This window comes from Microbacterium sp. MYb66 (assembly GCF_002979435.1).
Classification (GTDB): domain Bacteria; phylum Actinomycetota; class Actinomycetes; order Actinomycetales; family Microbacteriaceae; genus Microbacterium.
Genome location: NZ_PCOV01000006.1, coordinates 55,685 through 112,488 on the forward strand (window position 1 = coordinate 55,685; position 56,804 = coordinate 112,488).

52 protein-coding genes and 1 tRNA gene (2 of these 53 running past the window's edge) are annotated in these 56,804 nt (G+C 68.4%); 18 read left to right on the forward strand and 35 right to left on the reverse strand.

Features of this window, described 5'->3' with window-relative positions; genetic code table 11:
* The 3 genes from hemW to lepA form a co-directional block, all read right to left on the reverse strand.
* Positions 1 to 7, reverse strand: partial view of a radical SAM family heme chaperone HemW gene (hemW, locus tag CQ045_RS12955; RefSeq protein ID WP_105724353.1) — the 5' end (the start) only. The gene continues 1,211 nt to the left of window position 1, outside the view; the window shows 7 of its 1,218 coding nt (coding positions 1-7); it begins with the start codon at positions 5 to 7; the stop codon falls past the left edge of the window.
* Positions 7 to 660 carry a DUF1990 family protein gene (locus CQ045_RS12960; RefSeq protein ID WP_105724355.1) on the reverse strand — a complete coding sequence of 218 codons (654 nt, stop codon included), beginning with the start codon at positions 658 to 660 and terminating at the stop codon, positions 7 to 9. Before CQ045_RS12960 ends, hemW begins: the two co-directional genes overlap by 1 nt.
* A 245-nt stretch (positions 661 to 905) precedes the next feature.
* Positions 906 to 2,759, reverse strand: a complete 1,854-nt coding sequence (gene lepA / locus CQ045_RS12965; RefSeq protein ID WP_105724357.1) for a translation elongation factor 4 — start codon at positions 2,757 to 2,759, stop codon at positions 906 to 908.
* 241 nt (positions 2,760 to 3,000) lie between these two features.
* On the opposite strand from lepA, the gene CQ045_RS12970 reads away from it, so the two are divergent.
* The 5 genes from CQ045_RS12970 to CQ045_RS12990 all read left to right on the forward strand — a co-directional run bounded on the left by CQ045_RS12970 (position 3,001) and on the right by CQ045_RS12990 (position 9,493).
* Entirely contained in the window at positions 3,001 to 3,984 is a 984-nt protein-coding gene (locus CQ045_RS12970) for an ABC transporter permease (protein WP_105724359.1), read from the forward strand.
* A 1-nt stretch (position 3,985) separates the two neighbouring features.
* A complete protein-coding gene (locus CQ045_RS12975; RefSeq protein WP_105724361.1) occupies positions 3,986 to 4,927 on the forward strand; it encodes an ABC transporter permease in 942 nt (313 codons plus the stop codon).
* Positions 4,924 to 6,852, forward strand: coding sequence for an ABC transporter ATP-binding protein (locus tag CQ045_RS12980; RefSeq protein ID WP_105724363.1), 1,929 nt, complete (start codon positions 4,924 to 4,926; stop codon positions 6,850 to 6,852). Before CQ045_RS12975 ends, CQ045_RS12980 begins: the two co-directional genes overlap by 4 nt.
* Positions 6,853 to 6,972: 120 nt before the next feature.
* Positions 6,973 to 8,688 carry an ABC transporter family substrate-binding protein gene (locus tag CQ045_RS12985; RefSeq protein ID WP_105724365.1) on the forward strand — a complete coding sequence of 572 codons (1,716 nt, stop codon included), beginning with the start codon at positions 6,973 to 6,975 and terminating at the stop codon, positions 8,686 to 8,688.
* A 76-nt stretch (positions 8,689 to 8,764) separates the two neighbouring features.
* A complete protein-coding gene (locus CQ045_RS12990) occupies positions 8,765 to 9,493 on the forward strand; it encodes an alpha/beta fold hydrolase (RefSeq protein WP_105724367.1) in 729 nt (242 codons plus the stop codon).
* On the opposite strand, the gene CQ045_RS12995 is transcribed toward CQ045_RS12990, so the two are convergent.
* Together CQ045_RS12995 and CQ045_RS13000 are read right to left on the reverse strand one after the other, a co-directional pair.
* The gene (locus tag CQ045_RS12995; RefSeq protein ID WP_105724369.1) at positions 9,488 to 10,723 is read right to left on the reverse strand and encodes an MFS transporter; all 1,236 of its coding nucleotides are present in this window, start codon (positions 10,721 to 10,723) and stop codon (positions 9,488 to 9,490) included. The two genes, CQ045_RS12990 and CQ045_RS12995, sit on opposite strands and share 6 nt — an antisense overlap.
* Positions 10,720 to 12,102 carry a glycoside hydrolase family 1 protein gene (locus CQ045_RS13000; protein WP_105724371.1) on the reverse strand — a complete coding sequence of 461 codons (1,383 nt, stop codon included), beginning with the start codon at positions 12,100 to 12,102 and terminating at the stop codon, positions 10,720 to 10,722. Before CQ045_RS13000 ends, CQ045_RS12995 begins: the two co-directional genes overlap by 4 nt.
* A gap of 222 nt (positions 12,103 to 12,324) precedes the next feature.
* Between CQ045_RS13000 and rpsT the strand changes: the two genes are divergently transcribed.
* Positions 12,325 to 12,585, forward strand: coding sequence for a 30S ribosomal protein S20 (rpsT, locus tag CQ045_RS13005; RefSeq protein WP_105724373.1), 261 nt, complete (start codon positions 12,325 to 12,327; stop codon positions 12,583 to 12,585).
* Positions 12,586 to 12,671: 86 nt separating this feature from the next.
* Here rpsT and holA read toward each other — a convergent pair whose 3' ends face one another.
* The 3 genes from holA to CQ045_RS13020 all read right to left on the reverse strand — a co-directional run bounded on the left by holA (position 12,672) and on the right by CQ045_RS13020 (position 16,954).
* A complete protein-coding gene (gene holA / locus CQ045_RS13010) occupies positions 12,672 to 13,709 on the reverse strand; it encodes a DNA polymerase III subunit delta (protein WP_105724375.1) in 1,038 nt (345 codons plus the stop codon).
* 321 nt (positions 13,710 to 14,030) lie between these two features.
* Positions 14,031 to 16,358 carry a ComEC/Rec2 family competence protein gene (locus CQ045_RS13015; protein ID WP_258131062.1) on the reverse strand — a complete coding sequence of 776 codons (2,328 nt, stop codon included), beginning with the start codon at positions 16,356 to 16,358 and terminating at the stop codon, positions 14,031 to 14,033.
* Positions 16,355 to 16,954, reverse strand: a complete 600-nt coding sequence (locus CQ045_RS13020; RefSeq protein WP_105724376.1) for a ComEA family DNA-binding protein — start codon at positions 16,952 to 16,954, stop codon at positions 16,355 to 16,357. Before CQ045_RS13020 ends, CQ045_RS13015 begins: the two co-directional genes overlap by 4 nt.
* A gap of 118 nt (positions 16,955 to 17,072) precedes the next feature.
* Here CQ045_RS13020 and CQ045_RS13025 point away from each other — a divergent pair, with 118 nt between their 5' ends.
* Positions 17,073 to 17,876: a hypothetical protein gene (locus CQ045_RS13025; RefSeq protein WP_105724378.1), complete on the forward strand. Its 804-nt coding sequence runs from the start codon at positions 17,073 to 17,075 to the stop codon at positions 17,874 to 17,876.
* A 125-nt stretch (positions 17,877 to 18,001) separates the two neighbouring features.
* On the opposite strand, the gene leuS is transcribed toward CQ045_RS13025, so the two are convergent.
* Complete coding sequence (gene leuS / locus CQ045_RS13030) at positions 18,002 to 20,578, reverse strand: leucine--tRNA ligase (RefSeq protein WP_105724644.1); 2,577 nt, start codon at positions 20,576 to 20,578, stop codon at positions 18,002 to 18,004.
* Between the two features lie 34 nt (positions 20,579 to 20,612).
* Complete coding sequence (locus CQ045_RS13035) at positions 20,613 to 21,938, reverse strand: anthranilate synthase component I family protein (protein WP_105724380.1); 1,326 nt, start codon at positions 21,936 to 21,938, stop codon at positions 20,613 to 20,615.
* Between the two features lie 41 nt (positions 21,939 to 21,979).
* Here CQ045_RS13035 and CQ045_RS13040 point away from each other — a divergent pair, with 41 nt between their 5' ends.
* The 3 genes from CQ045_RS13040 to CQ045_RS13050 are packed head-to-tail and all read left to right on the forward strand — an operon-like array spanning position 21,980 to position 24,546.
* Positions 21,980 to 22,651, forward strand: coding sequence for a DedA family protein (locus CQ045_RS13040; protein ID WP_105724646.1), 672 nt, complete (start codon positions 21,980 to 21,982; stop codon positions 22,649 to 22,651).
* Between the two features lie 4 nt (positions 22,652 to 22,655).
* Positions 22,656 to 23,681, forward strand: coding sequence for an App1 family protein (locus tag CQ045_RS13045; protein WP_105724382.1), 1,026 nt, complete (start codon positions 22,656 to 22,658; stop codon positions 23,679 to 23,681).
* Position 23,682: 1 nt separating this feature from the next.
* Entirely contained in the window at positions 23,683 to 24,546 is an 864-nt protein-coding gene (locus CQ045_RS13050; RefSeq protein ID WP_105724384.1) for a 3-methyladenine DNA glycosylase, read from the forward strand.
* Between the two features lie 3 nt (positions 24,547 to 24,549).
* On the opposite strand, the gene CQ045_RS13055 is transcribed toward CQ045_RS13050, so the two are convergent.
* Genes CQ045_RS13055 through CQ045_RS13070 form a run of 4 tightly spaced genes read right to left on the reverse strand, consistent with a single transcriptional unit; the run spans position 24,550 to position 27,772 of the window.
* A complete protein-coding gene (locus tag CQ045_RS13055; protein ID WP_105724386.1) occupies positions 24,550 to 25,743 on the reverse strand; it encodes a glycoside hydrolase family 3 N-terminal domain-containing protein in 1,194 nt (397 codons plus the stop codon).
* A gap of 28 nt (positions 25,744 to 25,771) precedes the next feature.
* Complete coding sequence (locus CQ045_RS13060) at positions 25,772 to 26,428, reverse strand: SDR family oxidoreductase (protein ID WP_105724388.1); 657 nt, start codon at positions 26,426 to 26,428, stop codon at positions 25,772 to 25,774.
* Positions 26,429 to 26,456: 28 nt separating this feature from the next.
* The gene (locus CQ045_RS13065) at positions 26,457 to 26,984 is read right to left on the reverse strand and encodes a DUF3592 domain-containing protein (RefSeq protein WP_146115243.1); all 528 of its coding nucleotides are present in this window, start codon (positions 26,982 to 26,984) and stop codon (positions 26,457 to 26,459) included.
* Positions 26,981 to 27,772: a hypothetical protein gene (locus CQ045_RS13070; protein ID WP_105724392.1), complete on the reverse strand. Its 792-nt coding sequence runs from the start codon at positions 27,770 to 27,772 to the stop codon at positions 26,981 to 26,983. The genes CQ045_RS13065 and CQ045_RS13070 overlap by 4 nt, the downstream gene beginning before the upstream one ends.
* 161 nt (positions 27,773 to 27,933) lie before the next feature.
* On the opposite strand from CQ045_RS13070, the gene CQ045_RS13075 reads away from it, so the two are divergent.
* Entirely contained in the window at positions 27,934 to 28,959 is a 1,026-nt protein-coding gene (locus tag CQ045_RS13075) for a DUF2804 domain-containing protein (RefSeq protein ID WP_105724648.1), read from the forward strand.
* On the opposite strand, the gene CQ045_RS13080 is transcribed toward CQ045_RS13075, so the two are convergent.
* Positions 28,946 to 30,016 (reverse strand): NAD(P)-binding domain-containing protein, encoded by a 1,071-nt coding sequence (locus tag CQ045_RS13080; RefSeq protein ID WP_105724647.1) that lies wholly within the window; start codon positions 30,014 to 30,016, stop codon positions 28,946 to 28,948. The genes CQ045_RS13075 and CQ045_RS13080 overlap by 14 nt on opposite strands.
* A gap of 136 nt (positions 30,017 to 30,152) precedes the next feature.
* Between CQ045_RS13080 and CQ045_RS13085 the strand changes: the two genes are divergently transcribed.
* The 3 genes from CQ045_RS13085 to CQ045_RS13095 all read left to right on the forward strand — a co-directional run bounded on the left by CQ045_RS13085 (position 30,153) and on the right by CQ045_RS13095 (position 31,062).
* A tRNA-Ala gene (locus CQ045_RS13085) sits at positions 30,153 to 30,225 on the forward strand.
* 78 nt (positions 30,226 to 30,303) lie between these two features.
* The gene (locus tag CQ045_RS13090) at positions 30,304 to 30,765 is read left to right on the forward strand and encodes an SRPBCC domain-containing protein (RefSeq protein ID WP_105724394.1); all 462 of its coding nucleotides are present in this window, start codon (positions 30,304 to 30,306) and stop codon (positions 30,763 to 30,765) included.
* A gap of 111 nt (positions 30,766 to 30,876) precedes the next feature.
* Positions 30,877 to 31,062 (forward strand): hypothetical protein, encoded by a 186-nt coding sequence (locus CQ045_RS13095; protein WP_105724396.1) that lies wholly within the window; start codon positions 30,877 to 30,879, stop codon positions 31,060 to 31,062.
* A 34-nt stretch (positions 31,063 to 31,096) separates the two neighbouring features.
* Here the strand turns inward: CQ045_RS13095 and CQ045_RS13100 are convergent, their stop codons facing one another.
* From CQ045_RS13100 to rplU, 11 genes are all read right to left on the reverse strand, one after another.
* Complete coding sequence (locus CQ045_RS13100) at positions 31,097 to 31,381, reverse strand: hypothetical protein (protein WP_105724397.1); 285 nt, start codon at positions 31,379 to 31,381, stop codon at positions 31,097 to 31,099.
* A 144-nt stretch (positions 31,382 to 31,525) separates the two neighbouring features.
* Positions 31,526 to 32,215: an SDR family oxidoreductase gene (locus CQ045_RS13105; protein WP_105724399.1), complete on the reverse strand. Its 690-nt coding sequence runs from the start codon at positions 32,213 to 32,215 to the stop codon at positions 31,526 to 31,528.
* A gap of 1 nt (position 32,216) precedes the next feature.
* Entirely contained in the window at positions 32,217 to 32,597 is a 381-nt protein-coding gene (rsfS, locus tag CQ045_RS13110; protein ID WP_091037033.1) for a ribosome silencing factor, read from the reverse strand.
* Positions 32,597 to 33,814, reverse strand: coding sequence for a hypothetical protein (locus CQ045_RS13115; RefSeq protein WP_105724401.1), 1,218 nt, complete (start codon positions 33,812 to 33,814; stop codon positions 32,597 to 32,599). The genes rsfS and CQ045_RS13115 overlap by 1 nt, the downstream gene beginning before the upstream one ends.
* The gene (gene nadD / locus CQ045_RS13120) at positions 33,811 to 34,416 is read right to left on the reverse strand and encodes a nicotinate-nucleotide adenylyltransferase (RefSeq protein ID WP_105724403.1); all 606 of its coding nucleotides are present in this window, start codon (positions 34,414 to 34,416) and stop codon (positions 33,811 to 33,813) included. The genes CQ045_RS13115 and nadD overlap by 4 nt, the downstream gene beginning before the upstream one ends.
* A 7-nt stretch (positions 34,417 to 34,423) precedes the next feature.
* Positions 34,424 to 34,648, reverse strand: a complete 225-nt coding sequence (locus tag CQ045_RS13125) for a hypothetical protein (protein WP_105724405.1) — start codon at positions 34,646 to 34,648, stop codon at positions 34,424 to 34,426.
* 65 nt (positions 34,649 to 34,713) lie between these two features.
* Positions 34,714 to 35,967, reverse strand: a complete 1,254-nt coding sequence (locus tag CQ045_RS13130; protein ID WP_105724407.1) for a glutamate-5-semialdehyde dehydrogenase — start codon at positions 35,965 to 35,967, stop codon at positions 34,714 to 34,716.
* A gap of 9 nt (positions 35,968 to 35,976) precedes the next feature.
* Positions 35,977 to 36,762: a glutamate 5-kinase gene (proB, locus tag CQ045_RS13135; protein ID WP_105724409.1), complete on the reverse strand. Its 786-nt coding sequence runs from the start codon at positions 36,760 to 36,762 to the stop codon at positions 35,977 to 35,979.
* Entirely contained in the window at positions 36,759 to 38,258 is a 1,500-nt protein-coding gene (gene obgE, locus CQ045_RS13140; protein ID WP_105672035.1) for a GTPase ObgE, read from the reverse strand. Before obgE ends, proB begins: the two co-directional genes overlap by 4 nt.
* Before the next feature lie 99 nt (positions 38,259 to 38,357).
* The gene (gene rpmA, locus CQ045_RS13145) at positions 38,358 to 38,615 is read right to left on the reverse strand and encodes a 50S ribosomal protein L27 (protein WP_028501603.1); all 258 of its coding nucleotides are present in this window, start codon (positions 38,613 to 38,615) and stop codon (positions 38,358 to 38,360) included.
* Between the two features lie 18 nt (positions 38,616 to 38,633).
* Positions 38,634 to 38,942: a 50S ribosomal protein L21 gene (gene rplU, locus CQ045_RS13150; RefSeq protein ID WP_028501602.1), complete on the reverse strand. Its 309-nt coding sequence runs from the start codon at positions 38,940 to 38,942 to the stop codon at positions 38,634 to 38,636.
* A gap of 246 nt (positions 38,943 to 39,188) precedes the next feature.
* Here rplU and CQ045_RS13155 point away from each other — a divergent pair, with 246 nt between their 5' ends.
* On the forward strand, positions 39,189 to 39,458 hold the full coding sequence (locus CQ045_RS13155) for a DUF4031 domain-containing protein (protein ID WP_105724411.1): 270 nt from the start codon (positions 39,189 to 39,191) through the stop codon (positions 39,456 to 39,458).
* Here CQ045_RS13155 and CQ045_RS13160 read toward each other — a convergent pair.
* Entirely contained in the window at positions 39,420 to 41,981 is a 2,562-nt protein-coding gene (locus CQ045_RS13160) for an Rne/Rng family ribonuclease (RefSeq protein ID WP_105724413.1), read from the reverse strand. The two genes, CQ045_RS13155 and CQ045_RS13160, sit on opposite strands and share 39 nt — an antisense overlap.
* Before the next feature lie 282 nt (positions 41,982 to 42,263).
* On the opposite strand from CQ045_RS13160, the gene CQ045_RS13165 reads away from it, so the two are divergent.
* Positions 42,264 to 42,881 carry a vitamin K epoxide reductase family protein gene (locus tag CQ045_RS13165; protein ID WP_105724415.1) on the forward strand — a complete coding sequence of 206 codons (618 nt, stop codon included), beginning with the start codon at positions 42,264 to 42,266 and terminating at the stop codon, positions 42,879 to 42,881.
* A gap of 73 nt (positions 42,882 to 42,954) precedes the next feature.
* Here CQ045_RS13165 and ndk read toward each other — a convergent pair whose 3' ends face one another.
* Genes ndk through ileS form a run of 4 tightly spaced genes read right to left on the reverse strand, consistent with a single transcriptional unit; the run spans position 42,955 to position 48,527 of the window.
* On the reverse strand, positions 42,955 to 43,371 hold the full coding sequence (gene ndk, locus CQ045_RS13170) for a nucleoside-diphosphate kinase (protein ID WP_105724417.1): 417 nt from the start codon (positions 43,369 to 43,371) through the stop codon (positions 42,955 to 42,957).
* 1 nt (position 43,372) lies between these two features.
* Positions 43,373 to 43,786: a DUF4233 domain-containing protein gene (locus CQ045_RS13175; protein WP_258131063.1), complete on the reverse strand. Its 414-nt coding sequence runs from the start codon at positions 43,784 to 43,786 to the stop codon at positions 43,373 to 43,375.
* Entirely contained in the window at positions 43,783 to 45,135 is a 1,353-nt protein-coding gene (locus CQ045_RS13180) for a folylpolyglutamate synthase/dihydrofolate synthase family protein (protein ID WP_105724421.1), read from the reverse strand. Before CQ045_RS13180 ends, CQ045_RS13175 begins: the two co-directional genes overlap by 4 nt.
* Positions 45,132 to 48,527: an isoleucine--tRNA ligase gene (ileS, locus tag CQ045_RS13185; protein ID WP_105724423.1), complete on the reverse strand. Its 3,396-nt coding sequence runs from the start codon at positions 48,525 to 48,527 to the stop codon at positions 45,132 to 45,134. The genes CQ045_RS13180 and ileS overlap by 4 nt, the downstream gene beginning before the upstream one ends.
* Before the next feature lie 318 nt (positions 48,528 to 48,845).
* On the opposite strand from ileS, the gene CQ045_RS13190 reads away from it, so the two are divergent.
* Positions 48,846 to 49,496, forward strand: coding sequence for a pentapeptide repeat-containing protein (locus CQ045_RS13190; RefSeq protein WP_105724425.1), 651 nt, complete (start codon positions 48,846 to 48,848; stop codon positions 49,494 to 49,496).
* On the opposite strand, the gene CQ045_RS13195 is transcribed toward CQ045_RS13190, so the two are convergent.
* From CQ045_RS13195 to CQ045_RS13210, 4 genes are read right to left on the reverse strand one after another with little or no spacing between them, the layout of a single operon-like run.
* Positions 49,486 to 50,994 carry an ABC transporter ATP-binding protein gene (locus tag CQ045_RS13195; protein ID WP_105724427.1) on the reverse strand — a complete coding sequence of 503 codons (1,509 nt, stop codon included), beginning with the start codon at positions 50,992 to 50,994 and terminating at the stop codon, positions 49,486 to 49,488. The genes CQ045_RS13190 and CQ045_RS13195 overlap by 11 nt on opposite strands.
* On the reverse strand, positions 50,991 to 51,803 hold the full coding sequence (locus tag CQ045_RS13200; RefSeq protein WP_105724429.1) for an ABC transporter permease: 813 nt from the start codon (positions 51,801 to 51,803) through the stop codon (positions 50,991 to 50,993). Before CQ045_RS13200 ends, CQ045_RS13195 begins: the two co-directional genes overlap by 4 nt.
* A complete protein-coding gene (locus CQ045_RS13205; RefSeq protein WP_105724431.1) occupies positions 51,800 to 52,747 on the reverse strand; it encodes an ABC transporter permease in 948 nt (315 codons plus the stop codon). Before CQ045_RS13205 ends, CQ045_RS13200 begins: the two co-directional genes overlap by 4 nt.
* A 25-nt stretch (positions 52,748 to 52,772) precedes the next feature.
* Positions 52,773 to 54,380, reverse strand: a complete 1,608-nt coding sequence (locus CQ045_RS13210) for an ABC transporter substrate-binding protein (protein ID WP_105724433.1) — start codon at positions 54,378 to 54,380, stop codon at positions 52,773 to 52,775.
* Between the two features lie 169 nt (positions 54,381 to 54,549).
* Between CQ045_RS13210 and valS the strand changes: the two genes are divergently transcribed.
* On the forward strand, positions 54,550 to 56,804 hold the 5' portion of the coding sequence (gene valS, locus CQ045_RS13215) for a valine--tRNA ligase (protein WP_105724435.1). 361 nt of this gene lie beyond the right edge of the window; 2,255 of the gene's 2,616 nt are visible here — the first part of the coding sequence; it begins with the start codon at positions 54,550 to 54,552; its stop codon lies off the right edge, out of view.

Genomic DNA, 56,804 nt, shown 5'->3' on the forward strand with positions numbered 1-56,804 from the left:
CCGCCATCAGACGGGGGTCGCGTAGAGCGGGGAGATCGCCCGGAGGTAGCGCGCGAAGAGCTCACGACGGCGACGCTTCACGAGCGCCGGAACGGTGCGGTAGAGGAGGCTGTTCGGCGCATCGAAGGCGCGCACCGTGAACCAGACCTCGTCGTTGTCCTCACGCCAGTCCACGTCGAAGGACTCCTCGCCGCTGACGACCGACCCGCCGACCGTCCCGAGGACGAATCCGACGCGCCTGGTCTCCTCGGTGACCGAGATCACCCTGAGCTCGGAATCAGCACGCATACCGGCGACACGGCCGCGGAGGTGCAGCGTCATCCCGGCGCCGACGAACGGCATGCCCTCGGCGTCGTAGCGGGGTTCCACGTCGCGCTTGCTCGGCGCGACAGGGTTGCCCTCGGCGTCGAAGCTCACACCGGCGTATGCAGGCCCGGGCGCCGGACGCACGTCTTCGACCGAGAGGCCGGCTGCACGCTGGGCGGTCCAGGAGAGAAGTGCCTCGCCCGCCGTCTGGAACCGTTCGACCCCGCTGCCGATCCGCCAGGAATCCTCCGCCGGGATGCTGCGCTCCGGCGGGTACTGCATCAGATCGGGCGCATGGGTCGCACCCACGGCCGCATAGTCCACCGTGTCGTCTCGGAAAGTCCCGCGCCGCATGAGTTCCAGCCTACTTCGGGTTACCTGAGCGAACACCCCCACGCGCCGCACGACGTCACATCTCCGGTGGCGTACCCACCCGGCTCAGGACGCTGCGGGCTTGCGCACCGGGGTGGACGAGAGGCCGGCCGCACTCAGCGCGGAGCGGCCGCATCCGCCGTCTCCTGCACGATCCGGAGGCCTCGGGCACGGGGCACTGAGCGGAAGACGGGTAATCCCCGCTCGTACGCCGGAAGACGTGCGGCCTACTTCTTGTCCTTGCCCTCGACGTCGCCCGAGAGCGCGGCGATGAACGCCTCCTGGGGGACCTCGACGCGCCCGACCATCTTCATGCGCTTCTTGCCCTCCTTCTGCTTCTCGAGGAGCTTGCGCTTGCGGGTGATGTCGCCGCCGTAGCACTTGGCGAGCACATCCTTGCGGATCGCGCGGATCGTCTCGCGGGCGATGATGCGCGCGCCGATCGCCGCCTGGATCGGCACCTCGAACTGCTGGCGAGGGATGAGCTTGCGCAGTCGCTCCGCCATCATGGTGCCGTAGGCGTAGGCCTTCTCACGGTGCACGATCGAGCTGAACGCGTCGACCTTCTCCCCCTGGAGGAGGATGTCGACCTTCACGAGGTCGGCCTCCTGCTGACCGGAGGGCTCGTAGTCGAGGGACGCATACCCCTGCGTCTTCGACTTCAGCTGATCGAAGAAGTCGAACACGATCTCACCGAGGGGCATGTTGTAGCGCAGCTCGACGCGCTCCTCGGAGAAGTACTCCATGCCGAGCAGCGTTCCGCGGCGCGACTGGCACAGCTCCATGACGGTGCCGACGTAGTCCTTGGGCAGCAGGATCGCCGCCTTGACCATCGGCTCCGACACCGAGCCGATGCGACCGTCGGGGTATTCGCTCGGGTTGGTCACGGTGACGGTCTCGCCGGTGTCGCTCGTGAGCACCTCGTAGATCACGCTCGGTGCGGTCGTGATGAGGTCGAGGTCGAACTCGCGGGCGAGGCGCTCGGTGATGATCTCCAGGTGCAGCAGACCGAGGAAGCCGCAGCGGAAGCCGAACCCGAGCGCCACCGATGTCTCGGGCTCGTAGACGAGCGAGGCGTCGGAGAGCTTCAGCTTGTCCAGAGCCTCACGCAGCTCGGCGTAGTCGCTGCCGTCGATCGGGTACAGACCCGAGAAGACCATCGGCTTCGGGTCGGTGTAGCCGGGCAGGGCCTCGGATGCGGGCTTGCGCGACGTGGTGATCGTGTCGCCGACCTTCGACTGGCGCACGTCCTTCACACCCGTGATCAGGTAGCCGACCTCGCCCACGCCGAGACCCTTGGTCGGGGTCGGCTCCGGGCTCGACACGCCGACCTCGAGGGCTTCGTGATTCGCTCCGGTCGACATCATCTGGATGCGCTCGCGCGGCGAGAGGCTGCCGTCGACCATGCGCACATAGGTGACGACCCCGCGGTAGGCGTCGTAGACCGAGTCGAAGATCATCGCGCGGGCGGGCGCATCCGCGTCGCCCTTCGGAGCGGGGATCTCCTGGACCAGTCGATCGAGCAGCTCCTCGACGCCGGCGCCCGTCTTGCCCGAGACGCGCAGCACGTCCTCCGGCTTGCCGCCGATGAGAGACGCGAGCTCCTTCGCGTACTTCTCGGGATCGGCGGCCGGGAGATCGATCTTGTTCAGCACCGGGATGATGTGGAGGTCGTTCTCCAGCGCCAGGTACAGGTTCGCCAGCGTCTGCGCCTCGATGCCCTGCGCCGCGTCGACGAGCAGGATCGCTCCTTCGCAGGCCGCGAGCGAGCGCGAGACCTCGTAGGTGAAGTCGACGTGGCCGGGTGTGTCGATCATGTTCAGCGCGACGGTCTGCCCGTCGAGCTCCCAGGGCATCCGAACCGCCTGGCTCTTGATGGTGATGCCGCGCTCACGCTCGATGTCCATGCGGTCGAGGTACTGCGCCCGCATGTCGCGATCCGAGACGACTCCGGTGATCTGGAGCATGCGGTCGGCCAGCGTCGACTTGCCGTGATCGATGTGGGCGATGATGCAGAAGTTACGGATCTGCGCAGCCGGCGTCGAGGCAGGCTGAAGAGGTGTGAGAGCGCGTGGGGACATGTCCACTCGATTGTACGGTCAGGGGATGCTAATCCCCGATTCCGGCATACCGGTGATAGTCTCCCGAAGTTGCCCGGGATAAATCCGTGACACCGGATCCCGCAAGCGATAAGACTCCGTCACAGACCCCGTGGCGGCCGTCGCGTCGCGGAGGACGGTGGATGGTGATCGAGTATCCAACCGGCTCAGCGTTGCGTCGGCTGATCCCGAGCGCGTCTGTAGAAGAGAAAGACTGACCCCCTTGATCAAGTACCTCCTGCGCCGGGCACTCGGCTGGCTGTTGATGATCGTGGTTGCGACGAACCTCACGTATTTCCTGGCGTGGGGGTTCCTCGACCCGCGCAGCAACTACGTCGGAAGGCGCCCGCCACTCACGGAAGAGCAGATCGTCAATCTGCTCGAGCCTCGCAACCTGAGCGACACGGTCCCCCTGATCGAGCGGTGGTGGACCTGGCTCACCGGGATCCTGCTGCGCTGGGACTGGGGCGTGAGCCCGACCGGCGGCTCCGTGAACGAGCAGGTCGCCTACCGCATGTGGGTCAGCGCCGAACTCGTGCTCGGTGCGACGATCCTCACCACGGTCCTCGGCATCGCACTCGGCGTCTACACCGCTTCGCGTCAGTACAAGCTCGCCGACCGCATCGGCCAGGCCACGAGCATCATCACGCTGAACATCCCGATCGTCGTCGCCGCGTTCGCGATCGTGCTCCTCGCCATCGGCCTCAACAACGCCACGGGCGTGCGGATCTTCTACGTCACCGGCAACGCGAGCCAAGGGGTCGAAGGCTTCTTCCCCACGCTCATAGACGTCTTGCAACACCTGACGCTGCCGACGATAGCCCTCGTGCTCACCGGGTACGCGAGCATCCACTTCCTGCAGCGCTCGCTGCTGCTCGACAACATCAACGCGGACTACGTGCGCACCGCTCGCGCGAAGGGTCTCACCAAGCAGCAGGCGATCCGCAAGCACGCTCTGCGCACCTCGCTCATCCCGGTCGCCACCCAGGTCGCGTTCACGATCCCCGCGATCTTCACCGGCGCCGTCCTGACCGAGACGATCTTCGCCTGGAACGGCATGGGCAAGTACTTCATCGAGACGATCTCGAAGAACGACATCCACGGCACGGTCGCGATCGCCGCCTTCGGCGCCGTCCTCACGGCCATCGGCGCCATCCTCGCCGACATCGCCGTCGTGGTCCTGGACCCGAGAGTGAGAGTGAGCTGACATGAGCACCGACATGATCGATCCCACTGTCCAGCACCCGGCCGAAGGCTCTCCCGGCCCCGAGACGACCCAGGTCGCGACGAAGCGCCTGTCGAAGTGGGAGCTCTACTGGCGGCGCTTCTCCCGCAACCGCGGCGCGCTGGCGGGGCTCGTGATCTTCGCGCTCCTCGTGCTGTTCGCGATCTTCGGTCCGATGATCGCCCAGTACGATCACACCGAGCTGGACTTCCTCGCCCTCAGCATGGGCCCTTCGGCCGAGCACTGGTTCGGGACCAACAACGCCGGCAACGACCTGTTCGCACAAGTCGCGGTGGGCCTGCAGCGATCGCTGATGATCGCCGTGAGCGTGTCGGTCGGTGTCACGATCGTCTCCGCGCTCGTGGGCACCGCGGCGGCTTACTTCGGCGGTTGGACCGAGCGCATCGCGCTGCTGATCATCCACTTCATGATGGTGATCCCCGCCTTCCTCATCCTCGCGATGATCTCGAACAAGTCCGGCGGCGACTGGCGCATCATCGCGCTCATCATGATCTTCGTGATCGGCTGGTACTTCCCCGCCCGTGTCATCTGGACGATGGCGCTCTCGCTGCGCGAACGCGAGTACGTCAGCGCCGCCCGGTACATGGGCGTCAGCGGAATGCGCATCGTGCTCCGGCACCTCCTCCCGAACATCGGCTCGCTGCTCGTGATCAACTTCACGCTCGGCGTCGTCACGGCGGTCGTGACCGAGACCGGGCTCTCGTTCCTCGGCTTCGGCGTCAAGATCCCGGACGTGTCGCTCGGCGCCCTCATCGGGGCCGGCTCCAGCTCCCTGACGACGGCTCCCTGGCTGTTCTACTTCCCGGCGGCGGCGCTGACGCTCCTCACCGTCTCCATGGCACTCGTCGCCGATGGTCTGCGCGATGCCCTCGATCCCACCTCTGCTGCAGGAGGCCGCGCATGAGCTCCGTACTCTCCGTCCGCGATCTGAAGGTCAGCTTCGCCTCCGAAGCCGGCCGCGTCGACGCCGTCCGCGGCGTCTCGTTCGACCTCGAAGCGGGCAAGACACTCGGCATCGTCGGCGAATCGGGCTCCGGCAAGTCCGTGACGTCCCTGGCGATCATGGGACTGCTCGACGAGAACGCCAAGGTCACCGGGTCGATCATGTACGACGGCAAAGAGCTCGTCGGCATGAGCGACAAGCAGCTCTCCGTGATCCGCGGCAACGGCATGTCGATGGTCTTCCAGGACCCGCTCACCTCCCTCACCCCCGTCTTCACCGTGGGCGACCAGCTCATCGAGGCACTCACCGTGCACCGCAGCCTCTCGAAGAAGGAGGCCTGGGACCGCTCGGTCGAGCTACTGAAGCTCGTGGGCATCACCGAGCCGGAGCGGCGCATGAAGTCGTTCCCGCATGAGTTCTCGGGCGGGATGCGCCAGCGGGTCGTCATCGCGATCGCGATGGCCAACAACCCGAAGCTCATCATCTGCGACGAGCCGACCACGGCACTCGACGTGACCATCCAGGCTCAGATCCTCGACCTCATCGAGAAGGCGCAGGACGAGACCGGCGCCGCCGTGATGATGATCACGCACGACATGGGTGTGGTGGCCCGCACGGCCGACGACGTGATGGTGATGTACGCCGGAAAGCCCGTCGAGCACGCCCCCGTGCACGAGCTCTTCCACCGCACGCGGATGCCGTATTCGATCGGCCTGCTCGGCGCGATCCCTCGCGTGGACAAGTCGGACAAGGAGGCGCTGACCCCGATCAAGGGCAACCCGCCGCTGCTGATCAATCTGCCCGACGCCTGCCCGTTCGCGGATCGCTGCCCGATCGTGATGGATGCGTGCCGCACGCGGGAGCCGGAGCTGCTCCCGGTCGCCACCGGCTCGGGAACCGAGCACCGCGCCGCCTGCATCCGCTCCGGTGAGATCGAGGACGGCGGCCTCCTCGGCGGCCTGCCCGTCTACCCGGTTCGCGAGGTGCCGGAGAGCGCTCTGACGAAGACGCCCCGCGAGGAGCGTCCGATCACGCTGCAGGTGACGAACCTGACCAAGTCTTTCCCGCTGCTCAAGGGGGCCTTCCTGAAAAGGAAGGTCGGCGAGGTCCAGGCGATCAAGGGCGTGAGCTTCGACGTGCGCCAGGGCGAGACGATGGCGATCGTCGGCGAGTCCGGATCCGGCAAGACGACGACCCTGCTGCAGATCATGGACATGGTCAAGCAGACCGACGGCGACATCGTGATCGCGGGCACCAGCGTCAACGACATCCGCAGCCGCAAGGTGGAGCGCCACCTGCGTCGCGACATCCAGATCGTGTTCCAGGACCCGATGGGCGCGCTCGATCCTCGGATGACCGTGGCCGACATCATCTCGGAGCCGCTCCTCGCGATCGGCACCCCGAAGGCCGAGGCGCACCGTCGGGTGGACGAGCTGATGGATCTCGTCGGCCTCAACCCGGCCCACAGCGATCGGTTCCCGCAGGCCTTCTCGGGAGGACAGCGTCAGCGCATCGGCATCGCCCGCGCGCTGTCGACCAACCCGAAGATCGTCGTCCTCGACGAGCCGGTCTCCGCGCTCGACGTCTCGATCCAGGCCGGCGTCATCAACCTGCTCGACGAACTGAAGGTGAAGCTCGGCCTCTCCTACCTCTTCGTCGCGCACGATCTCTCGGTCGTGCGGCACATCGCAGACCGCGTGGCCGTGATGTACCTCGGGGAGTTCGTCGAGCACGGCGACGTCGATGACGTGTTCGAGAACCCCCAGCATCCGTACACGCGGGCGCTGCTGTCCGCCATCCCGGTTCCCGATCCCGACGTGGAGCGCACCCGTGAGCGCGTCGTCTTCGATCCGGAGACGATGAGCACGCGACCCGCCACCGTGTGAGGTGGGACTGCGGATCACCGTCCGGTAACAGTTAGGCGCGATTCACTGCCAACCGATGTACCGGCATGATGTGCGAACTATTCTTCCCTTTATGAAACGCCGAAAGGCGAAAGGAGCACCATGAAGAACAAGAAGTTGTTGGGGGCGATCGCGATCAGCGGCGCCCTCGCACTCGCCCTCGCAGGTTGCGCGAGCGGTTCCGGGAACACCGGCGGCGGGGACAACGGCGGCGAGTCCGTCGAGACCAAGACGGCCGACTACAACCCCCAGGACCGCGGAAACCTCCAGGAGGGCGGCGAGGTCAATTTCGCCATCAACGAGATTCCGGAGCAGCTGAACGGCTTCAACGGCGACGGCAGCGCGGACACCCTCAAGCTCTGGTCCTGGTACATGCCGCAGATCCTCCTGGTCTCGCCGGAAGGCGACGTCACCAAGAACGATTCGTATCTCGACGCGTACGACATCGGCGAAGCGGATGGCAACACGACCATCACGTTCACGTTCAAGGACGAGGCGCACTTCAACGACGGCACGGACATGGACTGGACCGCCATCGACGCGACCTGGAAGGCCAACCGCTCGTACGACGAGGGCTTCACTCCGAACGCGACCGACGGCTACAAGCAGATCACGTCCGTCGAGCAGGGTGACACCCCGAAGACCGCGGTCGTGACCTTCGACGGCATCTACGCATGGCCGTCCATGGCCTTCCTGACCGGTGGTGTCCTGCACCCCGCGGTCGCCGACCCGACCGTGTTCAACGAGGGCTTCATCGGCAACCCGCACCCCGAGTGGGGCGCAGGGCCGTACACGATCGACACGTTCGACGCCAACGGCGGATTCGTCTCCTTCAAGCCGAACCCCGAGTGGTGGGGCGACGCTCCGCTGCTCGACTCGGTGACCTTCACCGCGATGGAGCCGGACGCCGCCCTCAACGCGTTCAAGAACGGCGAGATCGACATGGTGAACACCAACACCAACGACCGCCTCAAGCAGGTCGAGGATGTCGATGACACCGTCGTGCGTCGCGCACAGCAGACCGCCAAGACCATCCTCATGGTCGACGCCGACAAGCCGCAGTTCGAGGACATCGACGTGCGCAAGGCGTTCTTCCTCGGCGTGAACATCGATCAGCAGAAGCAGATCGCGTGGAACGGCCTGGGCTACGAGGAGCCGGTCGCCGGCTCGCTGAACCTGTACTCGTTCCAGGACGGCTACAAGGACTCCTTCGCCACCGCAGGACTGAAGCACGATGTCGAGGCGGCCAAGAAGCTCCTCGATGACGCGGGCTGGACCGAGGGCGACGACGGAATCCGCGAGAAGGACGGCGAGAAGCTGAGCGTCACCTTCCCGATCTTCGGTGAGGACCCCACGATCGAGGCCCTCGCGAAGTCGCTCCAGGCGCAGCAGAAGGAGATCGGTTTCGATGTCCAGATCGACGTGCGCCCGTCGGCCGACTTCTCGAACGACCTCACGTCGAAGAACTGGGACGCGGTGTCGCTGCGCTTCACCGACTCCGACCCGTTCGGTCCGGCCTGGTTCTGCCAGCTGTACTGCTCCGACAGCCAGCTGAACCTCTCGGCGACCGGCTCCAAGGAGATCGACAAGCAGATCGCCGATGACGTGGAGTCCCAGAAGGACGCCGAGTCGTGGACGACCGCCGCGATGGAGCTCGAGCCGAAGATCGTCGAGCAGACCTGGGGTGTCATCCCGCTGTACAGCGGTCCCTCGATCTACGTGGTCAAGAACGGTCTGGCCAACCTCACGCCGGAGCCCTACGTGGGTCTCGACCTCTTCGGGGTCACTCCGGTCGAGAACGTCGGCTGGGAGAAGTAACTCTCTCTGACACACATCGTGTCGAAGGCGGGGTCGGTGGTTCATCCACCGGCCCCGCTTTCCTTATGCTGAACGCGTGAGCGTCCAGATCGTCCTCGTGCACGGCATCCGCACTTCCGCGACGATGTGGCGGACACAGGTCGCGTTCCTGGAGGAGAACGGCTACGCATGCATCGCCGTCGATCTCCCCGGCCACGGATCACGCATGCAAGAGGATTTCACCCTGCACGAGGCGCTGCACACGATCGATGCCGCCGTGCGCGCCGCTGCCCAGGACGGCCCGGTGCTCCTGGTCGGACACTCGATGGGAGGCCTGCTCTGTCTCGCCTACGTGGGCGGCGCACAGCCTCCTCCGGTGGCAGGTCTGATCGCGGCCTCCTGCACCTCGATCCCCCACGGCGCGGGTCTTGCCGCCTATCGCCTCTTCACGAGGGCCGTGGATTCTCTTCCCGATCGAGGCATGTGGCTCACCGGCAGGATCCTCGAGGCCACGATCCCTGTGGAGACACGATCCGACTTCGCCGCCGGCGGCTATGCACTGGACACGCAGGATGCCGCGCTGCGCAGCCTCGCCGCACTCGACATCGCCGCCGCGGTCGCGCGCATCACGATCCCCCTCTGGTTCGTGAACGGTCAGTACGATCAGCTGCGGCTGAACGAGTCGCTGTTCCGGAGGCTCGCACCGCAGGCCGAGCTGATCGTCGTGCCACGCACGACCCACCTGGTCACGGCGATGCGACCCCAGGTGTTCAATGCGGTGCTGCGACTGGCGATCGCGACCCTCGACCAGGGTGCGGAGTCATGAGCGCGCAGGCTGGCGCGCGAACGCGGTGAGCACCCCTCCGACGAGCGAGAGCGCGGCTGCCGCGACGAACACGAGCCAGAACCCGCCGACGAGCGCGACGAGCGCCGCCCCGAGAACCGGCCCGATCAGCTGCCCCAGGGCAGCGGTGACGTTGACGATGCCCAGATCGCGCGCATGGTCCTGCTCATCGGGCAGCAGATCAGCAGCGAACGCGAGCCCCACCGTCGAGAAGGCCCCATAGCCGAGCCCCATCAGCGCGGCGGCCACCATCGTCATCTCGAATGTCGGTACGAGAGCGATCGCGACACCGGATGCTGCTTGGACGACGGTCGCGGCGATCGCGAGTGTCCTCCGGTTCCCGGTGCGGTCGGACACGATCCCGGTGACGACCGAGGCGATCACGACGAACACCGTGTACACGATGATCAGCAGCAGCAGGTTGTCCTGCGCCACGGCGCTCGGCTGCCCGAGTCCGTGCAGGAGGAAGAACAGGAACAGCGCCGTGCCGAGGGCGTTGCCCACGTTCGTCACCAGCCGCCCGGAGAGCATCCAGGCGAAGTCGCGGTCGCGGAGGGACGCGAGCGGACGACGCCCCGCCTGCTTCGGGCGCATCGCCTCGGTGCTCGGCGGGTCGGGCAGCAACAGCGCCGCCGCCGTGCCGACGACGGCGATGATCCCGGCGAGGAGCACGTAGCCGGCGACGATGCCGAGACCGAGGAGCACCACGAGACCGACACCGAGGACGATGCCCACGGCCTGGCTCGACCCGACCGCGGCGGAGGCCGCCCCGCGCTGCCTCGACGGCAGCTGGTCGGCGATGAGCGCCGTGAACGCAGCCGATGACACCGCGACGCCGATCGACACCCCCACCCACCCTGCGCCGACGGCCCACGGGCCCTCCGCGAAGCCGGTCAGGATCAGGCACACGGCCGTGAGCCACACGCCGCCCAGAGCCCACGGTCGGCGACGGTGACGTCCTGCGGCCGCACGATCGGACAGCGCCCCGGCGGCCGGACCGGCGATGATGCCCGCGAGTCCGCCGATGCCGAGGACCAGCCCTGAGGACACGACACCGCGGATCCAGTCGTCTTCCGGTGTGTCGAGCTGCAGCGGCAGGAGGAGCTGTACGGGCGTGAGCTGCACGGTCCAGATCGCGAGCCACGCCAGCGTGAACAACGACATCCATCGCGCTCCGGCCTTTGCCGTGCGAGCGCCCGTCGTCTCGGTCATCGCGCTCCCTCCGCCGTCGCCGTCGCTGTCGCCGCTGATCGCGAGGCCGCGACGAGTTCGCGGTACCAGTCGTACGATGCCTTGGGCGTCCGCTCCCCCGTCTCGAAGTCGACATGCACGAGACCGAAGCGCTGCGTGTAGCCGTCCGCCCACTCCCAGTTGTCCAGGAGCGACCACACCGTGTACTCCTCGACGGGGACGCCCGCGTCGATCGCCTCCGCCACGGCCCCGATATGACCGGACAGGTAGTCGATGCGGTCGGTGTCCTCGACTCGGGTGGCGCGTTCGGGCTCGGGGAAAGAGGCCCCGTTCTCGCCGATGATCACGGGAGGAAGATGCGGATGCCGGTCGTGCAGGTCGACCAGGAGGTCGCGGAGAGCCCCGGGCATGATCGGCCACTCCGGGCCGAAACCGGTGGTCGGGACTCCCGGGGTCGGCACGATGTCGAACGGTATGGGGCTCGCCGGGTCGGCGGCGGTGATCGTCGTCGGGTTGTAGAAGTTGATGCCGTAGAAGTCGATCGAACGGCCGATCGCCTCGAGATCGCCGTCGCGCACGGGCATCGTGGGCAGCCCGAGCGACTCCAGATCCGGGTAGGCACCGGCGAGCAGGGGTTCGCTGAACACCCGGTTGTGGAGGGTGTCATAGACCGCGGCGGCCTGAATATCCTCCACGGTGTCGCGCAGCGGAAGCACCCAGGTGTGGTTGTTCACCAACCCGACCGCGGCGGCCCCTCGTCCGCGCAGCACGGCGGCCGCGCCGGCGTGCGCGACGAGCTGGTGGTGCACGGTGGGCAGCGCACCGAAGAGCAGTTGCCTGCCCGGCGCGAGCGCCCCGACCGCGTATCCCTGCAAGGTGGTCATGGCGGGCTCGTTGAGCGTGTACCAGTTCTCCACCCTGTCGCTGAGACGGTCGGCCACGATCGCCGCATAGTCGGCGAAGCGCTCGGCCGTGTCCCTGTTCAACCATCCGCCGCCCGCTTCGATCACGCTCGGCATCTCCCAGTGGAACAGCGTCGGGAACGGCACGACGCCGCCTTCGAGCAGGAGATCCACGAGTCGCGAATAGTGGTCGAGAGCCGCGGTGTCGCCGGCTCCCCTGCCGTCCGGCTGCACGCGCGCCCACGGGATGGAGAACCGGTAGCGGTCGAGCCCCAGACCGGCGGCAAGGGCCGCATCGGCTTCCGGATGCCGGAAGCTGTCGCATGCGGGGTCGGCTGTCGATCCGTCGACGATCGCGTCGGGCCGTTCGAGGAAGTCGTCCCAGATGGAGCGCCCCGATGCCCCGGACGGGCGCGAGCCCTCGATCTGGAAGGCGGAGGTCGCCGCAGACCAGCGAAGCCCGGAGGGCACGGCGGGACGGAGGGGTGCGGGGGTCATGTGGCTCCTTGACGTCAGTGTCGGGATAGTGATGATTCTGCACCCGGTACCACCGGAACCGCGACCGAGTATCGTGTTCTGCACCCCGTTTCGCGTGATCGCCTCGTCTGCTGGTAGACTCGACTCTTGGCTTGCGTGTGGGTTCTTCCCTCACGACCGCTGTGCAGCAGCCCTCTTCTGCTGCCGGCATTCCGAACACTCCTGTACAGAAAGCGTCCACACGTGGCAAACATCAAGTCGCAGATCAAGCGCAACAAGACCAACGAGAAGGCTCACGAGCGCAACAAGGCCGTGAAGAGCGAGCTCAAGACGCTCATCCGCTCCACCCGCACGGCAGTCACCGCCGGCGACAAGGCAGCAGCCGAGGCCGGCCTGAAGAAGGCGTCCGTCAAGCTCGACAAGGCCGTCAGCAAGGGCGTCCTGCACAAGAACCAGGCGTCGAACCGCAAGTCGGCTCTCGCCAAGCAGGTCTCCGCTCTCTGAGCAGACACAGCTGAGAAAGGCCCGTCCCGTTTCCGGGGCGGGCCTTCTTCGTCCTTCGGAGCGCTGGGTGCAGGTGGTGGCACTGACTACTCGCCGAACGGCTGGCGGGTCGCGATCACGGTGACCATGCGCTCCAACGCGAAGATCGGGTCGCGGGCCGCGCCCTTGACCTCGCCGTCGGCTCTCGCCGTCGCCTGGATCGCCATTCCGAGCGACCGCTCGTTCCACCCGGCGAGATCGCGGCGGGCGCGATCGACCTGCCAATCCTTCATCCCCAGTCGCTGCGCCAGCTGCCTGCTCGGCTCGCGGTTGCCGGCGACGCGCGCCATGGTGCGGAGCTTCATGGCGAATGCGGCGACCATCGGAACCGGATCGGCACCGGACGACAGCGCATGGCGAAGTGCGATCAGCGCTTCGCCATACCGCCCGGCGATCGCAGTGTCGGCGACGACGAAGGCCGACACCTCGACCCGCCCGCCGTAGTACTTGGTGACGATGTCTTCGGTGATGTCTCCCTCGACATCGCCGATCAGCTGCTGGCAGGCTGCCGCCAACTCGGTGAGATCGTCGGCGAACGCGGACACCAACGCTCGCAGTGCGGCCGGCGCGATGCGCTTCTTCGCTGCGCGGAACTCCCCTGCAGCGAAGTCGACGCGGTCGCCGTCGCGCTTGATCGCCGGGCAGGCGATCTCGATGCCGCCGCCGGTACCGGCACGCAGCGCATCGAGGAGCTTCTTGCCTCGCACGCTGGCGCCGGTGTGACGGAGGATGACGGTCGCGCCCTCCTGCGGGTTGTCGAGGTAGGACACCGCCTCCTGGATGAACGCATCCGAGCACTTCTCCACGCCGGACACGCGCACCAGACGCGGCTCGCCGAAGAGTGAAGGAGAGGTCAGGGAGAGCAAGGTGCCCGGCGCGTAGTCGTCGGCGCGCACATCGCTGACCTCGAGCGCCGGATCTTCGGCTCGAAGATAATCACGGACTCCGGCGATCGCGCGCTCGGCGCAGATCTCCTCGGGTCCGGATACCAGCACCAGAGGGGCAGGGTGCGGATCCCGCCACGACACCTGAGGGATCTTGGTGGGCTTCGCACCACCGCGGGAAGGGGGACGCGAAGCTGCCATGGATCCAGCCTACCCGGGGGCACCGACAGCGATCGTGCGCGGCGACGAGACGCGGCGGTCGACCTCGACCAGGGCTGTGGGAGTTCGACCGCCGCGCGCAGCGCGGTGAGTCGCTGCCGGTGGTCGGTGGCACCCGACCACCCCCTCATCCTGAACGGCTCTGCGATGCCGTGCGGCCGTTCACCCGGCCCACGCGTGTCCACGGCCGACCTCTGCGTACTCAGCCCCGACATTTGCCGAGGCGACGCCGACCCACCGACGTCGGTCCCGCGGGATCGGATTCCGCTCGTCGGATCCGCGAAGCAGGACCGACACGGGCGTTCATCCCGCCGCGCGCTCCGTCCACACCTGCAGTGCATCGTCTCGGAGACCGAGCAGGATCCGTCCCCGCTGATCCGTACGCAGATTCTCCGCACCTGCGGCCGCCAGCACATCGATCGTCTCGGCACGCGGATGCCCGTAGTCGTTGTCGGCCCCGACGCTGAACAGCGCGACCCGAGCGGCCACGGTCTCGTAGAGCGACGGCTCCTGATCGGCACTGCCGTGATGAGCGACCTTGACGACGGTGTAGCGGCCGGGTCCCGCGGTGCGCATCATCATCCGCTGCGCCTCGGCCGAGAGATCCCCGAGGAAGAGCGAGCGCGGTACCTCCCCACCGCCGAACTCCATGACCACGCTGGCGTCGTTCCCGTCGGGGAAGGCGGCGGACTCCTTCTGCGGCCAGAGCACGCGCCAGGCGGCATCACCCAGAGCACCGCGCTGACCCGCCGCCGCCGCGTGGAGCCGCGCGCCGGATGCCGCGAGCCCGGAAAGGAGACGCTCATCGTCGTGCTCCGCGACAGGACCGTGCAGAACGGTGCCGACCCGTCCCTGCACCGCATCGACGCCCCCGACGTGATCCAGGTCGAAATGAGTGAGCACCAGCAGGTCGACGCGCGCGATACCGAGCGCGCGCAGGCATCCTTCCAGAGGCTCGGGTGCAGGGCCCGTATCGATCAGAGCCACCTCACCGGCAGACCGGACGAGCAGCGCATCCCCCTGTCCGACGTCGCACGCAGCGATCGACCACCCCTCGGGCGTCGTCGCAGTGGCCAGCGGTCCGTCGAGGAGCATTCGAGCACCCGCGAGCGACAGGACGACGATGAGCACCCCGGTGGCTCCGCGCCGGATGATCGCCAGCCGGCGTGCCGATGCGGGTGGCATGGTGGCGGCCGGGTCCCGGATCACGACGACTGCGAGGCATGCGCTGACCACGGCGACGAGCACCGCGCTGCCGATCCCGGAGGGAACCAGCACCTGCGCGCTCGGCAGGCGAGCAGTCGTCGTCGCGGTCGTCGCGATCCATGCGGCCGGGAGCCACGCCGAGGCCGCCAGCAGGTCCGCGACAACCGCCAGTGGCGCGCTGAGACACGCGAGCAGTCCGATCACCGTGGCGACGGGAGCCGCGGGTGCCGCGACCAGGTTCGCGGCTACTCCGATCAGAGACTGCTGGTCGGCGAACAGCGCGATGATCGGCCCACACGCCAGCTGCGCGGCGAGCGGCACGGCGATCGCCAGCGCGAGGGGCGAGGGCATCGCTCTCCCCAGCCCCCGTGCGAGCGCGGGCGCCAGCAGGATCAACGCGCCGGAGGCAGCGACCGAGAGCGCGAATCCGGGCGCGGTCGCCAACCAAGGATCCGACACGAGGATCATGGTCGCGCAGAGAGCCAGCATCCCCGCTCCCGCACTCGGCCGCCCCAGCAGCACCGTCAGCATCGCCACCGCGGCCATCACCGCCGCGCGGATCACGCTCGGCTCGGGGGTGACGAGCACCACGAACCCGGCAAGACCCGCGAGCGACAGGATGACCCGCACCGCTCGCCCGCCACCGCACAACCCGGCCAGCCAGAACACCGCGCCCACGACGATCGCGCAGTTCGCACCGCTGACGGCCGTCAGGTGGCTGAGACCGCTCGTGCGCATGTCATCGTTCAGCTCCTGATCGACCGCACGGGTGTCGCCGACGGCCAGCCCGGGAAGCAGACCGGCACCCGGCTCCGGGAGCCGTGAGGACCGTTCGATGAACGCCTGCCGTAGGTCGGCGGCAGCACCGAACACTCCCGCAGCAGGAGCGATGACTTCCGCCTCGGTGGCGAACACGACCAACGCCGTCCGCTCCCCCGCGTCGGTCGCCGACGCCTCTCCGACCACACGGATCCGCGCACCGAGATCGAAGCCCTCGGACGGCTCCGTCCCGACCCGCACCGGCGCCGTCACGGCGTCCTGTCCTCCGGGCGGACCGGCACCGATGGTGAGAGCCTCGAACCAGAGCCGCCCGTCCTGTCCGAGCGATGCGGATGAAGTGACCTCCGCGGTGATCTCCACGACCCGCTGGTCTTCGTCCGCGACGCGGTCTCGCGCCGGCGATGCGAACCCGACGGACATCGCGGTGGCGGCCGCGGTCGCGAGCATCACGACGATCAACCCGCCACCGACGCGTCCCGTTGTTCGTCCGCCACGTGAGCGCCTCTGCGCCAGAAGCGCGATCGCGGTCGCCAGCGCGCAGGCGACCGCACAGCCCCACGCGATCACGGGGAAGAAGACACACAGGAGCGCCACCAGCCACGTGGAGACCGCCAGGGGAATCAGACGCAGATCGCGGCGCGTCACACTCTGACCCCGTCGCGGACGCCGGCGAGGAGCTTCTCGCCGATCCCCGGCACCGCCAGCAGGTCGTCCACGGACCGGAATCCCCCGTTCTCGTCGCGCCAGGCGATGATGCGTCCCGCCAGTGCCGGTCCGATGCCCGGAAGCGTCTCCAGGGCCGCCTGATCCGCCGCGTTCAGGTCGATCCCTTCCTCGGCAGGAGCGACCGCGCTCGGGGGTGCCGCTTGCGCAGCACCCACCGCCGGCACCACGATCTGCTCACCGTCTTCGACGACACGGGCCAGGTTGATCGCCGCCAGGTCGGCGACCTCTGTCGTCCCCCCGGCAGCCGCGACCGCATCGACGAGGCGAGCATCCGGATCGAGGATGTACAGACCCGGCTGCGCGACCGCACCGAGCACATGGACGTAGAGCTCACCGGAAGGTTCGACCGTGCCCTCGACCCCCGCCACCGACACGGATTCCACCGGCGCCGCCTGCCCTCGCATGATACCGACGCCCACCGCCGCCGACAGGACGACGAGGGCGAGCACCACGGCTGCTCCCATACTCAGCCTCAGCCGACGTCGGGGCGGTGCCGGTGGCTGCGGGGATGTCATCCCGCCAACGTAGGAGCGCGCGATGCCTCCGGCCCGCCAGGAATCCGTCCTGCGTGGACAGTTCGCCGGCTCCCCGCATCGTGGAGGAGGGGTTCGCGTGCTCCGCTAGGCTTCGGGCATGACGACGTTTCGCCGCACCGCGCTGACGGGTGCGACCATCACCGCCATCTCCCTCCTCGCCGTGGCCTGCACATCCACGCCCGAAGCGGAAGAGCCATCCGCGAGTCCCGCTCCCACGTGCGAAGTGGACGAATCGGCTCTGGGTGCGGCGACGCCCGGCGAGCTCATCGACAGCGGCAGCGGCTCCTACTGCCACGTCACGGCCGACCTCGAGAGCATCGAGTTCACGGCATTCGACGACGTTCGGGTGGGCACGTGGTCCGCCGACGACGGGATCGTGTGGAGTGAGGGCGAGCCGTCGCTCTCCGCCGACCTCATCGCGGAAGCGCAGCGTCTCTCCGCGCAGTGGACCGTCGAGGAGTTCCTCGACGGGGAGGCCATCGAGATGACGGTAGACGAGTACGCCGAGTGGATCCGCGGCACCGAGCTGATCGGTGAGGACTGGCGCGCCGACTACCTCGCCGGGTGGGAGAACGAGAAGAAGACGAACGGGCTCACCGTCGCTCCGTTCACGACCCCGCTCGCACGCGACGCTCAGGCACGTGTCTCGGATGTCTCACTCACGCCGTACTCGACCAGCGCTCTCGACGTCGAGGGACGCCAGTACGTCGAGACCTGTTTCGATGTGACCGCGACCTACACCGCCGCCGATTCCTCGGGCTACCCGTTCTCCGGACGCGTCTGCTCGACCTTCGAAACGGATGGCTCGACGGTCACGTACGCCCTCGAGGGCACCCACGGCAACTTCGTCGTCTCCGACGAGAGCGGTGCGGTCGTCGCCTCGGAGGACTACTCCGGCTGATTCCGCACGACGGTCGGGGTCACGCCTCGAGCCCGTCGCGGGGCCCGGTGAGATCCCGGCAGGCCATCGTGCCGTGGCCGTCCGCAGTGGGTGACCGGTGTGGATCATCCACCGCGGACGGGCGATCAGCCTTTGACGACGAAGCTGACGATCTTCGGTGCGCGCACCACGACCTTCACGATCTCGCGGTCGCCGATCGACCGGATGACGCGCTCATCGGCGCGAGCAAGCGCCTCGAGCTCGGCCTCGCCGATCCGCGCGGACACCTCGAGCTGCGCACGGACCTTGCCGCCCACCTGCACGACGGCCGTGATCGTGTCCTCCACGAGCAGCGCCGGATCGGCGGAGCGCCACGGGACGAGACCCACCGACGGTTCGTGTCCGAGGATCTCCCACATCTCCTCCGCGGTGTGCGGGGCGAACAGGTCGATCATCACGGCGATCGTCTCGGCGGCCTCGCGGACAGCGGGATTCGCCGCTCCCGAGGCGCCGTCGATCGTCTTCCGGGTGATGTTCACCAGTTCCATGAGACGGGCGACCAGGACGTTGAACTTGGTCTGCTCGACCAGCGCCGGTGCTTCCGCCAGCAGCTTGTGCGTCGCACGGCGCAGTGCCGCATCCCCGCCGTCGAACACGACGTCCACCGAACTCGAGACCTCGCCGGCGATGCGCAGAGCCCGCGCGAGGAACTTCTGCGCGCCCGCAGTGGAGACGTCCTCCCAGTTGATGTCGTCCTCCACCGGCCCCGCGAACGCGAGGGCGACACGCACGACATCGGCGCCGGGATCGATCATGCTCGACGAGAACTCGACCAGGTTTCCCTTGCTCTTCGACATCTTCGAGCCGTCGAGGAGCACCATCCCCTGGTTGATCAGAGTGGTGAAGGGCTCCGTGAAGTCGATCAGCCCCATGTCGAACAGCACCTTGGTGATGAAGCGCGCGTACAGCAGGTGCAGGATCGCATGCTCGACGCCGCCGATATAGGAGTCGACGGGCGCCCAGCGATCGGCCTGCGCCGGATCGAACGCGACCGTGTCGCTGTTCGGCGACAGGAACCGCAGGAAGTACCAGGAGCTGTCCACGAAGGTGTCCATGGTGTCGGGGTCGCGGAGTACCGGCTCCCCCGTCTCCGGAGCCACCGTGCGCACCCAGCGCTCGGCCGCGCCCAGCGGCGAGGCGCCCTTCGGCGACAGGTCGAGGCCGTCGACGCTCGGCAGCTTCACGGGCAGCTGCTCCTCGGGGACCGGGATGATGCTGCCGTCTTCGGCATGCAGCATCGGGATGGGCGTGCCCCAGAAGCGCTGGCGGGAGATGAGCCAGTCGCGCAGTCGGTAGTTCTTCGCCGCGCGACCCGTGCCCGAGGCCTCCAACTGCTCGATCGCACGAGCGATCGCATTGCGCTTGGACAGGCCGTTCAAGGCGCCGGAGTTGATCATGCGCCCTTCGCCGGTCAACGCGATGCCGGTGGAAGCCGGGTTCTGCTCGTCGAGCGCGGCACCGGTGTCGATCGGCACCCCGTCCTCGTCGACCTCGATCACCGGCATCGCTCCCGTGATGGGCGCCGTGGTGTCGACGACGACCTTGACCGGCAGGTCGAACGCGCGGGCGAAGTCCAGGTCGCGCTGGTCGTGGGCGGGCACCGCCATGACGGCACCGTGACCGTAGTCGGCGAGCACGTAGTCGGCCGCCCACACGGGCAGCTTCTCGCCGTTGACCGGGTTGATCGCGTAGCGCTCGAGGAAGACACCGGTCTTCGGGCGGTCCGTGGACTGCCGGGCGATGTCTGTCTCCTTCTGCACCTGCTCCAGGTAGGTCTGGAAACGCTGCCGCACCTCGGCGGGAGCGTCGGCGGCGAGCTCGGACGCCAGATCGGAGTCGGGCGCCACGACGAAGAACGTCGCTCCGTGCAGGGTGTCCGGGCGCGTCGAGAAGACCGTCACCGGCTCCTCGCGGCCCTCGATCACGAAGTCGACGTCCGCACCGATGGAGCGGCCGATCCAGTTGCGCTGCATCTGCAGCACCTTGTGCGGCCAGAAACCCTCGAGCTGGTTCAGGTCGTCCAGCAGACGGTCGGCGTAGTCGGTGATGCGGAAGTACCACTGGGTGAGCTTCTTCTTGATGACCTCGGCGCCGCATCGTTCGCAGCGGCCGTCGACGACCTGCTCGTTCGCCAGCACGGTCTGGTCGTTCGGGCACCAGTTCACGGCGCTCTTCTTGCGATACGCCAGGCCGCGCTCGTACAGCTTCAGGAACAGCCACTGGTTCCAGCGGTAGTACTCGGGGTCGGAGGTGTGCAGGACCCTGGTCCAGTCGTAGGAGGTGCCGAACTCCTTCAGGCTCTGCTTCTGCTGCTCGATGTTGGCGTAGGTCCACTCCCGCGGGTCGGCGCCGCGCTTGATCGCCGCGTTCTCGGCAGGCAGGCCGAAGGAGTCCCAGCCGATGGGGTTGAGCACGTTGTGCCCGCGGTGCCGCCAGAACCGCGCGACCATGTCGACGTAGGCATAGTTCTCGGCATGCCCCATATGCATGTCGCCGGACGGGTAGGGGAACATCCCGAGCACGTATTTGCGCGGCCGGGTGTCGTCGGAGCCCCCGGTGAGGAACGTCTCGTTGTCCGCCCAGTACTTCTGCCACTTCTTCTGAATGGCGTACGCCGACGGGGTCTCGTCGTCAGCAGGAGCGGTGGACAGGTTCTCAGACAACGAACGCACGACCAATCTGGGGGAAAAAGCGGGATCAGTTCAGGATATCGGAACGCCAGAGCACAGGCATTTCCGCGCCGAGCGCTGCGAGAGGCGCCCGTGCCTTCGTCGCGACCTCCGCCACCTCGGATGCTGCGACCGATCCCCACGTGATGCCTCCGCCGGCGCCGACGACCGCCCGCTCCCCGTCGATGACGATGCTGCGGATGACCATCGCGAGGTCGAGCGACCCATCGACACCGAAGTATCCGAAGCACCCGGCGTAGACACCGCGCGGCCCGCCTTCCAGTTCGTGCAGCCGAGTCATCGCCGAGAGCTTCGGAGCACCGGTCATGCTGCCTGCGGGGAAGGTCGCCTCCAACAGAGCCCCGACGGTCGTCCCGACGGCTGCGACCCCGCTCACCGTGCTCACGAGCTGGTGCACCGCCGGGTAGGTCTCCACGACCCAGAGCCCTTCGACGCGGATGCTGCCCGGATCGCACACCTGCGAGAGGTCGTTGCGCATGAGGTCGACGATCATGACGTTCTCCGCGCGCTCCTTGCGGTCGATCGCGAGTTCCGCGGCGAGCGCGGCGTCCTGCTCGGGATCCGCGCTGCGAGGGCGGGTGCCTTTGATGGGACGGGTTCGGATGACTCCCCCCGCGCTGTGCAGGAACTGCTCGGGGCTCGCGCTGAGCAGAGCGCGACCGCCGATCCGCACGAACCCGCCGTGATGAGCGGGCGTCGCGGCTCTGAGGCGCCGGTAGACGGCCTCCGCGTCGTGCGCGCCGGCGACGGTGAACCTCGTCGTCAGGCACAGCTGGTAGGCGATGCCCGCGCGGATGAGGTCGCGGCAGCGTTCGATGAGTGCGGCGTAGGCGTGAGGGTCGTGCCGGGCCTCGGCGACACGCGACAGGCGGTCGGAAGCGTACGCGGGCGTGGAACCGGTGTCCGAGTCTCCCGCCCCCGCGGCGACCTCGGAGATCCAGGTCTCGAGGTCATCCTCCGCGCCGAGTACCCACGTACGCCGGAGGGCGTGGTCGAACGCGACGACGCGGGTGGCGCGCAGCCAGGAGCCTCCCGGCTCATCGCCGCCTTCGGACACGGGTGCACCGGCGAGGGCCGCACCGCTCTCGTAGTCGAGCCATCCCACCCAGCCCCCGGTGAACGGAGGCAGGGCCGGATCCACGGGCGCGACATCGAGGCGCACCTCTCGCGGGAGGCTTGAGCGCTCCCCGGTCCCGATGAAGCTCCAGCCCGCCGTCGTGTCGGCGCCCGCGTCGAGCCAGAAGACGTCGGGAGACCGACGCTCGAGCATCCGGAACACCGATGACGGCTCCACCCATGCGGGAAGACGTCGAGCACTCAGCTGTTCGGGCACCTTTCCAGCCTAGGACCGGCATGCTCCCGTATCCTCATGAGGTGGACGACCTCCTGCTCTGGCTCCTCGACACCGTGCAGTCGATCGATCCGGTCACTCGCACTCTCGTCGCAGGCATCGCCGTCATGCTGGAGACGAGCATCCTGATCGGGCTCGTCGTCCCGGGCGACACCATCGTCATCATCGCCTCCATGGGGGTTGCGACCCCGCTCGAGGGCATCGCGATGGGTGTCGCGGTCGTGATCGGCGCGCTGATCGGCGAGAGCATCGGATTCTGGCTCGGTCGCTGGCTCGGCCCGCACATCCGGGTGTCGTGGCTGGGACGCAGGATCGGCGAGCACAACTGGGTCCGCGCGGAGAACTACCTCGCCCGCCGCGGGGGCATCGCCATCTTCCTGTCCCGGTTCCTTCCCGTGCTGCATTCCCTGGTCCCCCTCACCGTCGGAATGAGCGAGTACCCCTATCGCCGGTTCCTGGCGTGGACCGCGCCGGCCTGCGTCATCTGGGCGGCCGCGTATGTGAGCGTGACCTCTCTCGCCGCGGGGAGCTTCCGCGAGCTCGTGGATCGCGTGCACTTCGCGGGGTACATCTTCGTCGGCGTGATCGCGCTGTTCCTGCTCCTCGCCTTCCTCGGCAAGAAGCTGCTGCAGCGCCTCGAGGCCCGTCACCAGGAGACTCCGGAGACAGAGGCCGACGCCGACGTGAAAGACTGAGTCAATGGCTTCCGCTCCCCCGGCGCCCCGGATCCACTGGTTCGCCCGACTCGAACACCGCCTCCATGTGTGGCGGGAAGGTCGTGCGCGCCGTCGAGGCCGCGTGGCGACGATCCTTCCGTTCCCCGGATACGGGGGTCCTGGCTGGGTACGCGTCGTCGGCCGAGTGCTGATCGTGCCTCCGCAGCGTCGCACCCGCGACGGCGAGCCGGCGAGCGTGCGCGGCTGGCGCAGCTTCGTGGGAATCCCGGTGGGGTTCGCCGCTGTGAGCGTGCACATGGGCGAGACCACGCATCAGGTGGTCGCCGACCGCGGCGGTGTCGTCGACGCCGTGATCCGCGTCGACCTCGAACCGGGCTGGCAGACGTTCACCTTCTCCGTCGAGGGACAGGAGCCGGTCGAGGCGCGTGTGTTCGTCGTCGCCGAGGGCACACGGTTCGGTGTCGTGTCGGACGTCGACGACACCGTCATGGTGACGGCACTCCCCCGGCCCTTCATCGCTTTCTGGAACTCCTTCGTGCTCGACGAGCACGCGCGCCTGCCTGTTCCCGGGATGGCGGTGCTTCTCGATCAGCTGCTGCGGCAGCATCCGGGTGCACCCATGGTCTATCTGTCCACCGGTGCGTGGAACGTCGCACCGACGCTGTGGCGGTTCCTCGGACGGCACCTGTTCCCCGCCGGTTCCATGCTCCTCACCGATTGGGGTCCGACACACGAACGATGGTTCCGCAGCGGTCGTGAGCACAAGCTCACCAACCTGCGCCGCCTGGCGACCGAGTTCCCCGACGTGAAGTGGCTGCTCATCGGCGATGACGGCCAGCACGACGAGTCCATCTACAGCCAGTTCCTCGACGAGTACCCGGACTCCGTCGCCGGGGTGGCCATCCGGCGCCTCCTCCCCGCTGAGGCCGTTCTCGCGGGTGGTCGCGCGGAGCAGGAGCCGCATTCCGATGAGGTCGCGCCCTGGGTGAGCGCCGAAGACGGCGCCGGTCTCCGCGACCTGCTCGGCGAAGCCGGCATCCTGCACTGACATGTCCGTCACCCGCCAGGACTGGATGATCCGTGAGGAGGCGCACCGTGAACGCGCCGACGCCCTCACGGCCGAGCACCGCGATCGGGCGAGCCGTTCCGAGAAGCACCCGGTGTGGGACTTCCTCTTCACCTACTACTCCTCCAAGCCGGCACAGCTTCGCCGCTGGCACCCTGGTGCCGGAGTCGAGCTGGCCGATGCGTCCGAACGCCTGGCCTGGCGCTGGTACTCCCCCGGTCGAGACGCGGGGAGCGCCACCCCCGACGCCGCTCGCTTCGCTCGGGAGAAACCGGAACTGACCGGACTCATCGAGCGGATGCTGCGCCGCACGGCCTCCCGCCCCGGACAGTTCGGCTGCTTCGGCCTGCACGAGTGGGCCATGGTGTACCGCGCGGACGAGCACCGGCACTCGGTTCCGCTGCGGCTGGGACAGGCGGGCACCGACGCCGTCGTCGAAGGTCACGACCTGCGGTGCACGCACTTCGACGCGTTCCGCTTCTTCACTCCGGAGGCGGTGCCCCGCAACCGCACCGCGCTGACGAGGGACGAGCAACCGCTCTTCGAACAGCCCGGCTGCCTCCACGCGGGCATGGATCTCTACAAGTGGGCGACGAAGCTCGGTCCCCTGATCCCTGGCGACCTTCTCCTGGATGCCTTCGAACTGGCCCGCGACATCCGGCTGCTCGACATGCAAGCGGCTCCGTACGACCTCTCCGCCTGGGGGATCGTGCCCGTACCGATCGAGACTTCGGAGGGAAAGGCCGAGTACGTGCGCCGGCAGCGCGTCTTCGCCGAGCGGGGCGCCGCACTCCGCACCGCGCTGCTGGATGCGTGGCTCACCGCGGGCGCCCGCGAGGCGGCCTGAAGGTCAGTCCACCGGTTCGCAGTCCGGGCAGAGCGCCCACTGCGCCGTGGCACCGGAGAGCTTCACCCGCAGCGTGACGACCCGGATCGCCGCTTCTTCCAGCCGTTCGGCCGGCAGCGTCCCCGCATCGACGGCTGCAGCGATGCCCGCTGCCATCGCGGATGCCGTCGCGGCGTCCGACCCCGCGATCATCAGCACCAGGTCGTTCCCGGCGGCGATCGCCGCGACCCCGTTCGCGATCGGGTCGGCATAGGCAGGATCCCCCGACGACAACAGCATCCCGAGATCGTCGGTCACCGCCACGCCCTCGAACCCGAGCTCGTCTCTGGCGATCTCATGCCACACGGGCGAGAGGGAGGCCGGGAGCGGATCGATGGACGTGTACGCGAGATGACCGTACATCAGCAGCGAGGCTCCCGCATAGATCCCGGCCGCGAACGGGACGGCCTCCGAGGAGCGCCACTCTTCGAGCCCCATGGACGTGCTGGGGATCGCGCGATGCGAATCGCCCGGCGCCGCCCCGTGCCCGGGAAAGTGCTTGAGCGTCGAGGCGACGAACTGCTCCTGCGCTGAGGTCGCTGCCGCCACCCGCTCCGCCGCACTCGTCGGATCGGTGCCGAGCCCGCGGCCGTGGATGAACGTTCCGGGATCGGCGGTGTAGTCCGCCACCGTGCCGAAGTTCACCGTGATCCCTCCGCGAGCGACCAGCGACCCCCGCCCCGCGAACGCCGCAGTGGTTTCGGCGACCGGGAGCCCCTTCAACACGGTGGACGCGGGGAAGTCGTCGCCGTGCAGGCGCGAGACCAGGCCACCCTCCTGATCCACGGCGATCAACGGGGGCAGCGCGGGATCCACGGTCAGCGCGGCGGTGAGGCTCTGCAACTCGGCCTCGGACGCGGGGATGTTGGCCCCCATGAGGATGAAACCGCCGAGGCCGGATTCCATGTAGGCCCGGAGAGCCGTGCCATCGGTCCCTGCCACGTGCCCCATGACCACCGTCGATGCCCGCTCCGTCACCGACATCCCCTGCACCAGCTCCGTCGCGCGCTCGACGGCGTCGGCGCGGTCGATGCCGGCTGGTGCGGTCTCGGCTGCAGGTGACGCAGTGGTCGAAGCGGAGGCGACCGGCGAGAGGCACGCCCCGATCAGCGCGGCGACGGCCAGCGCACCTGCAGCGCCTGCGCGGTATCGGGACATGACGTGGTCCTGTGCCCTGCAGGCGGCGTCAGCAGGCGAGTGCTTCGGCGATCGGCACAGCGCCCTGCTCGTCGCCGTTGCCGAAACGGATCGTCCTGCCGATCGTGCAGGGCTCGTGGACGGATGAGGCGATGACCGCCGCCACGTCAGCCCGGGAGACGGCACCGCGACCATCCGGGTCGATCGTGATCTTCCCGGTCGGCTCGTCGAACGTGAGCGTGCCCGGCGCGAGGATCGTGCCCTCCAGACCGGTGCCGCGCAGATGCTCGTCGGCGGCCCATTTGGCGTCTGCGTACGGGAAGAACGAGTCGTCCTCCGGGACGCCGTGCTCTGCCGTGGAGCCGAGCCACGAGACCATCACGTAGCGTCGGACGCCTGCCCGCTCGGCAGCGTCCATCGAACGCTGCGCGGCGTCGCGGTCGACGGCGTATGTGCGCTCCGCGGACTCGCCACCCGCCCCGGCCGACCAGACGACGGCGTCATGCCCGCGGATGATCTCGGCGAGCGCCTCGACGTCCATGCTCTCGACGTCGGCGACCAGAGGCGTGGCTCCGGCCGCTTCGACGTCCGTGTGGTGGTCGGGATTGCGGATCACACCGGTCACCTCGTCTCCTCTTCCGACGAGCAGCGGCGCGAGCAGGAGGGCGATGCGGCCGTGGCCGCCGAAGACGATGATGCGCGACATACCCTCACCCTACGCGCCCGCTCCGACTTCAGCGCGGGGTCTGTTCGCTGTCGATCACGAACGCCTGGGGATGGCTCGGGAGGTACCGCACGACCACCGGCTCACCGCTGGCGAAGGAGACGTCTCGGTCCGGATACACGGCGGGGGTGAAGAAGTTGCTCTCCACCGTGTACTCGACACCGTCGGCGGTCGTGAACGTCACCCAGTCGCCGTCCAGCGTCGCGGTCGTGGGTCGGCCGTTGTCGTGGATGTAGGCGCGGGTGACCGGTACACCCGTCAGGCTGAGGATCCCGATCACGAGCGAACCCAGCATCAGGAACGCGAGTATCCGGAAGACGACCCGCACGACCGTGCTCCTCAGCTGGCCTCGCGGTCGTGCGTCGCTGCGCAGAAGCCCCTCGCGTTCGCGGATCGCTCGGAGCCCGGCGCCGGGGGTGGCGCCCCGCACGGACATGGCGAACAGTCCGAGGATCGAGAATCCGGCGATGAAGACGATCGCGTAGCCGTGCGCGGCGGGGAAGTTCAGCAGCCAGATGAGCGTGTCCATCGGATTCATCGTCCGGCCTCCTTCTCGATGGTCACCGCGACGGTGTGCGGATCCTCCCGACGATAGAACGCCCAGATCGGTGCGCCGACCTGCAGGTGCGGAATAGCCTGGGGATAGACGAAGACCGTGGTCTCCGCCTCCCACGTCGCCGCTCCCTCCGGCGCCATCAGCACACGGAGCGCGAGCTCGCTCTGTCCTTCGAGACGACGTCCGGTCGGTCGTACCTCCAGCACGGACGCCGGAACCTGGGTCCCCGAGGTGCGTGCGCGCACCTGGCCGGGTGCGATCAGGCCGTGATCGATCCGCCACTGGAGAAATGCGTCGCGGACCGCCGGATCGTTGAGATCGGCCAGCGCGACGGTGTCCTGGTCGGTGAGGCTGTAGCGGACCGTGACCGGGAGCCCGGTCTGCAGGGTGGCGAGATCGGAGGGGTCCACGAGCATCCGGAGCTGCGCGATGAAGTCTTCGGCTCCGCTGGGGCTGACGCGGATGAAGAGATCGTACTGGGGCACGTCATTCACCGTCAGGCCCGTACGCGTGATCTCGACGATCGTCCCCACTCCGACTTGGACGTCACCGCGCACGGTCTTTCGCCGTCCGAGGCCGGAGAGCGGGCCGCCGAAGGTCAGCAGCAGCCCCCAGGCGACGCCGATGAAGATCGGACCTCCCAGAGTGTCCTCACCGGAGAACGGCAGGATCGAGTGCCGCTGGTCCACGCCGAACAGCCCTTCTCCGACCCAGATGAGGAGCCACGCCGAGAGGAGCAACCAGATGACGGCGAGGATGACGCGGAGCATGGCATCAGCGTAGCGAGAGCCTGAGCGGCTCGAGGACCGCGGAACGCGATCGCCCGGTGCTCCCGCGCGGTGCGATCGGATACCGCTCGAGCGGGAATCCGGTCCCGTACAATCAGGTCAACGATGCCGACCCGAACGGCATCCCTCCGGATGGCAGGACGATGACGTTCACACCCTCGATCGAGCGCGAGCTCACGACGCGTGTCTCCCTCACCCGGCCGGACGGCGGCCTGAATCCCGACGCCGTCGGCTGGTCGCGCGTACCTTTGCACGACACGGCCGGGATTCCCGGTCGCGGCTCCTGGGGGCGCAACAAGCGGTGGGAGTACTGGAACGTGATGTCGCCCTCGTACATCGTCGCCCTCACGGTCTCCTGCGTGGACTACATGTCGCTGCACGAGATCTGGGTGCTCGACCGCGCGACCGGAGAGACCGTCGGCACGACCGCGATCTCCCCCGGCGGTCGCAGCGCGCAGCTTCCGGCGTCGCTCGGCGAGGGTCCGGCACGTGCGCGCACCGGACGGGTCACGATCGACATCGACGAGGCCTTCGACGGAACGCGGCTGCGCGGGAGCACATCCGGGGTGTCGTTCGACATCCTCGCCACCCGTCCGCCGAGCCACGACTCCCTCGCCGTCGTCGTGCCCTGGCGCCGAGGCGGCGAGATCACGCGCTTCCAGTACACGGTGAAGGATGTGGCCCGCCCCGCCACCGGCACCGTCACCCTCGACGGCATCGCCCACGATGTCCCCGTCGGGAGCTGGGCGGTGCTCGATCACGGCCGCGGACGCTGGCCCTACCGTGTGAAGTGGAACTGGGCGGCGGGAAGCGGAATCGTGGACGGCCGGGTGATCGGTCTCCAGCTCGGGTCGAAGTGGACCGACGGCTCCGGATCGACCGAGAACGCCGTGACGGTCGACGGGCACCTCACGAAGATCGGCGAGGAACTCGTCTGGGATTACGAACCAGAGCACTTCATGCGGCCCTGGCATGTGCACGGAGCAGCGGCCGACCTGACCTTCTCCCCGTTCTACGACAAGCGCAGCCGAACCAACGCGCTGCTCATCGCGAGCAGCACCGATCAGTTGTTCGGTGTGTGGACGGGATGGGTGCTCGACGACACCGGCACGCGCGTGCGGGTCGACGGCATCGAGGGATTCGCGGAAGAGGTGCTCAACCGCTGGTGACGCCGACGCCGGCTGTCCGCAGCGCGCGTTGGACGCCCTTCGCCGCAGAGCGTCCGGCGCGATTCGCCCCGATCGTGCTCGCAGACGGACCGTAGCCGACCAGCTGCACCCGGTGATCGGCGACGGCCGTGGTCCCGCGACCGTCGCGGTCGAGCTGGATGCCTCCGGCCGCGCTGCGCAGATGCAGCGGAGCCAGATGAGTGATGGCAGGGCGGAAACCTGTCGCCCAGAGGATGACGTCGACCCGCTCGAAGGCGCCGTCCGCCCAACGCACTCCGTCCGGCTCGATTTGCGAGAACAGCGGTCGACGGTCGGCGTACGCACCCAGCCGCTCCGCCTCCCGCTCCTGCGGACGCAGCATGAGCCCCGTGACGCTGACGACGCTCTCGGGAGGTAGTCCCGCGGCGACCCGCTGCTCGACGAGGGCGACCGCCGCCGCCCCGGCCTCGGGGGTGAAGTCGTCGCTCCGCCAGACCGGAGGGCGGCGTGTGACCCACAGCGTCTCGGTGATCGGCGCCAGGGCACCGAGGAACTGCACGGCGGAAGCCCCGCCGCCGACCACGAGCACCCGCTTGCCGCGGAAGTGCTCCGGCCCCGGATAGTCCACGGTGTGCAGCTGCTCTCCCACGAAGGTCTCCATCCCGGGGAAATGGGGCAGGAACGGATGCGTCCACGTCCCGGTCGCGTTCACGAGCGTCCGCGTCGTCCACACCCCCTCCGGTGCGTGCACGACGAGCACGCCCTCCTCGTCGTGGACCCGGTCGACGTGCACCGGTCGGATGACGGGCAGCGCGTGCTCCTGCTCGTAGGCGGCGAAGTACTCGGGCACGGCCACGTTGGCTCTGGCCCCGTCCCTGGGGGGAGGCGAGTCGGCGGGGAGCTCGGCGACGCCGTGCACGTCCCGCATCGTGAGCGCATCCCATCGATGCTGCCACGCGCCACCCGGCCGCTCGTCGGCATCGAGCACGACATGCGAGATCCCCAGCCGAGACAGGTGGAAAGACGCCGAGAGGCCGGCCTGCCCTGCGCCGATCACGAGACTGTCGAGGATGCTCACGATGATCTGAACGCACCGGTCCGCATCGTTGTTCCTGACCGCGAGGACGCGCCCGGGATCCACGCCCCGATTGGTGCTCGCGCGGATTCGTGTAGTACTCTTTTCAAGTTGCTCCGGCTCGTCTGGAGCAGTGATTGGGCCTGTGGCGCAGCTGGTAGCGCACCTGCATGGCATGCAGGGGGTCAGGGGTTCGAGTCCCCTCAGGTCCACAGAGAAGCCCCCGGATATCCGGGGGCTTTCTTCGTTCGTCCCCGATGCTCCGATCGTCTGCCTCCTAGGCTGGTTCCATGGGCAGAACCGACCGCGCCAGCCTCCTCCTCCACGTCGACGGAGCCGAGGTGTTCTCCGCGCTGACGAGCCAGGACGCGTTGCTCGCCTGGCTGCCGCCCGCAGGGATGCAGGGCCGTTTCGAACGCTTCGACATGCGCGAAGGCGGCTCCTATCGCCTCGTCCTGACCTACGACGATGCGATCGATGCGCCCGGCAAGACATCCGCGGACTCGGATGCCTCGGAGGTGCGCGTCTCGCAGATCGTGCCCGGCGAACTGGTCGTGCAGGAGGTCGACTTCGAGTCCGAGGATCCGGCCTTCCACGGGACCATGCGGATGGAGTGGCGTCTGCGCCCCGTGGCAGAGGGCACCGAGGTCGAGCTCACCGCACGGAACGTCCCCGTCGGCGTGCGCGCACGGGATCACGCGCAGGGACTGACATCGTCGTTGGCCAACCTCTCCGCCTATCTGGAGCCGTGACGATCAGCCCGCGACGGTGCTCGCTAGCGCGGGATGAGGCGGGCGTCAACCCGATCGTGTGCCGGCGGCGCGCATCGTAGCGTGGGCGAACGCCGACGAAAGGATGCGACGATGTCCACCCCGTTCCCCCCTGTGCCTCCGCTGCCTGCCGATGACGATGCGGATGCGGTTCCGACCCGCGACGTCGACGGAGAGCGCGTCCTCGACCCCGACATCGACGACGACGCCGTCGACAGCGCCGAAGCCGACCGCCTCGCCGCGGAGGTGGGCGATCCGGACGACGACACGACGACGTGAACGTCTTCCGGGAAAGCCCCCTCGTACGCGCGGCCTAGGTGGCCAGCAGCGGAGGACGGTGCGGGATGAACATCGGACGCGCGGCTCGACTCGAGTCCCGCATCCTCTCCACGTCCTCGAGTACTTCGAAGGCCGTGCCGTAGCGGGTCGCGAGCGGGAGGTCTCGCAGCCACGTCACCTCCACCTCGGTCTCGGCGAACTCGTAGACGCAGGCCACCACATGACGAGGGTCATCGGACGGGTAACGGAGGTCGTTGATCACCCACTCCGACGACGTGATGCGGTTCAGTATGAAGCGCGGATCCGGAAGCTCTGACATGTAGGGGCCCTCCAGGACTCTCTCTGGAAAGAGCCTGATGCCTGGGCCGACGCCTGGGAAGACCCTTGACACCACGAGGGGCGGATGCAGTCGGGACCTGTCGCGCAGCAGGAAAGGGTCTCGCCGGGATCGAGTCGAGCGAGGTCAGCGCCCGGGCCGCACCGTCAGATCGGCGATCTGCGCATCACGCGGAAGGTCGAGCGCCGTGAGGATGGTCGTGACCACGGACTCGGGAGCGATGAAGAGCTCCGCGTCGTAGTCCTGGCCTTCCTGGTGGTGCACACGCTCCTGCATCGGCGTCGCGGTGCGCCCGGGGTAGATCGACGTCACCCGCACTCCGTGCTGCATCTCCTCGGCCCGCAGGGCATCCGCGAGGGCCTTGAGGCCGTGCTTCGAGGCTGCGTAGGCCGACCAGCCGGCATTGGCGCGAAGTCCTGCACCCGAGTTCACGAACACCACCTGGCCCTGCGACACGCGCAGGACGGGAAGGAGCAGCCGGGTGAGCTCGGCAGGTGCGACGAGGTTCACGGCGAGCTGCTGCTCCCACAGCGTCGCAGGAAGATCTGCGACGTCTCCGAGATCGACGACGCCGGCCACGTGCACCAGCGAATCGATGCGGTCCGGCAGGTGCTGCTTCGACAGGGCCCACGACAGGCGTCCCGGCTGAGCCAGGTCACCGACGAGGACCGATGCTCCGGGGAGCTCCTCCGCGATCTGTCGGGCACGCCCGGCGTCACGCGCCAGCGCCACCACGTCGTCGCCGCGCTCGAGCAGTCGACGGGCGAGAAGCGCGCCGATACCGGAGCCCGCACCGGTGATCAGGTGCGTGGTCATGTCAGCTGGCGTCTGCTGCGGGCTCTGCCACATCGATCGGAACCACGGGGCAGTCCTTCCAGAGGCGCTCGAGGCCGTAATAGACCCGCTCCTCCTGGTGGAAGACGTGCACGATCAGGTCGCCGAAGTCGAGCAGGACCCAGCGAGCTTCGGCGCGGCCTTCACGGCGTACGCGCTTGTGCCCCGACTCGATGAGTCGGTCTTCGATCTCGTCGGCGATCGCGGCGACGTTGCGCTCACTGTTTCCGGTGACGAGCAGGAAGATGTCGACGAGCGGAAGGGGCTCGGAGACATTGAGCGCGACGAGATCCTCACCGCCCTTGTCGATGGCGGCTTGTGCTGCGAGGCGCAGCATCTCTTCGGCAGTTTCAGGAGATTGCATCAAATCAGTTTCGTGGAGAAGGCGATGACGAGGACGACGCCGATCGCGAGGGCGAGTCCGCCGGCGATGATGGCGAGCGTCACCATCAGGCGGTTGCCCTTTTCAGGCGCCGGAGGACGGATCACCTCGCCCGCGGGCTTGATGGTGCTGACCGCCGAGCTCGCGGCGATCGGCGTGGGCGAGGATGCCGGGGGCAGCTCACCGTCGATGAGAACGGCGTCGACATCCTTGCCGTCGGTCGTGCCGAGGGCATGGCCCTGTGAGCCCATCCCCTGCGGCAGTTCGTACGACCCGGTGACGAGGATCTCGCCGGTGGACGCGACGGGGCCCGAGAGCGACCCCTCCCCCGGAGACGGTGTGAAGATCAGCGCGTTCGGCGCGGAGTGCTGGGACCCCGTGGAGTCGCCGACGGTGAGGAGTTCATCGAATGACGGACGGAACGGCGCGCGCACCTCGGGAGCATCCGAGAGGACGCCCTCGCCGAAGGCGGAATTGACCGTGGGCCGTTCCTGAGGTGCGTCGTCAGCGTCGATGTCGCCGTCGTGGACGTCGGCGAGCACATCATCCTCGTGCGCCGCGCCGCTGTCGCTGCCGTCCTCGGCGAGGCCGAAGACCGCGTCGACGTCGTACTCGCTCCGTACCTCGGCTTCGTCGGAGGATTCGATCGGGACGTCGCCGACGGCATCGACGGCAACCGCCGCACGGACCGGCTCCACGACGATCTCGTCGTCATCATCGTCATCGTCGTCGACGTCATCCACACGGGGGGAGGCGAAGTCCGGGATGCCGGAGACGATGTCCGCGGCGGGAGCCGTATCGGTCCCGATCGGCGCCGCGGAAACAGGCTCCGCGTCGCGCGGAGCGTTCGCGGGTGCCTGCTCGGCATCCTCCGCCGAATCGGACTGCTCGTCGGATTCCGACTCATCGGCATCATCTGCGCCGATGACGGGCACCGACGCGGTGCGCACCTTCTCCAGCTCGCGCGCCTGGCGCCGGGTCAACGGTGCGTCACCGGACTCGACAGCGGCCGGCGGCGCGGGAGCCGGTTCGACCACGGCAGGCTCGGCCGCTCTCGGGAGGGGAGGCGCGGGTGGTGCCGCCTCGGCCGCCGCAGCGGCCTCTTCGCTGGAGATCACGGGAGTGGAACCCGTCAACCGGATCTCCCGCAACTGCTTGCGCGTCAGCGGACCCTGCTCCTGCTGATCCGATGTACTCATGCCTTGCTCCGATACAGATGATGCTTCGCGATGTACTGAACGACCCCATCCGGGACCAGGTACCAGACCGGCTGATCGTCGCGAACACGTTCACGGCAGTCCGTCGACGAGATCGACAGCGCCGGCACTTCCAGTTGGCTGACGTTGTCGCTCGGGAGGCCGTCTGTGCTCAGGACATGTCCAGGACGTGAGACCGCGACGAAGTGGGCCAACTCCCACAACTCATCATGGTCCCTCCAACTGAGAATTTGCGCTACGGCATCCGCTCCGGTGATGAAGAAGAGATCCGCGTCGGGCCGATCACGCTTCAGATCACGCAGGGTGTCGATCGTGTAAGTGGGACCCTCGCGGGCGATGTCCACCCGGCTCACCGTGAATTGCGGGTTCGAGGCCGTCGCGATCACGGTCATCAGATAGCGGTGCTCGCTGGGCGATACCCCCGACTTCTGCCAGGGGTGTCCGGTGGGCACGAAGACGACCTCGTCGAGGTCGAAGGAGTTCGCGACCTCGCTGGCTGCGACGAGGTGGCCGTGATGGATGGGGTCGAAAGTGCCGCCCATCACGCCGATGCGCGGGGTGCGCGTGGTCGCAGCGTCGTTCATCGGGGGCCTAGTGGCCGTGTCCCGCCTCGTGGCCGTCCTTGCCGTGCTTCGCAGCCCACGCTTCCGCCTTCGCCGAGTGGCGGTTGGCGACGTTCTTGTACGACAGCGTCACCAGGCCCAGCAGCCCGAACACGATCGCCGCGATGACGCCGAAGATCAGCGTTTCGAGCGCGACGTTGCCGTGGTGCTCGGTTTCGGCAGCGGCCATCGCGATCTGTGCGACGAGGTTCATCCTGGCTCCGTTTCGTGGCGTGCTGTTCGGGATCCTGTGGGGTACAGCGTCCCCCAGTCTAGCCCTCAGCCGCGTATCTGCCCCGAACCACGCGCCAGCCACTTCGTGCTGGTGAGCTCGGCGAGTCCCATCGGACCGCGCGCATGCAGCTTCTGGGTGGAGATGCCGACCTCCGCGCCGAATCCGAACTCTCCGCCATCGGTGAACCGCGTGGAGGTGTTCGCCATCACGACGGCGGAATCGACCTCGGCCAGGAAGCGCTCGACGCTGCGGGCATCGGTGGTGACGATCGACTCCGTATGCCCCGTGCTGTAGCGGCGGATGTGGTCGAGCGCCTCGTCGAGGGTGTCGACGACCTTGATGGCGATGTCGAGGCTGAGATACTCGGTCTCCCAGTCCTCCTCAGTGGCGGGGATCACATTCGACATGAGTCCCGCGACCATGTCGTCACCGTGGATCGCGACGCCCTCGCTCTGCAGCGCACTGGCCACGAGCGGGATGAGGCGTGGAGCTGCCTGACGGTGCACCAGCACGGTCTCCACCGCGTTGCAGACGCTCGGACGCTGCACCTTGGCATTGACCACGATGTCGCGGGCCCAGTTATCGGGGGCGGTCTCGTCGAGGAAGATGTGGACGTTGCCCGCTCCGGTCTCGATCACCGGCACGGTCGACTCGGTGACGACGGTCTCGATGAGGCCGGCGCTCCCCCGGGGCACGAGGACGTCGATGAACCCGCGTCCGTGCATGAGGGCCTTCGCGCCATCACGTCCGAAGTCGTCGACGGTCTGGATCGCTTCGGCCGTGAGACCGGCGCTCTCGACGGCGCCTCGCATGATCTCGACCAGCACGGTGTTCGAGTCGCGGGCCGCGCTCCCCCCGCGGAGCACCACGGCGTTGCCTGATCGCAGCGCGAGTGCCGCGATGTCGACGGTGACGTTGGGGCGAGCCTCATAGATCGCGCCGACAACACCGAAAGGCACCCGAACCTGCTCGAGGGACACTCCGTTGGGCATCCGGTGTCCGCCGATCACGCGACCGACCGGGTCGGGAAGTGCGGCGACCTCGCGCACGGCGGAGGCGAGGGCAGCCACCCGCTTCTCGTCGAGGCGCAGCCGGTCGATGAGGGAGTCGCCGATGCCGTCTTCACGTCCGCGGGCGATGTCGCGACCGTTCGCCTCGATGATGCGAGCGGCATCCCTGACGAGCGCGACCGCGATCGCCTCGAGCACGCGAACCTTGTCGTCGCTGGTGAGAGCCGCGGTGGCGCGGGAGGCGTCTTTCGCGCGCTCCAGGCGCACCTGCGGAGTCTGGTCGGTCATCCGCCCAGTTTAGGAGGTCGCCGGCTCGAACCAGGTTCCGATGTCGGCTCCCGAGAGCGCTTGATCGACGAGGTCGGCACTGGTGACCAGGACGCCGATTCCGGAGGCCGCAGCCAGGCGCGCTGCGGAGACCTTGGTGGCCGCTCCCCCGGTACCGACGCTGTTGACGACGGTCGAACCGAACTCGAGTCCGCTGAGGTCGGCGTCCGGCGCCACGATGTCGATCGGCTCGGCACCGGGATCCGTCGGGGGCTTCGTGTAGAGCGACTCGATGTCGCTGAGCAGGATGAGCGCATCGGCCTCGATCAGCTGTGCGACGAGCGCGCCGAGCCGGTCGTTGTCGCCGAAGCGGATCTCCTGCGTCGCCACCGTGTCGTTCTCGTTGACGATCGGCAGCGTGCGGAGCCCGAGCAGCCGCTCCATCGCGCGACGAGCATTGGAGCGCGACGTGGGGTTCTCGAGGTCACCGGTGGTGAGCAGGACCTGACCCGCGATGATGTCGAACGGGCGAAGCGACTCCTGGTACCGGTACAGGAGGATGTTCTGGCCCACGGCCGCCGCGGCCTGCTGTGTCGCGAGGTCGGTCGGACGGGCATCGAGACGCAGGAAGGGGATGCCGGAGGCGATCGCACCCGACGACACCAGCACGACCTCGGCACCGCGGGCATGCGCCGCAGCGAGGGCCTCGACGATGACGGGGATCCGCCACGACGACTCGCCGCTGATCGAGGAGGATCCGACCTTGACGACGATACGGGCCGCAGTCGCGAGATCCGCGCGGGTGCGTGCTGTCACTCGCCGTCCTCGCGATACGCGGCCAGACGCTGGGTCTCGACCTCGGCGCGGGCCTCGGCCTTGGCGTCCATGCGCTCGTAGTACTGCTCACGGCGCTCTGAGGTCGTCCGACGGGCGTTGGGCGCGAGACGGGGATCGGTGCCGCGGGGCGCGCTCATCAACTCGGCCGCCGAGGTCATCGTGGGCTCCCAGTCGAAGACGATGCTGTCGCCTTCGCCGATGACCACGGTCGAGCCCTGCACCGCTCCGAGGCGGAAGAGCTCGTCCTCGACGCCCAGCTTCTCGAGTCGGTCGGCGAGGTAGCCGACGGCTTCCTCGTTCTGGAAGTCGGTCTGCTGCACCCACCGGACCGGCTTCTCGCCCATGATGCGATAGACGTTGCCGTAGGTACCACCCTCGACCCGGATGGTGAAGCCCTTCTTGGAGCCGCGCGGGCGGATGACCACACGCTCCGGCGGGGTCTCGAGCGCGGCTTCTGCGCGAGCCTTCTCGACGAGCTCGCCCAGCGCGAAGGTGAGCGGCCGCAGGCCCTCGTGGGAGACCGTGGAGATCTCGAACACCCGGAAACCGCGCGCTTCCAGATCGGGGCGGACGAGCTCGGCGAGGTCGCGTGCCTCGGGCACGTCGATCTTGTTCAGGGCGACGAACTGCGGACGCTCGAGCAGCGGGGTCTGGCCCTCGGGGACCTCGTAGGCGCCGAGCTCGGCGAGGATGACATCGAGATCGGAGATCGGGTCACGACCGGGCTCGAGAGTCGCGCAGTCGAGCACGTGCAGGAGGGCCGAGCAGCGTTCGACGTGGCGGAGGAACTCGAGACCGAGGCCGCGTCCCTCGCTCGCACCCTCGATGAGACCGGGCACATCGGCGACCGTGTAGCGGAAGTCGCCGACCTGCACCACACCGAGGTTCGGGTGCAGGGTCGTGAAGGGGTAGTCGGCGATCTTGGGCCGAGCAGCGGAGATCGCGCCGATCAGGCTCGACTTGCCCGCAGACGGGTAGCCGACGAGGGCGATGTCGGCGACGGTCTTCAGCTCGAGGACGACGTCGCCCTCATGCCCCGGCGTACCGAGCAGCGCGAAACCGGGGGCCTTGCGCTTCGGCGTGGCGAGAGCGGCGTTGCCGAGCCCGCCCATCCCGCCCTTGGCGACGACGAACCGCTCACCCGGGATGATCATGTCGATGAGGACTTCGCCGGCGGTGTTCTTCACCACGGTTCCCACCGGAACGGGGAGTTCGAGCGTCTCGCCGAGGAACCCGGAGCGGTGGTCGCCCATGCCGGGGCCGCCGTTGCCGGAGGAGCGATGCGGCGAGTGGTGGTACGAGAGCAGTGTGCCGGTCTGCGGGTCGGCGACGAGCACGACGTCGCCGCCGTCACCGCCGTTGCCGCCGTCGGGGCCGCCGAGCGGCTTGAACTTCTCGCGGTGCACGGAGACGCAGCCGTTGCCGCCCTTACCCGCACGCAGGTGCAGTGTGACGGTGTCGACGAACGTGACCATTTGCTAGTCCTCTGGGTTGCTGTGCATTTTCTGAGGGCAGATACACGGACGGGGCGAGCCGAAGCCCGCCCCGTCCGGATGTCTAGTGTCGCGCTGTGATCACTCAGCTGCGGCGACGATGTTGACGACCTTGCGGCCGCCCTTCGCACCGAACTGCACCGCACCGGCGGCCAGAGCGAACAGCGTGTCGTCGCCGCCACGGCCGACGTTCACGCCGGGGTGGAAGTGCGTGCCGCGCTGGCGGACGATGATCTCGCCGGCGAGGACCTGCTGACCGCCGAAGCGCTTCACGCCGAGGCGCTGAGCGTTGGAGTCACGACCGTTACGGGTTGAGCTTGCGCCCTTTTTATGTGCCATGTCCTAGTCCCCTCGGGCTTACTTGATGCCGGTGATCTTGACGCGCGTGAGCTCCTGACGGTGGCCCTGGCGCTTCTTGTAGCCGGTCTTGTTCTTGTACTTCTGGATGATGATCTTCGGGCCGCGGAGGTTGCCGATGACCTCAGCCGTGACCTTGACCTTCGCCAGCGAATCAGCGTCGGTGGTCACCGTGGCGCCGTCGACGAGCAGCACTGCGGCAAGCTCGATCTTCTCGCCCTGGGCAGCCTTGACACGGTCGAGCTGAACGATCGTGCCGACCTCGACCTTCTCCTGCCGCCCACCGGCGCGCACTACTGCGTAAACCACTTCATACCTGTTTCGTTGGGGAGCTCGCGGCTCCGAGATCTCACGGGAAGACTGTTGCTTGCATGCGCCGCAGGACGGCGGGCGCGAACGCAAGGCTCTCCGCTTCGACCGACGAGGACGACGCGGCATACGCACCAAGGGACTACTTTACCGGATGCGGGTCGGTGTCGCAAAGCGGTGCCGACTCCGGCACGCTCAGCGCCCGCGCGACGCCTCCGCCATCCGCTGCGGACTTAGGCTGACAGGGTGACCGTACTCGTCGACGAACCGCTCTGGCCCGCGCACGGACGCCTGTGGGCGCACCTGGTCAGCGACACCAGCCTCGACGAGCTGCACGCCTTCGCGACGGCGAACGACGTCCCTGCGCGCGCATTCGACCTCGACCACTACGACGTGCCGGAGGAGATCATCCCCCGGCTCGTCGCCGCCGGCGCTCAGCCCGTGCAGGGCAAGGAGCTGGTGCGCCGGCTGATCGCCTCAGGACTCCGGATCCGCGGCCGGGACCGGCTGCGCTGACGCCTCCGAGTTCACCGACACGGGGGTACCCGTGAGGGCGGCCGTGCTCACGCGACGACGTCCGCGTCCTTGCCCGGGTGCCTTCGGCTCGGGAAGGGCGTCCAGAACCGAGTCCAGAAGCGCCTCCGCCGGGGACTTCGGTCCCTTGCGATCCCCGCCGCGCTTCTTGCGGGCCTTCTTCGGACGCTCGGCCGCCGTCGGCGCCTCGGATGCCGCCTCGACGGTCTCCGGCTCTGCAGCGCCCTCCGCCGTCGGAACGATCGTGGAGGCCGCGATCTGAGCCAGAGCCGACTTCGCCCCCTCGGTGATGCTGTGGGTGACGTTCGGAGCGGCCGGGGCGTTCTGGCTCTGGCCGTTGCCGTTGCCGTTTCCTCCGCTGCCGCGCTGACGACGACCGCTCTGGCCGTTGCCGCTGTTGCTGCTGCCGCCGCCGTTGTTGCTGGAGCGGTGCTTCACGACGGGGTCGTGGTGAACGATGACGCCGCGACCGGCGCACACCTCGCATGCCTCGCTGAAGGTCTCCAACAGGCCGAGACCCAGCTTCTTGCGAGTCATCTGCACGAGGCCCAGCGAGGTGACCTCGGCGACCTGGTGCTTCGTCCGGTCGCGGCTCAGGCACTCGATCAGGCGGCGCAGCACGAGGTCGCGGTTGGACTCGAGCACCATGTCGATGAAGTCGACGACGATGATGCCGCCGATGTCGCGCAGACGCAGCTGACGGACGATCTCCTCCGCCGCCTCGAGGTTGTTCTTGGTGACGGTCTCCTCGAGGTTGCCGCCGGTTCCGACGAACTTGCCCGTGTTGACGTCGACCACCGTCATGGCCTCGGTGCGGTCGATCACGAGAGATCCCCCGGAGGGCAACCAGACCTTGCGGTCGAGGGCCTTCTCGATCTGCTCGGTGATGCGGAACGCGTCGAACGGGTCGGTCTCGTCTTCGTAGGCCTCGACCCGCTCCAGCAGGTCGGGCGCGACGCTCTCCAGGTAGGCGCGGATCGTCTGCTGCGCGTCCTCGCCCTGGATCAGCATCTTGGTGAAGTCCTCGTTGAAGACGTCACGGACGATCTTGACGAGCAGGTCCGGCTCGGCGTGCAGGAGGGCGGGAGCCTGCTGGTTCTCGACCTGCTTCTGAACGTGCTCCCACTGGGACGTGAGTCGCTGCACGTCGCGCGTGAGCTGGTCCTCGGTCGCCCCCTCGGCCGCGGTGCGCACGATCACGCCGGACGACTCCGGCAGGACCTCCTTGAGGATGCGCTTGAGGCGCGCGCGCTCGTTGTCCGGGAGCTTGCGGCTGATGCCGTTCATCGACCCGCCCGGAACGTAGACCAGGTAGCGGCCGGGCAGGGAGATCTGGCTGGTGAGGCGTGCGCCCTTGTGGCCGACGGGGTCCTTGGTGACCTGGACGAGCACGCGGTCGCCGGGCTTCAGAGCGAGTTCGATGCGACGCGGCTGGTTTCCGGTCTCGACGCCGTCCCAGTCGACCTCGCCGGAGTACAGCACGGCATTGCGGCCGCGGCCGATGTCGACGAAGGCGGCCTCCATGCTCGGCAGCACGTTCTGCACGCGTCCGAGGTACACGTTGCCGATGAGCGATGCGTCCTGGTTGCGGGCGACGTAGTGCTCGACGAGCACGCCGTCCTCGAGGACGCCGATCTGGGTGCGACCGTTCTTGGAGCGGACGACCATCTTGCGGTCGACCGACTCACGACGGGCCAGGAACTCGGCCTCGGTCACGACCGGGCGGCGGCGACCGGCGTCGCGTCCGTCACGGCGGCGCTGCTTCTTGGCCTCGAGACGAGTGGAGCCCTTGATCGCCTTCGGCTCGGTGATGTACTCGACGACGCGCTGGCGCTGACGCGGTTCCTCGCGCTGGTCATCGCCCTCCGAGGCACCGCGACGGCGGCGACCACGGCCACGAGAGCCCGACTCCTCCTGCGGCTGCTCGCGATCGGCGATGCGGTCGAAGACACGCTCGCGACCGGGACGCGCGGGCAGCGGGACGACCTCCGGCGCATAGAAGTGCAGCTGGGTGGAGACCTGGGAGACGAACACCTCGGGGAGCAGCCCGAGCGAGACGGCGGTCACGGGAGCCGGGGCCTCTGGGGCAGCCGCGACCTCGGGAGTCTTCTCAGCCGGGGCATCCTCGGCAGAGGGCACATCCTCGGCAGGAGCCTCTTCAGCGGTGGCAGCGTCGTCGGCCGCGGGAGCATCCTCAGCAGAAGTCTTCTCCGCGGGGACCTCGTCCGCGACGGGAGCGTCCTCCGCAGGAGCATCCTCAGCAGGCGCATCCGCGGCGGAAGCCTCCTCGACTGCCGGCGCCTCGTCCGCGACGGCCGCACCTTCGTCGGAAGGCGCGTCGTCGGGCGTTGCGGCAGAGTCGTGGTCGGAGGCGACCACAGCAACCTCGCTCGACGACCCCGTGGGGTCGTCTGCGTCGGGAGCGATGTGCTCCGTCAGCTCTCCCGCGGCGTCAGCCGGGAAGTCGAGGGTGGGGGCGTTGTTGTCATTGTTCTCATCGGCCATCTCTGGCTTACTCCCTGCACGGGACACTGGGTGCTCCGTGAAATCTCATGCGGTACCCGCGGGTTCCGCGAACTCACTCGGTTTGCGACCGGCTCATGGCTCTGATCGCATGGGGCATGGGGCCCCGAAGTCTTCTCGATGCGTGTCGCGGCAACGCCGTTCATCGCATCACAGGCCATTATCGCACCATGTGGGTCCGTTCGCGGCATCCCCTCGCGCGCAGCGCGTTTTCCCCGGCCCGTTCTCGCCACATCCATAGCCGTCGCTGGGATAATCCCCAGTATGAGCGAGCAGCGCACCCGCCCCGTCTTCTACGCCGTCTGGCTGATCATCGCGAGTGTGGTGGGCTGGTTCGCTGCCTTCCAGCTCACGATGGACAAGTTCATCCAGGTCGCCAACCCCGACGCCGCACTCAGCTGCAACGTGAGCGTGATGATCCAGTGCGGCAAGAATCTCGGCTCCTGGCAGGGCGAACTGCTCGGCTTCCCGAACCCGATCATCGGGCTCGCGGGATGGATGGCGCCCCTCTTCGTCGGTGTGGCGCTGCTGGCCGGAGCACGGTTCCCACGGTGGTTCTGGGCGACGTTCGGCGCCGGCGTCACCCTGGCCTTCGTGTTCGTCTGCTGGCTGATCGGCCAGAGCATCTACGCGAGCAACCTCGGCGTGCTCTGCCCGTGGTGCATGCTCACGTGGTCCGTCACGATCCCGACCTTCTTCGCCACGATGCTGCATCTCACCCGCAACGGCACGTTCACCAGCAATGAGAAGGCCAGGGAGCGCGCGAACAGTCTGATGCCCTGGGTTCCGCTCGCGACGATCCTCGCGTATGCGTTCATCATCATGCTCGTGCAGCTGCGGGGCCTCGACCTCCTCGGTGAGGTCATCGGCATGATCTTCTGATCTCCGTCGAAGACGGAAGAGGCCCGTCCGTCGATCCTCGGATCGGCGGACGGGCCTCTTCGTCTCGGGGTCCTCAGTCGAACCAGATGCCGAGCTCGCGTGCGGCGGACTCGGGGCTGTCCGAGCCGTGCACCAGGTTCTGCTGCACCTTCAGCCCCCAGTCGCGACCGAAGTCGCCGCGGATCGTGCCGGGCGCGGCCGTCGTCGGGTCGGTGGTGCCGGCGAGCGAGCGGAAGCCCTCGATCACGCGGTTGCCCGCAAGGCGGATGGCGACCGACGGGCCGGAGAGCATGAACTCGAGCAGCGGCTCGTAGAACGGCTTTCCCTCGTGCTCGGCGTAATGAGCGGCGAGCAGGTCACGGTCGGGCTCGACCAGGCGGATGTCGACGAGGGCGTACCCCTTCGCCTCGATGCGGGCGAGGATCGTGCCGGTGAGGCCGCGAGCGACACCATCGGGCTTGACGAGGACGAGGGTTTCTTCGGTGGCCATGTCATTCACTCTCTGTCTGAGTCTCGGTCGGGGGCTCGACGGGGCGTCGTGCGTCCAATCGGGCCCCTCCGATGGTCGCATACGCCCACATGCCGCCGAAAATCAGGACGACGAGCAGGATGGACGGCACGAAGAACGCCGACAGGGCCACGATGGCCTGGATGACCCACCCCGCCGTGATCGCCCACGGCTTGGTGATCATCCCGGCGATGGCGATGCACGCGAGCGCCAGGACCGCACCGGCGACGATGCCCCACCACTGCTCGATACCGGCGGGGAGCTGGCGCAACCCGAAGATCGTGAGTCCGACGAGGAACACCACGATCGCCTCGAAGCCGAGGACGACCGGTGCGAGCTTCTGCACGAGAGTACGCGGAGGGCGGGGGCGGCGGGCCGGTGTCGCGTCGGCACTCATGCGCGCCACCCCGCCTTCCAGTCCTCTTCCTCTGCCAGGGCGATCGCCTCGCCGGCCAGGACGACGGAGCCCGCGATGATCACCGCACGGCGATCGGAGGATGCCGCCCACTCACGCGCGGCATCGGCCGCATCGGCGAGCGAGTGGTGCACGGTCGCACGCTGCCCGGTCTGCTCGACCAGGTCGGCGATCGCGTCCGCCTCGCTCGCACGATCGGAGTCCGGGGCGGTGGCGAACACGTGCGCGGCCGCGGGGGCGAGCTCGGCGACGATGCCGGCGGCGTCCTTGTCGGCGAGTATGCCGAGCACCAGACCCCACTCGTCGAAGTCGAAGCTGTCATCGAGAGCCTGGGCGAGTGCCTTGGCGCCGTGCGGGTTGTGTGCGGCGTCGACGATCACGGTCGGCGCGATCCCGAGCAGCTGCAGCCGCCCGGGCGAGGTGCTCTCCTGCAGACCGCCGGTGACGATGTCGGCGGCGATGCGCTGCGTGGCACCGCCGATGAGCGACTCCACCGCGGCGACGGCGAGAGCGGCGTTGTGGCCCTGGTGAGCGCCGTACAGCGGGAGGTACTCCTCCGTGTACTCACCCGCGAGGCCGCGGATCGTGAGCAGCTGCCCGCCGACGGCGAGCTTCTGCTCGGTGAGACCGAACTCCTCGCCTTCGAAGGCGATCGTCGCGTTGCGCTCCGCCGCCACGCGGCGCAGCACCTCGGCCGCCTCGGCGGGCTGCTGGGCCGAGACCACGGCGGCGCCCTCCTTGATGATGCCGGCCTTGACCTGGGCGATCTCGGCGATCGTGGCGCCCAGTCGGTCCGCGTGGTCGATGTCGATCGGCGCGAACACCGCGACGTCGCCGTCGGCCGTGTTCGTCGAGTCCCATTCCCCGCCCATCCCGACCTCGAGCACCAGCACGTCGATCGGCGCATCGGCCACGGCGACGAACGCCAGCACGGTCAAGAGCTCGAAGAACGTCAGCGGGGCGTCGCCCGCGGCTGCGAACTCGGCGTCGACGATGTCGACGAAGGGCTCGATCTCATCCCAGGCGTCCGCCACGGCCTCGTCGGAGATCGGCTCTCCGTCGATCATGATGCGCTCGGTGAAGCGCTCCAGGTGCGGACTCGTGAACAGGCCGGTCCGCAGGTCGTGCGCGCGCAGCAGGCTCTCGATCATGCGGGCTGTCGAGGTCTTGCCGTTCGTGCCGGTGATGTGCACGACACGGTACGTGCGCTGAGGGTCGTCGAGGAACGCGAGGATGCGTGCGGTGCGCTCCTTGCGCGGCTGCACCCAGCGCTCTCCCGCCCGGCTCAGCAGGGCCTCGTAGACGGCATCCGCGCGGTCTTTGGCGCTCATGCTCCGGCTCCCATCCTCGTGACGGCGATCGTGAAGTCCCCGGCGTTCGCATAAGTGCCGGCGGGGATGTCAGCGGAGAACTCGGGGGTCACTCCCCCGGCGGCAGCCAGAACCGGTCCGTGCCCGAAGATCGAGTCGCCCTGCGCATCGACCACGAAGTACTCCTCGGCAAGGGTCTCCCCCGCGATGCCCGCCAGCTCGAAGGCGGAGACGACCGCCTGGGTGTCGACGTCGTCCTGGAACCGGAGCACCAGCTGGATGCGGTCGCTGACGTCGAAGTCGGCGTTCTTGCGGGTCTCCTGCACCGCGCGGATCACGTCGCGCGCGAGCCCCTCGGCCTCCAGCTCCGGGGTCGTCCGCGTGTCGAGCAACACGAAGCCACCGCTCGGGAGGATGGCGAGCGCCTCCCCCTCCGGGCGTCCCGTCGTCTCGAGCACGAGCTCGTACTCGGCCGGCTCCAGGGCGATGCCGCCCGCGGTCACGACCCCGCCGACCTCGCTCCAGTCGCCCGATCGCGCGGCCTGGATGGCCTTCTGCACGTCTTTGCCGAGACGCGGACCCGCCGCACGCGCGTTGACGCTCAGCCGGTGGGCGATGCCGTACTCCGCTGCCGTGTCGTCGGCGAGCAGGACGAGTTCGACGGCCTTCACGTTCAGTTCTTCACGGAGGATGTCCTCGAACTGGCCGAGCGACGCCGCCAGAGGCGAGACCACGGTGAAGCGCGCGAGCGGGAGACGGACACGCAGCTTCTCCTTCTTGCGCAGCGCGTTGCCCACACTCGACAGCTCGCGAACGGCGTCCATCGCATCGCGGATCTCATCCGCCGCCGGGAACTGTGTGTCGTCGGGCCAGTCGGTCAGGTGCACGCTCCGACCACCGGTCAGGCCCTGCCACACGCGCTCGCTGACGAGCGGCACGAGCGGTGCCGCGACGCGCGTGAGCGTCTCCAGCACCGTGTACAGCGTGTCGAAGGCCTCGCGGCTCTTCGGGTCCTCGGTCACCCCGGTCCAGAAGCGGTCACGCGAGCGACGGATGTACCAGTTCGTCAGCACCTCGGCGAAGTCGCGCAGCCGCGCGGATGCCGTCGTGGAGTCGAGACCCTCCAGGTCGGCCCGCACGTCGCGGACGAGGTCGCCGAGACGCGCCAGGATGTAGCGGTCGAGGACGTCGGTCGAATCGGTGCGCCATGAGGCCTCGTACCCGTCGGCGCCGGACGCGTTCGCGTAGGTCGCGAAGAAGTACCAGGAGTTCCACAGCGGCAGCAGGAACTCGCGGACGCCGGAGCGGATGCCCTCCTCCGTGACGGCGAGGTTGCCGCCGCGGAGCACCGAGCTCGACATCAGGAACCAGCGCATCGCGTCGGAGCCGTCGCGGTCGAGCACCTCGGAGACGTCGGGATAGTTGCGCAGCGACTTCGACATCTTGTAGCCGTCGCTTCCCAGCACGATGCCGTGGCAGCTGACGCCCGTGAACGCCGGGCGGTCGAAGAGCGCGGTCGAGAGCACGTGCATCACGTAGAACCAGCCGCGGGTCTGGCCGATGTACTCGACGATGAAGTCCGCCGGCGAGTGCGAGTCGAACCACTCCTCGTTCTCGAACGGATAGTGCACCTGCGCGTACGGCATGGAACCGGAGTCGAACCACACGTCGAAGACGTCCTCGATGCGGCGCATCGTGCTCTTGCCGGTGGGGTCGTCGGGGTTCGGCCTCGTCAGGTCGTCGATGTACGGCCGGTGCAGGTCGATCTCGCCCTCGGGGTTGCGCGGCAGAGTGCCGAAGTCGCGCTCCAGCTCCTCCAGCGAGCCGTAGGCGTCGATGCGCGGATACTCCGGGTCGTCGCTCTTCCAGATCGGGATGGGCGAGCCCCAGTAGCGGTTGCGGCTGATCGACCAGTCACGCGCGCCCTCGAGCCACTTGCCGAACTGGCCGTGCTTGACGTTCTCAGGAACCCACGTGATCTGCTCGTTGTTCGCGAGCATGTCGTCCTTGATGTCCGTGACGCGGATGAACCAGCTCGACACGGCCTTGTAGATCAGGGGGTTCCGGCAGCGCCAGCAGTGCGGGTACGAGTGCTCGTAGCTCTGCAGACGGATCAGCCGCCCGTTCTCGCGGATCAGGCGCACGAGCGGGGTGTTCGCGTCCATCCACAGCTGGCCGGCGACATCGGTGACGTTGGGGAGGAACTTCCCGCCGTCGTCGAGCGAGAGGATCGTGGGGATGCCTGCGGCGCCCGCGACCCGCTGGTCGTCCTCACCGTAGGCCGGGGCCTGATGGACGATGCCGGTGCCGTCGCTGACCGTGACGTAGTCGTCGACGAGGATGCGCCAGGCGTTCTCGGTGCCGTAGATCTCGGTGTCGGCGTAGTAGTCGAAGAGTCGGTCGTAGGTGACGTCCTGCAGCTCGGCGCCGCGGATCGTCGCATCCACTGCGTCGAGCGCGTCCTCGGTGCTCTCGTAGCCGAGGTCCTTGGCGTAACCGCCGAGCAGTTCGCGGGCGAGCAGGTAGCGGTGCGCGGAGGCCTCGATCGCGGCATCCGTCGTCCCCGCCGTCTGATGCACATCGGCCGCGCCGTTCGGGCCGGCCGGGAGCACGACGTATTCGATCGCGGGTCCCACGGCGAGCGCGAGGTTGGTCGGGAGGGTCCAGGGCGTGGTCGTCCAGGCGAGCGCACGGACGCCGGTGAGCCCCAGCGCCTCGGCCTTCGCCCCGGTCAGCGGGAAGGTGACCGTGACCGATGGGTCCTGACGCATCTGGTAGACGTCGTCATCCATGCGCAGCTCGTGCGCACTGAGCGGGGTCTCATCGCGCCAGCAGTACGGGAGCACGCGGTACCCCTCGTACGCGAGCCCCTTGTCGTACAGCGTCTTGAAGGCCCAGAGCACGCTCTCCATGTAGCCGAGGTCCAGCGTCTTGTACCCGCGGTCGAAGTCCACCCAGCGAGCCTGGCGGGTGACGTAGTCCTGCCACTCGCGCGTGTAGGCCAGCACCGAGCTCTTCGCCTTCGCGTTGAAGACGTCGATGCCCATGTCCTCGATCTCGCTCTTCTCCGTGATCCCGAGCTGCTTCATCGCCTCGAGCTCGGCGGGGAGACCGTGGGTGTCCCACCCGAACACGCGGTCGACCTTGTGGCCGGTCATCGTCTGGAAGCGGGGGAACACGTCCTTGGCGTAGCCGGTGAGGAGGTGGCCGTAGTGCGGGAGGCCGTTCGCGAACGGGGGGCCGTCGTAGAACACCCACTCCGGCGATCCTTCACGCTGTTCGATCGAGGCGCGGAAGGTGTCGTCCTGCTCCCAGAACGCCAGCACCTCTTCCTCGATCTGCGGGAAGCGCGGGCTCGGTGCGACAGCGGCGGCATCGGCGGCGGGGCCGAAGGAGGAACGGGGGTAGGTCATCGTGTCTCGCAGTGATCGTCGTGGCGGATGCTCCTGCGAGGACGATCCTCGCGGACCGCGGTACCACCTCGCGTGCCACGCCTCACGACGCGACCACTCTCACTGCGGCTGTGACGGGCCTGCCCCGCTCGGTTCTACTGGGCCCGTCTCCAGGCTGTTCTTCCGAGAGCTCCCCGGTGATGCCGGATCGATGCTCGTGACTCCATTGTACGCGGCATCCGCCCCAGGCGAGGCCCGCGGATTCCTGCAGCCGCCGACGCCTCCGCGCACACTGTGCCTGGGCCGGGGGCTGTCCGTCCCAGGCCCTAGCCTCGAAGCATGGTCCGCACACCCGAGTCCCCCGCCCCGCCGCGCATCACCCCGCCCGATCTGCCGCCCGTGCTCGAGCCGTCGACTCCGGCACGCAGCATCGATCTCATCGCGGCCAGCCTGGAGGTCACCGGCACCGTCGACCTCGCCTACGCGACGCTCGAGCAGTGCACCGTGAGGGCCGACGCCGAAGCGGTCGACCTCACCGGAGCGACGGTGCTCGACGTCGAGATGTCCGGTGCGCGCATCGCCTCCCTCCGCCTGCGCGACGCGGGGGTGCGGCGGCTGCGGATCACCGGCGGCCGCATCGGCACGCTCGACCTCAGTGGAGCCCGCGTCTCCGAGCTCGACCTGCGCGACGTGCGGATCGACTATCTCAACCTCGGCGCCGCGAAGGCGACCGACGTCGAGATCTCCGGATGCGCCATCCGCACGATCGACATGCCTCAGGCCGAGCTCACCCGCGTGCGATTCACCGCCACCTCGAGCGACGAGGTCGACCCGCGCGGCATGAGGGCGAAGGACCTCGATCTGCGCGGCCTCGACGCGATGGCCTACATCGACGCCAACAGTCTTCGCGGAGCCACACTCACCTCCTTCCAGGTGCAGCAGCTGGCCCCGGCCTTCGCCGCCGGCCTCGGCATCCGGGTCAAGGACTGACGGGGCCGCTCGCATCCAGCAGCTCCTGCGTGAAGGGATGCTGCGGTGCCGCGAACACATCGGCCGTCGCCCCCTGCTCCACGATCCGGCCCTCCTGCATCACGAGCACCTCGTCGGCGACCGCTCCGACCACATCGAGATCGTGCGAGACCAGGATCATCGTCAGCTGCCGCTCCTGCTGCAGACGGGCCAGGAGGAGGAGCACCCGTTCGCGCACCGAGGGGTCCAGCGCCGATACCGGCTCGTCGAGCACCAGGACCTCGGGGTCGGCGGCGAGGGCCCTGGCGATCGCGGCCCGCTGACGCTGACCGCCGGAAAGGGCACTCGGTCTTCTGTCGGCGAGTTCGGGGGCGAGCCCGACCTCGGCGAGGAGGGCGGTGGCGCGTTGCGCACGCTGGGCGCGCGGCACTCCGCCGGCTTCCAGACCCTCCCGGAGCGAGCGGCCGATCGTCCAGCGCGGGTCGAAGGCACCGAGCGGATTCTGGTGCACGAGCTGCACGCGACGCGCACCGTTCCAGCGCAGCGAACCGCTGTCCGGCGCATCGACCCCGACGATCATGCGTGCGAGCGTCGTCTTCCCCGATCCCGACTCCCCCACGATGCCCAGCGTCCGTCCCCCAGACACCGTGAACGAGGCGTCGACGACCGCGGGCACCCCGTCGAAGCTCCTCGCGAGGTCCGCGGCGACCATCACCGGAGCGGACTCCGCAGGTGCGCTGATGCGCGGGTGATGGATCGTCGCGGCGATGAGCTGTCGCGTGTAGTCATGCTGCGGGTTCTCGAGCACCTCCGCCACCGTGCCGGACTCGACCACCGCTCCGTCCTTCATGACGAGCACCCGATCGGCGAGCCGACGGACCGCGGCGAAGTCATGGCTGATGAAGACCACAGCCGTCCCCTCGTCCGTGATCTCCCGCAGCAGCGCGAGGATCCGCGCCTGCACCGTGGCGTCGAGGGCGGTCGTCGGCTCGTCGGCCACCAGCACCGCAGGCGCCGCGGCGAGCGCGGAGGCGATCAGGGCGCGCTGCCGAAGCCCGCCGGAGAGTTCGTGCGGATGCTGTCGTGCGCGGCGCTCCGCGTCCGGCATCCACACCCGTTCCAGCAGGTCCCGCACACGCGCCCCGAGGACCGCTCCTCCCCGGACGATCCGATGGATCCGCAGCGGCTCCGCCACCTCCGACCCGATGCGGCGCAGCGGGTCGAGTGAGACCAGGGCGTCCTGGGAGACGAGCCCGATGCGCCGACCGCGCAGCCGTCGCCACGAGTGCTCCGTGAGCGCTGACGCGTCGGTGCCTTCGATCATCAGCCGCGTGACGGTGACATCCGCATCCGCAGGGGTCAGTCCGAGCAATGCACGTGCTGTGAGCGACTTGCCCGCGCCGGACTCCCCGACGATCGCGACGCACTCGCCGCGCTCGACCGCGAACGACACATCATCCACGACGGTCTCCCCGCCGAAGGCGATCCGCAGTCCCCGCAACTCCAGCGCCGCACTCATCCTGTCCGCCCTTCGGCACGCGCCCTCAGGATCCGTCCGACGACGGTCGCGCAGACGACCGTGAGGGTGATCGCGATGCCGGGGAACAGCGAGATCCACCAGGCCTGCCCGAGCACGTTGCGACCTCCGGCGAGCATCAGCCCCCACTCCGGCGTCGGCTCGGACGGCCCGAGCCCCAGGAAGCTGAGTCCCGCCGCGGCGAGGATGCTCGATCCGATGCCTATCGTCGCCAGCACGCTCAGCGCGCCGAGCACACCGGGCACGACGTGGCGAGTGAACGCCCGCACGCGAGGAACGCCGAGGATGCGCGCGGCCTCGACGTGCTCGGCGACCCGCAGCGTCTGCGTCTGCACCCGTGCGAGCCGGATGTACACCGGCACAGCGGCCAAGGTCACCGCGATCGCGATGTTCACCGGCCCCGGCCCCAGAACTGCGACGACGACGAGCGCGACGAGGAACTCGGGGAACGCCATCAGCACGTCGTTCACGCGCATCACCGTGGTGTCGACACCCCGGGGTGACACTCCGGCGAGCGCGCCGACGACGAGACCGACAGCGAGCGCGACCGCGGTGGCGAGGAGACCGATGCCGAGAGAGCGTCCCGCACCGTACACGACGCGCGAGTACACGTCGCGACCGCTCTGATCGGTGCCGAACAGATGCTCCGCAGACGGTGCGAGCAGCGCCGACCGCACGTCCGTCTGCAACGGATCGTGCGTCGCGAGCACGGCGGGCCAGAGCGCCGCGAACACGATCACGGCGAGTGCCGCGATCGCCACCCACAGCAGCATCCGCTGCGCGCGCCTCATCGGATGCCACCGGGTCTCGCGGCGGCCACCCGCGGGTCGATGAGGGGGTGCACGAGTTCGACCACGAGGTTGACCACCACGAACACCAGCGCGCTCAGGAGGATGATGCCCGTGATCACCGGGAGATCTCGGTCGCTGATCGCGGCGAGCGTGACCCGGCCGAGACCGGGACGGGCGAACACGGTCTCCACCAGCACCGCACCACCGAGCACGGATCCCGTGAGGTATGCGGCGAGGGTGACCGCCGACGCCGCGCCGTGACGCAGCCCGTGCCGCAGGGTGAACCACGAGGGGCTCGCTCCGCGGGCACGGACCGTCTCGGCGAACGGCATCCGCTCCGCCTGCACCAGCCCGTCGCGCAGCACCTGACTGAGCAGAGCAGCGACCGGGAGCGCCAGGGTGATCGCGGGCAGGACGAGGGTCGCCGGGTTGCGTGCTCCCGAGACCGGGAACCAGCCGAGTCCGAAGGCGAAGACGCTGAGCAGGACGAGCCCGATCCAGAACACCGGCGAAGACAGCACGACGAGCTCGATGCCGGCGGCGATCGCCCGCCCGGTCCGTCCGCGCACGAACAGCGACACCGCGAGTGCGAGGACGACCGCGAGCACGAGAGCGAGCAGCGACAGCTGCAGGGTCGCGCCGAGCTGGCGTCCGATCACCTCTGCCACCGGCATCCGCAGCTGGTAGGACTCCCCCAGATCGCCTCGGGCGAGCTGCCCGATGAAAGCCAGGTACTGCTCGAACGGCGGCCGGTCGAGTCCGAGATCGGCCCGGATCCCGGCTTTCACGGCCTCGCTCACCTGCGCCTGGGGACCCAGCATCACCGACACCGGATCACCGGGGATCACTCGAAACGCGAGGAATGCGACGGTGGCGGCTCCCCAGAGCACGACGACGACGGATGCGGCGAGGCCGGCGATGCGGACGAGAGCAGCCTTCACCACTCGTGCCCTCCGCTCAGCCGACGGTTCAGCCGACCGTCACATCGTAGAACAGCGGTCGGCCGTAGAGGTCGTACGAGAGCCCCGCGACCCGCTCGCCGACGGCGGTGATCGCCGACGGACTGTACAGCGGCACGATGGCCGTGTACTCGGCGTTCCACTGCTGCAGCTCGGTGTACAGCTCGTTGCGCTTCTCCTGGTCGCTGCTCGCGACGGCCTGCTCCAGCAGCGCGTCGATCTCGGGGTCGCTCACCTGCGAGGCGTTCTGGAACCCGTCGGTGTGCAGGTGGTTGCGCAGGAAGTCGGCGTCGACGCCGGAGAAGCCCCAGTCGGTCAGGTCGAACGTCTTGGGCTCATACTGCTCGTTGTACGCCCCCGGCTCGAGCACCTCGCGCTCGACCTCGAAGCCGATCGCCTTCAGGTCGGACTGGATCGCATTGGCCAGCGCGGCACGGTCGTCCGGCACGGGCGTCCAGGCGATCCAGCGCACCGAGAGACGCTCGCCGTCCTTCATCCGGATGCCGTCGGCGTCGCGCTCGGTCCAGCCGGCCTCATCGAGCAGAGCGTTCGCGGCAACCTGATCGAAGGGCCAGCTGCCCTCGAGCGAGGCGTCGTACCCCGGGGTCGTCGAGCCGAGGATGCTCCATGCACGCGGGAACTGTCCGAAGTAGATCTCCTCCACCGCCGCGTCGATGTCGATGCCGCGGGCGAACGCCTGGCGCACCTTCTCGTCCGCGAACAGCCCGTACTTCTCGTTCAGGTAAAGCGAATACGGCAGGCCGGGGTACTCGATCGAGTCGACCGCGACGCCGTCGCCGAGGTCCTTCGCGAGGTTCGGCGGGATGTTGCTCGCGAGATCGGCCTCGCCGCTCGTCACGACGCCGGTACGGACCGAAGCCTCCGGCTGGATCTCCACGCGCAGCGTCTCGAACTCCGGTGCCTTCGTGTCGTGCGGGCCCCAGGCGTAGTCGTCGTTGCGGGTGTACACGATCTCCTGATCGGGCGTGTACTCGGTCAGCTCGAACGGACCGGTGCCGACGGTGATGTCCGGCCCGCCCGCCTTGAGCTTGTCTGCCGACTTCTCCAGGACGGCCGGCGAGTAGAACCCGAGCTGCGGCGTGCTGGCAGCCTGCAGGAACGGGGCGTACGGCTGCGTGAAGGTCACCTTGACGGTGTGGTCGTCGACGATCTCGGTGCCCTCGTAGAAGTCGGCGCCGAGCATGCTCGCCGCCTGCGCGGAAGCCGTCTCGGGGTCGACGATGCGGTCGAAGTTCGCCTTGACCGCTGCGGCGTCGAACTTCTCGCCGTCGGTGAAGGTCACGTCGTCACGGAGCTCGAAGGTGTACTCGGTGCTGTCGTCGGACACCTCCCACTTCTTCGCGAGCCAGGGGGTGAACGTCCCATCCGCCTCCTGGAAGACCAGCGAGTCGAGCACGGCGCGCTGCACCATGCCGGAGACGTCGAGCTGACTCACCTGCGGGTCCATGTGCCCTGCGGAGAGGTTCGCTCCTTCGATCGACCAGACGAGCTCTCCGTCCCCCTCCGAACCGGGGACGGCGCAGGCGCTGAGCACGAGGGCGGTGGCTGCGGTGAGCGCGGCGAAGGGCAGCAGGCGACGCACGGGTCTTGCGGGCATGACGATTCCTCTGGACGAACGGGTCGGGATGGATCCATCCTACGACCGATTGTTGGACCGGGTCGATCTGTGACGACCTCGCCTGTCCGCGACGCTCGGTAGACTTGTCGCACAACCCACACTCAGGCACGCTCACACAGTGCCGCATACATCGCTCGAGGAGACCTCCATGCCTGCTTCCGAACCGGCGCACACCCAGATTCCCGACAAGCCCGCACTCGAAGGTCTCGAAGCGAAGTGGGACGCCGCCTGGGCGGAGCAGGGTACGTACCTGTTCGATCGCCTGCGCGCAGCACAGTCCGGCCGCGAGGGCGTGTACTCGATCGACACCCCACCGCCGACGGCATCCGGCAGCCTGCACATCGGGCACGTGTTCTCGTACACCCACACCGATGTGAAGGCGCGCTACGAGCGCATGCGCGGCAAGACCGTCTTCTACCCCATGGGCTGGGACGACAACGGCCTTCCCACCGAACGCCGGGTGCAGAACTACTACGGCGTGCGGTGCGACCCCTCGCTCCCCTACGACGCCGACTTCACTCCCCCGTTCGAGGGCGGCGACAACAAGTCCAGCCGCGCCGCCGACCAGCAACCCATCAGCCGCCGCAACTTCATCGAACTCTGCGAGCGCCTCACGATCGAGGACGAGAAGCAGTTCGAGGCGCTGTTCCGCCAGCTCGGACTGAGCGTGGACTGGACGCAGACGTACCGCACGATCTCGGATGACACGATCCGCCAGAGCCAGCTCGCATTCCTGCGCAACATCGAGCGGGGCGAGGCCTATCAGGCTCTCGCACCGACCCTGTGGGACATCGACTTCCGCTCGGCCATCGCGCAGGCCGAGCTCGAGGACCGCGACCAGCAGGCCGCGTACCACACCATCGAGTTCCCTTTCGCCGACGGATCGGGCACCCTCGCGATCGACACCACCCGTCCGGAGCTGCTTCCCGCCTGCATCGCACTCGTGACGCACCCCGAGGGTCCGCACAAGCACCTCATCGGGACGAAGGTGAAGACGCCGTTCTTCGGCGCGGAGATCGAGATCCACGGACACCACCTCGCCCAGCCCGACAAGGGCACGGGTGCGGCGATGGTCTGCACCTTCGGCGACGTCACCGACATCGTGTGGTGGCGGGAGCTTCGGACCACGGAGAACGAGCCGCTGCCGAACATGACCACGATCGGCCTCGACGGGCGTTTCCTGCCCGAGGCTCCGGCATCCGTCGAGAACCCGGATGCGATCTCCTGGTACACCGAGGAGCTTGCGGGCAAGACCGTGTTCAGCGCCCGCAAGGCGATCGTCGAGAAGCTCCAGGCGACCGGCGACATGACCGCGGTGGGCAAGCCGTTCAACCACGCGGTGAAGTTCTTCGAGAAGGGCGACCGTCCGCTCGAGATCGTCTCGACCCGCCAGTGGTACATCCGCAACGGCGCGCGGGACGGCGAACTGCGCGACACGCTCGTCGCACACGGCCAGGAGCTCGCGTGGCACCCCGAGTTCATGCGCGTGCGGTACGAGAACTGGGTCGGCGGCCTGACGGGCGACTGGCTCGTGTCGCGCCAGCGCTTCTTCGGGGTGCCTATCCCGCTCTGGTACGGCCTCGACGAGAACGGCGAGCGCGACTACGACCGCGTGCTCACCCCCGACGCGGCGACGCTCCCGATCGACCCGACCACCGATGTCCCCGCCGGATACACCGAGGACCAGCGCGGCGTGGCCGGCGGGTTCGATGCCGAGGCCGACATCCTCGACACCTGGGCGACCTCTTCTCTCACACCGCAGCTCGCCGGCGGCTGGCAGCGCGACGAGGAGCTGTGGCAGCTCACCGCACCGTTCGACCTGCGTCCCCAGGGCCAGGACATCATCCGCACCTGGCTCTTCTCGACGATGCTGCGGTCCACGCTCGAAGATGGCAGGGCCCCCTGGCGCAACGCCGCGATCTCCGGCTTCATCGTCGACCCCGACCGCAAGAAGATGTCGAAGTCGAAGGGCAACGTGGTCACCCCGGCAGACGTTCTCGAGGCCCACGGGTCGGACGCGGTGCGCTATTGGGCCGCATCCAGCCGACTCGGTATGGATGCCGCTTTCGACCCGCAGAACCCGACACAGGTGAAGATCGGCCGACGTCTGGCGATCAAGGTGCTCAACGCAGCGAAGTTCGTGCTGTCGTTCCCGGTGCCTGAGGGCGCACAGGTCACGCACGCCCTCGACGCATCGATGCTGACCGCGCTCGACGGCGTGGTCGTCGAGGCGACCAGGGCATTCGACCGCTACGACGCCGCCCGCGCCCTCGAGCTCACCGAGGCGTTCTTCTGGACGTTCTGCGACGACTACCTCGAGCTGGTGAAGGAGCGCGCCTACAACCAGGCCGACGTGGGACAGGCATCCGCTGCCCTCTCGCTGCGCCTGGCCCTGTCGACCCT

Coding starts and splice junctions, on each gene's coding strand:
- CQ045_RS12975 (WP_105724361.1), top strand. CDS start 3,986: ATGAGCACCGACATGATCGATCCCACTGTCCAGCACCCGGCCGAAGGC.
- holA (WP_105724375.1), bottom strand. CDS start 13,709: ATGGCAGCTTCGCGTCCCCCTTCCCGCGGTGGTGCGAAGCCCACCAAG.
- CQ045_RS13175 (WP_258131063.1), bottom strand. CDS start 43,786: ATGAGTGCCGACGCGACACCGGCCCGCCGCCCCCGCCCTCCGCGTACT.
- CQ045_RS13105 (WP_105724399.1), bottom strand. CDS start 32,215: ATGACCACGCACCTGATCACCGGTGCGGGCTCCGGTATCGGCGCGCTT.
- CQ045_RS13060 (WP_105724388.1), bottom strand. CDS start 26,428: ATGTCGCGCATCATCGTCTTCGGCGGCCACGGCCGCATCGCCCTCCTG.
- CQ045_RS12980 (WP_105724363.1), top strand. CDS start 4,924: ATGAGCTCCGTACTCTCCGTCCGCGATCTGAAGGTCAGCTTCGCCTCC.
- CQ045_RS13090 (WP_105724394.1), top strand. CDS start 30,304: ATGGGCAGAACCGACCGCGCCAGCCTCCTCCTCCACGTCGACGGAGCC.
- CQ045_RS13130 (WP_105724407.1), bottom strand. CDS start 35,967: ATGACCGACCAGACTCCGCAGGTGCGCCTGGAGCGCGCGAAAGACGCC.
- CQ045_RS13160 (WP_105724413.1), bottom strand. CDS start 41,981: ATGGCCGATGAGAACAATGACAACAACGCCCCCACCCTCGACTTCCCG.
- rpmA (WP_028501603.1), bottom strand. CDS start 38,615: ATGGCACATAAAAAGGGCGCAAGCTCAACCCGTAACGGTCGTGACTCC.
- CQ045_RS13115 (WP_105724401.1), bottom strand. CDS start 33,814: ATGAGTACATCGGATCAGCAGGAGCAGGGTCCGCTGACGCGCAAGCAG.
- CQ045_RS13045 (WP_105724382.1), top strand. CDS start 22,656: ATGGCTTCCGCTCCCCCGGCGCCCCGGATCCACTGGTTCGCCCGACTC.
- CQ045_RS13180 (WP_105724421.1), bottom strand. CDS start 45,135: ATGAGCGCCAAAGACCGCGCGGATGCCGTCTACGAGGCCCTGCTGAGC.
- CQ045_RS12985 (WP_105724365.1), top strand. CDS start 6,973: ATGAAGAACAAGAAGTTGTTGGGGGCGATCGCGATCAGCGGCGCCCTC.
- CQ045_RS13200 (WP_105724429.1), bottom strand. CDS start 51,803: ATGAGGCGCGCGCAGCGGATGCTGCTGTGGGTGGCGATCGCGGCACTC.
- lepA (WP_105724357.1), bottom strand. CDS start 2,759: ATGTCCCCACGCGCTCTCACACCTCTTCAGCCTGCCTCGACGCCGGCT.
- ndk (WP_105724417.1), bottom strand. CDS start 43,371: ATGGCCACCGAAGAAACCCTCGTCCTCGTCAAGCCCGATGGTGTCGCT.
- obgE (WP_105672035.1), bottom strand. CDS start 38,258: ATGGTCACGTTCGTCGACACCGTCACACTGCACCTGCGTGCGGGTAAG.
- CQ045_RS13165 (WP_105724415.1), top strand. CDS start 42,264: ATGAGCGAGCAGCGCACCCGCCCCGTCTTCTACGCCGTCTGGCTGATC.
- CQ045_RS13000 (WP_105724371.1), bottom strand. CDS start 12,102: ATGACCCCCGCACCCCTCCGTCCCGCCGTGCCCTCCGGGCTTCGCTGG.
- CQ045_RS13070 (WP_105724392.1), bottom strand. CDS start 27,772: ATGCTCCGCGTCATCCTCGCCGTCATCTGGTTGCTCCTCTCGGCGTGG.
- CQ045_RS13210 (WP_105724433.1), bottom strand. CDS start 54,380: ATGCCCGCAAGACCCGTGCGTCGCCTGCTGCCCTTCGCCGCGCTCACC.
- CQ045_RS13100 (WP_105724397.1), bottom strand. CDS start 31,381: ATGTCAGAGCTTCCGGATCCGCGCTTCATACTGAACCGCATCACGTCG.
- CQ045_RS13020 (WP_105724376.1), bottom strand. CDS start 16,954: ATGACATCCCCGCAGCCACCGGCACCGCCCCGACGTCGGCTGAGGCTG.
- CQ045_RS13065 (WP_146115243.1), bottom strand. CDS start 26,984: ATGAATCCGATGGACACGCTCATCTGGCTGCTGAACTTCCCCGCCGCG.
- CQ045_RS13095 (WP_105724396.1), top strand. CDS start 30,877: ATGTCCACCCCGTTCCCCCCTGTGCCTCCGCTGCCTGCCGATGACGAT.
- ileS (WP_105724423.1), bottom strand. CDS start 48,527: ATGACCTACCCCCGTTCCTCCTTCGGCCCCGCCGCCGATGCCGCCGCT.
- CQ045_RS13190 (WP_105724425.1), top strand. CDS start 48,846: ATGGTCCGCACACCCGAGTCCCCCGCCCCGCCGCGCATCACCCCGCCC.
- CQ045_RS12960 (WP_105724355.1), bottom strand. CDS start 660: ATGCGGCGCGGGACTTTCCGAGACGACACGGTGGACTATGCGGCCGTG.
- CQ045_RS13195 (WP_105724427.1), bottom strand. CDS start 50,994: ATGAGTGCGGCGCTGGAGTTGCGGGGACTGCGGATCGCCTTCGGCGGG.
- CQ045_RS13075 (WP_105724648.1), top strand. CDS start 27,934: ATGACGTTCACACCCTCGATCGAGCGCGAGCTCACGACGCGTGTCTCC.
- CQ045_RS13025 (WP_105724378.1), top strand. CDS start 17,073: ATGACGACGTTTCGCCGCACCGCGCTGACGGGTGCGACCATCACCGCC.
- CQ045_RS13055 (WP_105724386.1), bottom strand. CDS start 25,743: ATGTCCCGATACCGCGCAGGCGCTGCAGGTGCGCTGGCCGTCGCCGCG.
- CQ045_RS13050 (WP_105724384.1), top strand. CDS start 23,683: ATGTCCGTCACCCGCCAGGACTGGATGATCCGTGAGGAGGCGCACCGT.
- CQ045_RS13125 (WP_105724405.1), bottom strand. CDS start 34,648: ATGAACCTCGTCGCACAGATCGCGATGGCCGCTGCCGAAACCGAGCAC.
- nadD (WP_105724403.1), bottom strand. CDS start 34,416: ATGAACGACGCTGCGACCACGCGCACCCCGCGCATCGGCGTGATGGGC.
- rsfS (WP_091037033.1), bottom strand. CDS start 32,597: ATGCAATCTCCTGAAACTGCCGAAGAGATGCTGCGCCTCGCAGCACAA.
- CQ045_RS12995 (WP_105724369.1), bottom strand. CDS start 10,723: ATGACCGAGACGACGGGCGCTCGCACGGCAAAGGCCGGAGCGCGATGG.